The sequence below is a fragment of the Sorangium sp. So ce834 genome (assembly GCF_051521425.1).
Lineage (GTDB): Bacteria > Myxococcota_A > Polyangia > Polyangiales > Polyangiaceae > Sorangium > Sorangium cellulosum_D.
In genome coordinates this window covers 3,286,061-3,343,731 of record NZ_CP150351.1, presented here as the reverse complement: position 1 = coordinate 3,343,731, position 57,671 = coordinate 3,286,061, and the positions used below count along the sequence as shown (strand labels likewise).

Genomic DNA, 57,671 nt, shown 5'->3' with positions numbered 1-57,671 from the left:
CTGACCGAGGATGTCGGTGGGCGTGCGCATCTGGAAATCGTCCTCCTCGAGCACGTCCGGGATGGTGTTCGTGGCGTGGAAGACGACGCACTCGCCGGAGCCGGCGCGGATGAAGAGCGGCTCCGGCGGCCTCGTGCCTCCGACCGTGGCCTCGTAGTCCTTCTCGAGGACGATCGTGCGCGCTTGGGGATCGTGCCAGCCGGCGCGGTTCACCGTGGCGTCGATCTGGACGTAGGCCGCGCGGTAGGTGCGCACCGGCGCGCCCGGCGGGCAGGGATCGGCGTAGGGCGCGCCGGCTGCAGGGGGCTGGCCGTTCACGAGGAAGAGCGCCGGATGGCCGCCAGGGGTGAAGGCCGGATAGCCCTTGACCGGGAGGCCGTAGCGCGCCGTGGTCGAGACGGCGCCCGGGAACCACCCTGCGTGGAACTCGGCGGCTGCGACCTCCGCCTCGGTGCCGTCGGGCGGCAGGAGCTTCACGTTGGCGCGGTGGATCTGCACATCGAAGGTGCCGCGGACACCGCGCTCGTCGCCGTCCGGCGGGACGCTCGTGATGAGGTGGCGCGGCAGCCCGCCGTCATGCTCGATGTCGCGCGGCGGCTGCGGCGGCCGGTGCCCGGCCAGCCCGGCGACGTAGTAGGGATAACCGGGCATGGCTTTGCGCACCACCTTGCGTCCATCGGGCAGCGAGACCGACGTCGGCTCGTAGGTCGGCATCGGCGCCATCGCCAGCTCCGGGATGGGCACGACCGCGGGCGTGGGCGTCCCGATCGCGAGCTCGCCGTCGGGCAGGTTCCGGTCTGGCGTGCCCGCCTCGAAGACATCGTGGTTGCGCCAGAGCCCCCACATCCCCTGCACGAAATGGGGATACAGGTGACAGTGGTAGATGGCGTCTCCCGCGGTGAGGTTGCGGTTGCCGCCCCCGCCGTAGCTCATGTCGTAGGTGAAGGCCGCCCTGGGGCCGATGGTCTGGGAGTCGATGTACGCGCTGTCGTCGTTGTTCGGCGAGCGCAGCCACTGGTGGCCGTGGGCGTGGAAGACGTGCGTCTCGGTCGGGCCAGCGTGCAGGTTTCGGATGCGGACAGGGTCGCCGACGTAGGCGTGGGAGACGTTGGCGGGGTCGTCCGGGTAGAGGGCGCGAACCGCGTTGCCTTCCTCGTCTCGCTCGATGTTCAGCGCCGGGTCTCCGTTCGCCCATGAGCTCAGGAAGAACTCCTCGAACTTGCACTCCGCGCAGCCTCGGGTGGGGCCGATCTTCCTCCGGTTGGCGAGGGCGGCCCCGCCGAGGCTGGCCGCGCCGTAGTTGATGCCGAAGCCGCTGCGCACGCTGTGGTATATCGGGTCTCTCTGGAGCTCAGGGAAGGCCTGGACGGAGCCCAGATCGTCGTGGAACATCACGGTGAACTCGCGGAAGTAACCGTAGCTGGCGGACGTCCCGGCCCGGACCTCGGTCTCATCGAAGCCGGTGATGATCGCGTTGAGATCGCCGTGCACGATCTCGCCTCCATCGTTGATCATCCGCAGGATCGGCTCGCCCGACGCGTCGCGCGCGTCGTAGTTGATGAGCGGCGTGCCGTCCGGGTTCCGGGGCCCGACCGAGGCGGCCTGGAGCTCTTCGGCCGTGATCTGAGAGCGGTACGCGACGGCGCCCTTCGGCTCGACGATGACGGCGCCGAACAGCGACTGGGCGATCTGCCGCAGCGGCCTCCCGGTGCCGTCGGCGCCGGCCATGGCGCCACCGCTGTGCATGAGGAACGCGCCCTCGCGGCCGCCGACGAGCTCGTAGGTGCGCGTCTCGCCTGGCGCCGCCAGCGAGCTCTCGTTCTGCCCGACGTTCCCTCCGAGCGCGGCGATGTTCCGGATCTGGAGCCCGACCACGTGGATGGACGCGTCACGCGTCGTCGGGGAGAGGGCCGGGAGCGCCGCGCCGCTCGGCGTCAGCCAGTTCGTGAACGAGATGACGAGCTTGTCGCCGGCATTCATGCGCAGGACGAGCGGCCTCGGGCGCTTGCCTGGCCGCAGCGCGGCGTTGCCCGGGCCGACCGGCCTCGACGGGTCGGCGGCCTCGACGTCCCTCCGGAGCGCGTAGACCATCCCCCCCGGGTTGAACGCGTCATAGCGATCATAGACAATCAGCTGGTCTATCGCGACGACGTCGGCGTGAACGGTCCTCCCCGAAGCTGTCGCATACGACGCGTCGACGACCGCCTGCTCGCCTTGCTCCACCTCCTCGTCGACGAACGGAGCATCCTGGTCCGCGCATCCCATGGCGACGCTCATCGCTGCGGCCAACTTGAGCCCTCGCAAACGCCTCATCAACACGTAAACCTCCCTATTCCAACTCGAACTAGAGGGGATCGCCCGCGTCGAACGTGCACCGTCCCGGCGCCGCGAGTGGGTTGCAGCATGCCCGAGATGAAACACGGTATGATGCGTCGCGATGTGCTGAGCCCACCAGCACCGTGCTGGTTTGACCGCACGACTTTGCTCGGTCAAGAATTTTCCCAGCTTACGGAATTGCACAAGATCCAAGCCGTGTTCCGGGCGAACACGAGTGTGCCCGACATACGCGTTCTGCGCTCGCCGCCGCCGGAGCGCCCGGCGAGCGACGGGAGAAGACAACGCATCTACCGGGCGATGCAGTCCGGAGGCGGAGCGCCGCCGTGCGGGCGCGGCGTCAGGCGCGCGGGCGGTCCGCCGTCAGAAATCGACGCAGACGGGCTCGTCGATCCGCAGCACGGACTCCTGATCGAAGCGCGCCTTGTAGTCCTCGCGGATGGCCTCGATGCTGTCCGAGGCGGCCTGGCTGCCGTCGTGGAGGAGCATGATCAGCCGGCTGTCCTCGCGGATCAGCTCCTCCGTCGTCGCGAGGTACTGGCCGTCGACGTCGAACTGCGTCAGCCCGTCGCGGAAGCGCGGGGTCACCACCGTATCGACGAACTCCTGCCACTCCTCCTGCGTGACGTCGGGCGCGTCGAACCGATCCATCCCGAAGAAGAGCTCGGTGCGGATCATCGGCGCCCCGCTGTCGCAGGTCGCCTCGCGCGCCGGCGCTCGGCTGTCGTCCGCCGCGGCGCTGCCGCAGCCGGCGGCCGCGAGGAGCACGGCGAGGAGGGCGCGCGGGATCGATCGGTCGGGCATGGATGCTTCCTCCGCGGTGGGGGCGTTCGGTCGCACGATGGCGTGCGACCCGCACGCTATCACAGCCGCCGCGGCGGATTAGCTGAGGTTGTACGCGACCATCGCGATGCCCGCCGCGATGAGGACGATGCCGCCGATCTGCACCGCCGTGAGGGTCTCGCGCAGGTAGTAGACGGAGAAGACCGAGATGATCAGGAAGCCGCCCGAGGACATGATCGGATAGGCGACCGACAGGTTGATGCGCTTCAGCGCCAGCACGTAGAACAGGATGTTCGACGCGAAGAGCACGAGCCCGAGCACGAGGTGGTAGTTCGTCGCGAGCGCGAGCCCCTTCTGGACGAGCGACAGGCCCTCCATCGGGGGGACGCGCCGCGCGGCGAGCTTCATGAGGATGTTCGCGGTCGCGTTGAAGACGAGGGCGATGATGAGGAAGAGGTAACCTTGAGCCATGTCTCGTGTGCGGCGCGCGCCGGCGGCGCGCCATTCCCGGGAGACGTCTGGCGCAGCGGGCTGCATGGATCAACCGTGAAGCGCGCGAGCCTTCAACGCGCGAGGTTCGGTGAGCCTCAGGCGGCTCCTGACGGCGAAATCGACGTGGTCGGTCGCCTGCCTCGGTGCGAGACTGCCGCCCGCCATGAGCTCCGAACGCCTCGAGACGCCGTTCGCGCCGACGATCGCCGCGGTGGGGACGGCGCTTCCGCCCCACTACGCAACGCAGGACGAGACGTGCGCGGGGCTGCGCCGGCTCTGGGCCGGCAAGGGCGACGCGCTCGCGCTCGTCGAGCGGGTGCGGCGGTCGATCGAGGTGCGGGGGCGGCACCTCGCGCTGCCGATCGACGCCTACTATGCGCCCTCGACGTTCGCCGCGCAGAACGGCCGGTGGAGCGCGTGCGCGATGGAGCTCGGCGAGCGCGCCTGTCGCGCCGCGCTCGATCGGGCGGGCCTCGGGCCCGAGGACGTCGATCACATCATGTTCGTCTCGGTCACCGGCATCTCGGCGCCCAGCCTCGACGCGCGGCTCGTCAACCGGCTCGGCTTCCGGCGCGACATCAAGCGCACGCCCGTCTTCGGCCTCGGGTGCGTGGCCGGCGTGGCCGGCGTCGGGCGCGTCACCGACACGCTGCGCGCCTTCCCGGGGCAGACGTCGCTGCTCCTGTCCGTCGAGCTCTGCTCGCTCACGCTGCAGCGCGACGACACCTCGGCGGCGAACGTCATCGCCGCGCAGCTCTTCGCCGACGGCGCCGCCGCCGTCGTGGCGCGCGGCGCGCAGGCGGCCCGCAAGAGCGGCCGGCCTGGCGGCGCGGCGGTGCTCGACGCGCAGGCCGTCTTCTACCCGGAGACCGAGCACATCATGGGGTGGGACGTCGTGGACACCGGCTTTCGGGTCGTCCTCTCCGCCGGCGTCCCGGCGCTCGTGCGCGAGCACGTGCGGCGCGACGTCGACGCGTTCCTCGCGCGGCACCGCCTGTCGCGGGGCGACGTCCGCCACTGGATCGTCCACACCGGCGGGCCGAAGGTGCTCGAGGCCGTCACCGAGACGCTCGAGCTGCCCGAGGACGCGCTCGCCCGCTCGTGGCGCTCGCTGCGCGAGATCGGCAACGTCTCCTCCGCCTCGGTGCTGTTCGTGCTGCGCGACGTCCTCGACGAGGCGAGCGCCCGGCCCGGCGACTACGGCGTGATGATGGCCTTCGGCCCCGGCTTCTGCTCGGAGCTCGCGCTGCTGCGATGGTGACCTCGGCCCAGCTCTACCTCGCCTTCCTCGGCGCCGTGTCGCTCGAGCGCCTGGCCGAGCTCGTCATCTCGCGCCGCAACGCGCGGCGCGCCTTCGCCAAGGGCGGCGTCGAGGTCGGCCAGGCGCACTTCCGGGCGATGGCGCTGATGCACACCGCCTTCCTCGCGGCGTGCGCGCTCGAGGTCGCGCTGCTCGACCGGCCGTTCCCGGGGCTCGTCGGGCTCGCGGCGCTGGCGGCCGCGCTGCTCGCGCAGGCGATGCGGTACTGGGTCATCGCCACGCTGGGCGAGCAGTGGAACGTCCGGATCATCGTCGTGCCCGGCGCGGCGCCGGTCTCCGGCGGCCCGTACCGCTACCTGCGCCACCCGAACTACGCCGCCGTGATCGTCGAGATGGTCGCGATCCCGATGATCCACGGCGCGTGGCTGACCGCGCTCGTCTTCAGCGCCCTCAACGCGCTCGTGCTCTCGGTGCGCATCCGCGCCGAGGAGGCGGCGCTCGGGCCCTCGTACGCGGCGGAGATGGGCGGCCTGCCCCGGCTCGTGCCGGGCCGCCGCCCCGCGCCGGAGCGCCCCTCGGCGCCGTGAGCGCGCGGTCCGACATCGCCGACATCGCCGTGGTCGGCGGGGGGCCGGCGGGCCTCGCCGTCGCCATCGGCTGCGCGCGGCGGGGCCACGACGTGCTCGTCCTGGATCAGGCCGCGTGGCCGATCGACAAGGCGTGCGGCGAGGGCGTGATGCCCGAGGGCTGCCGCGCGCTCGAGGAGCTCGGCGTCCTGTCCGAGCTCGATCCGGCCGAGCGGGCGCCGATCGAGGGCATCCGGTACCTGCGGCCGGACGGGCTGCGCGTCGAGGCGCCGCTGCCGGCGCCCGGGGGGCTCGGCGTGCGCCGCACCGCGCTGTCCGCGGCCCTGTCGGCGCGGGCGCGCGCGGCCGGCGCGCGGCTCGCGGCGGGCGAGCCGCTGGTCGCGGTCGAGCGGACGCGCGCCGGCGCGCGGCTCGTCACGCGGCGGCGCGCCGTCGAGGCGCGGTACGTGGTCGGCGCCGACGGGCTCGGCTCGCGCGTGCGCCGCGCGCTCGGCTGGGACGCGCCGCCCGCGGGGCCGCGCCGGCTCGGCCTGCGCCAGCATTTCCGCTGCGCGCCGTGGTCGTCGTTCGTCGAGGTGCACCTCGGCGACGGGGTCGAGGCGTACGTGACGCCCGCGGGCGCGCAGCGCGTCGGCGTCGCGTTCCTGTGGGACGGCGATCGCCTCGAGGGGCGCGCGTCGACCGAGCGCCTCGTGCGCCGCTTTCCGGCGCTGGCCGAGCGGGTCGCGGGCGCGCCGGTCGACTCGACGGCGCGGGGCAGCGGCCCGCTCGAGCGCGCGTCGTCGCGGCTCCACGACGACCGCTTCGTGCTGGTCGGCGACGCGGCGGGCTACATCGACGCCATCACCGGCGAGGGGATCTCGCTCGCGCTCGTCGGCGCGGCCGCGCTGTCGACCGCGCTCGACGCGGCCCTGCGCGGCGGCGGCGCGGCCCCGCTCGCGGCCTATGCCCGCGTGTTCCGGCAGGCCTTCCTGCGCTACGCGGTGGCGACGCGCGCGGTGCTCTTCATCGCGCGGCGCCCGCGGCTCCGGGACGGGCTCCTCTCCGCGCTCGCGCTCGCGCCCGGGCTCTTCCGGCACGCGGTCGGCGCGGTGCTGCGCCCGCGCTGAGCTCACGTGCCCGACCGACATGTACGTCGGTTGCGCGCGGCAGATCCGGCTGATAGTTTTAAATTGGCTCAACCACGACGCATACCATCTTAGCGAGCAACGAGAAGAAAGCGCGACGTCCGTCAGACGGCATGCATGCTCGATGTTCGGCGCCATGCAGCAGCATCTCCCGCCGAGGAGCGACGGGCGGCCGATGGCGCGTGCCGGATGAAGCCGCGCTCTCCTGCGTGCAGCGGCCGGCTTCGATCGGGTAGATACGGCTCTCGATCTCGCCCTGATGGGTTGCCCGTGCCTCTCGTTCCTTGAGCGTGGATTTCGCGCCTACGAGGCCGATCCGACGCGTGAGAAATCCGGCGTCGTAAACGGAACGCCTTGAAAGAAAGGCTCGGCGTGGCGACTCGTCCGGGTTGCTATGACCAAACGAAGGCACACGCCGAGCACCTTGAAGGTGCGCCGGCGCGAGCTCGGGTTCAAGAGGAAAGGCGACGGGCATCGCCAGGAGCGAATCCGGCGGCCGGACCCTCGCAGGATTCACGTCGAGCTCACGGAGAAGAACCTGACCGGAGTCGCAGGGCTTGCCACTTTCGGTGCCTTCATTCGCGAGCTCGGCCTCGACGCGACCCTGAGCCGCAGGTTCTCCCGGCTCAAGACGGGCCGCTCGGTCATCTACCCCATGGCCGCGCAGATGCGCCTGCTGATGGACAGCGCGCTCGCCGGTGAGGAGCGCGTCTTCGGCATCGAGGCGCTCGCCGTCGATCCGCTCTTCGTGCATCTCGCAGGCGGGGTCGTCCCGAGCATCGACACCGTCTACCGGGACCTGTGCCGGTTCGACGAGGATGCGCTCGAAGCGCTGCACAGCATGGTCGTCGACCACGGGCTCGCCCTCGTTGCTCGCCGAAAGCACCGGTTCCTCCATATCGACGTCGATACGACCGTGGAGCCGCTCTTCGGCATGCAAGAGGGGGCACTTCCGGGCCCGAACCCACGCTACCACGGCCGGCCGAGCTATCATCCGATCCTGGCGCGCATCGCCGAGGTCGAGGCCATCGTCGGGGCCAAGCTGCGACCGGGCGATACGAGCTTCGGCGAAGCCGATGTGCCCTTCGTCGAGGAGTGCATCGACCGGGCGCGCGCCGCAGTGCCGAGCGCGGCCATCTACGTGCGGATCGATGGCGCAGGGGATTGCAGCGCCTTGATGCACGCCGTCGCCGCGAAGGGATGCTTTTTCCTGACCAAGGCGCGGATGAGCCCCGATATGGTGGGCATGGTCGCATACGCCACCGGATGGCGTACCATCGACCGGGATGCCGACGGTCGTCCTCGAAGGCAGGTGACCGAGGTCCCCTTCCGGCGCAGCGGTTGGCCGGAGGGGGTCCGCGTGATCGCCGTACGCACACGCGACCGGGACAACGGCAAGCAGATCTACCTCTGGGAGGGCCTCGACTACACGGTGCAGGTCTTCCTGACCAACGAGCCGGTCGAAGCGCCGGAAGACGTCGCGGCGCGGTATGACCTGCGCGCGGGTATCGAGCCGCTCATCGGCGATCTCAAGCATGGGTGGGGATGCGGTCGCGTGCCGAGCCATAGCTTCAACGCCAATCACGCCGCGCTGCTGCTGAAATTGCTGACCGCTAACCTGAATCGCCGCTATGTGCTGGAGCACGTTCCGCACCTGGCAAGCTGGCGAACACCGTGGCTGCGCCGAGCGCTGATCCTCGTCCCGGGGCGGCTGGCCCGCTCGGCTCGGGGCACGAAGCTGCACGTGCCAGAGCGCTCGCAGCTCGCCCGCCGGCTGAATTGAGTCCGGAACCAGCCGAAATCACGGTGGGGGGTAAGGGGGGCGTGTGCCTTCGCGACGCGCTGAGCGCGTTCAATTGTAACGGACGTCGCATTCGTCGGCGAATCGCCGCTCGCGCATCGCCGTCGGCCCGCTCGTGCCCCGTGGGCGCGAAATCCAGGTTGAGTGGCCGCCGTCCCGACGAGCATCGAAGCGGCATTGTCCGCGATGGTGTCTCTGAGGACCCGTTCAAAGGAGCCTTGCATGCATCGTTCACCCGCGAGATGGGCGCCCATCGCCTTCGCTGTCACAGCCGCCTGTCTGCTCGGAGGCCGAGCGTCCGCGCAGCCGGAACGTCCAGGAGATCCGCCGGACAGAGATGCGGTCCTCGACCGGGACGCCGTCGCTCTGGACGGCGGTGGCCTAATTTGCCCCGGAGTGATTCACATGAAGGCGGGAAGGAGGGAAGATCATTGATCTTTTCTTCCCGCCTTCCCGCCTTCATGTTCAAATTAGGCCACCACCCTCTGGACGCGGTCGCCAGAGACTACAGCGACCCCGCCAGGAGGCCGCCGGAGCAGGGCGGGCCCACGCGCGCCTCACGGGCTCTCGCGATCGTCCACGCGGCGATCTACGACGCGGTGAAAACTACAACTTCTGGCGGCCGATCATCGGGATCCGTCTCGCCAACATCGATGGAAACCCGCTCACGGTGCAGGACAGGCATTGGACGCCCCTCGCATCCCCCGGTAGCAACGGGGGCCCGCTGCACGAGACGCCGAATTTCCCGTCGTACCACTCCGGACACGCGAGCCTCGAGGCTGCCATGTTCCAGGTGCTGAGCCGTTATTATCATACGAATCATGTACCCTTCTGCTTCGTGTCCGACGAGTTCAACGGAAGAACGACGGACGCGCGAGGCGACGTCCGCCCCGGGATCGAGCGCTGCTACCCCGGATTCCGCCAGGCGGTTCATGAGGTCGCGACCAGCCGCATCTACCTGGGCGTCCACTGGAGGTTCGATGCGGAGAACGGGATGCGCCAGGGCAGAGCTGTCGGAGACGCCGTCTTCGAGGGGGTGCTCCAGCCGCTCGATTGAAGGCTTCGCCGAGGGGCGTCCGGTGGACGGCCGTCCGCTCCTCTCGGCGGGCGTGTCCCCTGGTCCGGGCACCCGTTCGGCCTGCTTGCTCGCGCGCCGTGACCGCGGTGCGCCGCCGAGCGGAGCGGAACCGGGTCTGTGCCGGGCGCGTCCGCCCCCACCCGGCGCTCGCGAGCGTCCCGGACCTGCCTCGGACCCGGCGCGCGCCTTGTGGGACCAGGACCGCTCGGATAGGCTCCCGCCGCTCAGCGCACCGGCGCGAGGAGGATGGATCCGGATGATCCGGCGAAAAGGAGCCTGCCAAGTGCAATTGCCTGCTTTGGGTATCGCAGCGGTGAGCGCGGAGGGGAGCGCCGGGGTCGCCCGTCCCCTCCCCGTCCGCGCCGGCGGCATCGGACGCCGCCTCGTCGCGCTGCTCGCGCCCGCGCTCCTCGTCGGGTGCGGTTACACCGAGTTCGAGATGCAGGCCCAGCTCGACCGGTCCGAGCGCCTCCAGCGCGAGCTGCAGACCAGCCAGCAGCGCGTCCGCCAGCTGGAGCAGGACGTCGCGCGCGGGGGCGCCGCGGCGCCGCCGCGAGAAGATCCGCTCTCCGCGGAGGGCATCGATCTCGGCACCGGGCCGGGCGCTGGGGCGCATCGCGGCGAGGCGGCCGGGGCTCGCTCGCCGTCCGATCGCGACAATGGCGTCCTAAGGGCGTTCCTCCCGGTCGCCGCCGGGGACGTCACGGTCGCGCCGCGCGACGGCCGCGTGGTGATCTCGATCCCGACCCGGGTGCTGTTCAAGGGGAACCGCGACGCGCTCTCCCCGGCGGGCGAGAAGATCCTGCGGGACGTCGCCGCGATCATCCGCAGCCATGAGCCGCTCAAGGGCCTCGACTACAAGGTCGTCGGCCACACGGCGGGCGGCGCGCCGGGCGTCGCGCCGGGCGTGGCGTGGCGCAATGGCTGGGACGTGACGGTCGCCCAGGCGCGCGCCGTGCTGCTCTTCCTCGCGCAGCCCAAGGAGGCTGGGCTGCCCGTCGCGCGCTTGAGCCTGGCGAGCTTCGCCGACCTGCCGCCTGCCGACGCGGGCGGCGGCGCCCCGGCGCAGGCGCCGGAGCCGCGCCTGGAGATCGTGGTGGAGGGGACGGCGCAGATCGCCGAGAGCCCGGCCGGCGATGCCCGGCCCGCCGGCGAGGCGCCTCGCCCCGCCGGCGAGGCCCGCCCCGCCGGCGAGGCCCGTCCGGGCGCCGGCGTGAAGGGCGGGGACGACACGTATCCCTGAGACCGAGCCGCGCGCGGCCGAGGGCATGCGGCCGCGGCGAGCCCCTCATGCGCCGCGCAGCACCTCGACCCTCCTCCTGAGCGCCCCGGCGTCGCCGAGCTCGCCCAGCACCGCGCGCACCGCCTCCGGCGCGGCGGCCGCCACCGCGTCGTGGACCCGCGCCCGCAGCCGCCGGCCGCTCGCGGCGAGGTACGCGGCCGCGAGCGCCACGGCGACCTCGCCGTCGGCGCCGCCGCGCTGGAGGAGCGACCCGGCCAGCGCGCAGAGCGCCTCGATCGCCTTGGCCACCTGCGCGCCGTAGATCGGGTGGGCCGAGTCGACGCCCTGCTCACTGCACGCCGCGAGGCACCGCGCCGTGCTGGTGAGCCGGCCGAGATCGGTCGGCTCTCCGCGCTCCCAGAGCCCGGACGCGAGCTGCTCCTCGAACATGCGCCCGAGGCCGGCGCCCTGGGGCTCGGTCCCTCCGGGAGCAGCGCCCGGCGCCGGCGCGGGGGGCGCGCCCGGCCCGGACCCGTGCTGCTGCCCCGCGGGTCCGCACCGCGCCACCGCGCCGGCAGGGGCCGCGGCGCTCGGCTGGAAGAGCTGCTTCGCGCGCGACAGCAGGCCGCGGGCGGCCGGCGCCGAGCTGCCCTCTGCAGCCCTGGGCGCCGGCGCCGACATCGCCACGGGCGCGGGCGCCGAGGCCCTGGCCTTCATGAAGGGGCTGGCCTTCATGGAGGGAGGCATCATCATCGGACCGCCCATCGCGGCGAACGCGGCGGCCGGCGCCGCCGGGCCGCGGCCGCTCATCCCCCACCCCGCCGGAGCGCTCACCGGCACCGGCCTCGCCTCGGGCTGCCCGTGGGCTCGCCGGTCGCCCGTGCGCCGCTCGATCACCACGAACGACGCGTGCTTCGAGGCGACCCGGTGCCGGACCGCGAGGTCCACGATGCGCTTCCGCATCGCCTCCGCGCGCTTGCCCGACATCCCGCGCTCCGACGCCTCGAGCTCCCGCACGCGCGCGCCCGCCCACAGCGCCTCGAGCCCGGGCCGCGACGCCTCCGCCTCGAGCTCGACCGGCACCGCGAGGTGGAAGCGCTCCCCGCGCAGGCTCCCGCGCAGCTCCACGCGCCCCACCCCCGGTCGCTCGTAGCGGCCGTAGAGCACCCACGGCTCGCCGTCGACCAGCGCCGGGAGCTCGGCCGGCGAGAGCTCGCCGACGTCGACGCCCTCGAAGCGCGCCTCGAGCCCGGTCACCCGGATCGCCGTCGCCCGCGCGAACTGCGCCGTCACCTTCTCGTCGATGCGCTCGCCCGGGTGGATGAGCTCCGCGGCCCCCTGCGTCCGGCGCGCGAGATCGTTCACGAGCAGATCGCTCACGTTCGTCCCGATCCCGAACGTGTAGACCCGCACCCCCTCGCTCTGCTCGGCGACCCGGTCGACGATCTCGGCCTCGTTGCCCACCTGGCCGTCGGTCAGCAGCACGACCACGCGGTCCCGATCCTTCACGACCACGCGGTCCCGCCCCTTGTCGCGGAGCATGCCCGCAGCCGCGAGCAGCGGCTGCAGCATCTCGGTGCCGCCGGACGCCACGAGGCCCTCGACGAACGCGTCCGCGGCCTCGAGGGTCCGCTGCGTGAACGGAACGAGCGACGGCTCCATCGCCCGGAACGTGTTGGAGAAGGCGATCACCCCGAACCGGTCCCCCTCGGCGAGGTGGCGGAGGCACAGGCGGAGCGCGCGCTTCGCCTGGTCGATCGACTCGCCCTGCATCGAGCCCGACACGTCGACCACGAACACGACGTCGCGGCGGGCGGGCGACCGCTTCGCGTCGAACAGATCCGGCACGACGGTGAGCGCGAAGGTCCCCTCCTTGCCGGCGGCCCGGTCGCAGACGATCCCCGCCTGGACGCCCGGCGCGCCCGTGGCGATGAGCACGATGTCCCGATCGAGCGCGGCCTCGTCGCCCCGGAGCGACACGCGCTGCCGCCCCCCTCCCTCGCGGCGCACGGCGAGCGCGTGCGAGGGGCTCTCGATCGCGACGTCGCGCCCCAGATCGAAGACGATATCCACGGTGATGCCGTAGTCGACCCGCGCGATCTCGGGCGAGATGCGGTCGGCGTCGGGCACCTGGTCGGTGGGCTCGTGGGCGCCGTGCGCGGTCCGCTCGCCCCCGGCCTTGCCGGGGATGTAGCGGGGCGCGACAAGGGTCGGGATCATGAGCCGCAGCGCCCCCTCGTCGGCCTGGAGCGGCTGCACGAACGCGACCTCGACGACCGTCTCCTCCCCGGGCAGGAGGTTGCCCACGCTGGCCGTGAACACGTTGCGGCGCTCCTCGTCGAGCAGCGCCGCGCCGTGGCCGGCGGCGACCGCCTCGTCGTAGGCCTGGAACGCCTCTTCCCGCTCCTTGACCTCCCCCTCGAGCCTCCGGCCGGCGCACTCCATGGCGAAGCCCGCGATGCTCGCCTCGCTCGGCAGCGGGAAGGTGTAGATCGCCTCGATCGGCCGGCGCTCCTCGTTCCTGTAGCGCTGCCGCACCACGAGCCGCGCCGCGCCGCCGAAGACCTCCCCCGAGAGGGAGACGCCGAGCAGCGGGACCGGGTGCCCCTCGGAGGAGCGTAGACACGAGCACGGCGTCGCCGCCGGAAGCGAGGGATCGATGGACGGGATCATCGCGAGCCTTTCGGGGCAAGGGTTGCGTAACGAGACTCGATATCGAGGGCGATGCGCCGCGATCGCTCCGGCGCGTCGCTCCGCACGTGGAGCTCGACGCCGTCGGCGATCTCGACCCGCTCCCAGCGCTCGCCGCGCGGCGCTCCGGCGGCGGGCGTCGACGCCGCGGCCGCCTCCGCCGGACCGGCGCAGCCGCCCGCCTTGGTGGGGGGCGGCGCCCCCGCGGCGATGCGCTCGATCTCCTCCAGGCCGGCGCCCGCGAGGCGCGCCTGGATCTCCTCGAGCGGCAGGTGCGCCTGCTGGAGGACCTTGATGGCGCGGAGCCGGACGAGGTGCTCGCGCCCGTAGGAGGTGTCCTTCCCGCGGAACTCGGGCGCCGGCAGGAGGCCGCGCTGCACGTAATACCGCACCGTGCGCGGCGCCACGCCCGCCTCGCCCGCGAGCTCGTCGAGCTTGTACGTCATCACGACGAGCATCCTGATTCACGACACTTCTACTGTCAAGTAGACACCCACAACCGCCGCGCGCCTCGCGCCGAAGGGCGCGCCGCCGGTGTGGACCGGGGCGCCGGTCTCCGCCGCAAAGCTGCTCCCGTGGGCGGCCCGGGGAGGATCGGTGAGCTGCGCGTCGTACTCGCCGACGGCGTCGGTCGATGGACGGCGTCGGAAACGTGTGATGTCCTGACAAATTCGGCGCACCTCGGCCTTCACGTGAAGGACCGGGTGCGGTCAGGGCATCAAGCGTTTCGTGCTGGAGAGATGAGGAGGTCCGCGGCTCACATGAAGCTTTCGAAATTCGCGCTCTTTGGGATGATCGCTCTCGCCGGGTGTTCAGCAGGAGAGGGAGGAACGCAGGACGAGGACACGGGGCAGATCGAGCTGAACCTGATCGGCGCTGCGGCGTCGGGCAACGTGTACCGTCTGCGCGACGGGATCGTGATGGTCCAGGGCCCTCAGAACACGATCTTCTTCAACACCGAGGACGACCCGAACCGCTTTCGCCTGAGCGCGGACGTCCCGCCGGGCAGTTATTACACGTTCCTTCAGGAGGGCTGGCGGCTCGAGCGCCTGAACCTGGACAACACGATCGAGCCGGTGGAGGCGCAGTTCCTCTCGCCGAACCCCCAGTGGTTCAACGTCTACGCCGACCAGAACACGCTGGTCCCGCTGCGCTTCCGGGTCGGCGGGGACGACGTGGTGCTCGACCGGGGCTCGTTCGACATCGTGATCGAGGTCGAGGAGGCGCCCTCCGCGTCGACGCTGTGCACCGACGACAGCCAGTGCGGGCCGGGCGAGACGTGCTGCGTGGCGGGCTTCGTCGGCACCTGCACGCAGCTCGGGGCGGGCGAGGCGTGCCCGCTGCCCGACCTGACCGTCTCCGCGGACGTGGCGCGGTTCAGCCTGAGCATCGGCCACGAGAGCTTCCCGGCGGACAGCTGCGCGATCGTGGAGGGCTGCGTGGGCGGGGCGGGCGACCGCCGCCTGATGCGCTTCTCGACCGAGACGCCGAACGTCGGTGAGGCGGACATGATCCTCGGCGATCCGACGGCCGTCGACGGCTTCGAGTACTCGGCGTGCCACGGCCACTACCATTTCGAGGGGTATGCCCGGTACGAGCTCCTCGACGGGACCGGCGCGGTCGTCGCGACCGGCCACAAGCAGGCGTTCTGCCTGCTCGACAGCTCGCCGGTGGGCATCCCGGGGGCGCCGTCGACGCCGCGCTTCCACTGCGGCTTCCAGGGCATCCAGCGCGGCTGGAGCGACGTCTACAGCTCCGGCCTCGACTGCCAGTGGGTCGACATCACCGGCGTGAGCCCGGGCGACTATCTCCTCCGCATCACGATCAACGCCGATCGCACGCTGCCGGAGAGCGATTACGGCAACAACACGATCGAGGTCCCCGTGACCATCCCGGAGGACGGACCGACGGTGCCCGGGGATCCGCTCTCGGCCTGCTCCAACCCGATGGGCGGCGAGTGGCGCGACTGCGGCTGGTCGATCGCGCCCGGCTACGAGGCCGTGGCGTGCGACCCGAACACGGTGTTCACCGTGGGCTGCGGCTGCCCTGGCGGCACCTGCGTGAACGATCCGATGATGCGGGTGTGCGACGGCGCCTCGGCGTGCACCGCCGCGGCGGCCCTGTCCTCGGTGGATGACGCGTGCGGCTACTGCCCGCAGACGCAGTTCGTCTGCCCGGAGAGCGGCGTCTACACGGTGCTCGTCGCGTCGTACAACGCGATGGCCTCGTTCACCTGCGACGTCTCCGCCACCGTCGCGACCCCGTAAGCCGCGGCCTCGCGCCCGGTCCATCTCCTCCTCACGGTCCGCCCGCGCGCGTGCTACGAGAGCGCCGCGCGGGCGGCGGCGCGCTCGCGGGGCGGCGGAGGGCCGTCCAGCTGGGCGCGCCCCGCGTCCGGCCGCAGGAGACGCGATGCGCCTTCTTCGAGGCGGCGATCCGGCGAAGGGGAAGTGAGCGTGTCGTTCGGCGTAGACCGTGGTTGATGCCGGCGGCTGCCCTCTTCGATATCCATGGCGCGGCGATGAGCTTTCTCCGGAGATCCACGGCGGCCGCGGCGCTGCTCGCGAGCGCGCTCGCGCCGAGCCTCGCCGCTGCCGCGCCCGACGCGCCGCTGCCCCATGCGAAGCCGCCGGCCGAGCCGTCCGCCGAGGCGCCGCCGGCTGGGCGCGAGGCGCCGCCGGCTGGGCGCGAGGCGCCGCCGGCTGGGCGCGAGGCATCGCCGGCAGAGCCGCCCCGCGGCGCGCCGCCGGCCGAGTCGCCACGGGATGCACCGCCGCCGGACGCGCTGGTCCCGCCGACGCCGCTCACGCCGCTCGGCGCCGACTACCCTGCTGGCGCGCACGGCGACGCGCTGGTCCGCCTCGTCCTCACCGTCAACGCGGACGGGACGGTCCGCTCCGCGGTCGCCGAGGAGGGGCAGGAGCCGTTCGCCTCGGCCGCCGTCGCGGCCGCGACGTCGTTCCGCTTCGCGCCGGCCACCCGGAACGGCGCGCCGGTCGCCGCGAAGATCCGCGTCGAGGTCCGCTTCACCGAGGCCGCGCCGCCCGCGCCGCCCGACGCCTCCGCGCCTGCGGCGGCGGCTCCGCCCACGCCCGGCGGCGGCCCAGCCCGGGCGCAAGTGCCGCCCCCGAGCGCGCCGCGATCGCTCGAGGTCACCGTGCATGGCGAGCAGCAGGCGCCCGGCGTCTCCAGCTTGAGCCGCGGCGAGGTCAGGATCGTCCCCGGCGCGTTCGGCGACCCCTTCCGCGCGATCGAGATGCTCCCCGGGGTGACCCCGCTCGTCACGGGGCTGCCGTTCTTCTACGTCCGCGGCTCGCCGCCGGGCAACGTCGGTTATTTCCTCGATGGCGTCCGCGTCCCCTACCTCTATCACCTCGGGCTCGGGCCCTCCGTGGTCCATCCCGGCATCGTCGATCGCGTCGACCTTTATCCGGGCGGCTATCCCGCGCGTCACGGTCGGTACGCGGGCGGGATCGTCGCTGGCGAGACGACGCCGCCGCTCCCGTACTGGCACGGTGAGGGCATGCTCCGGCTCGTCGACGTGGGCGGGCTCGTCGAGGGTCCGTTCGCCGGCGGCCGCGGGGTCGCGCTCGTGGGCGGCCGCTACTCCTACACGGCGCTGCTCCTCTCGCTGGCCGCGCCCGAGGCGGCGCTCGACTACTGGGATTATCAGGCCCGCCTGTCGTACGAGGTCGCCTCGCAAGGTCGGGTGAGCCTCTTCGCGTTCGGCGCGCACGACTACCTCGGAGACGAGTCGGCCGGCGAGACGACGACCCTCTTCGACACCACATTTCACCGGATCGATCTCCGGTACGACCATGCCTATGGCCAGGGCAGCGCGCTGCGCGGCGCGGTGACGCTCGGCCACGACGAGACGGGGATCGAGGGCGGCCAGAAGGCGCTGACGCGGAGCCTCGGCGCGCGCCTCACGCTCGCTCACCGCCTGCGCGACGAGACCGTGATCCGGGCTGGCATCGACGCCGTGGTCGACGACAACGAGCTCGACCTCGGGACCGACGTCGGCGACTCCCGGGGCGGCGTCGCGCCGGACGATGACGATGATGACGTCTCCGTCGGCGATCTCCTGTTGAGCCGCGTCGACTTCACGGCGGGCGGTTACATCGAAGCTGACATTGCGATCACCCCGCGCCTGCGCATCACCCCGGGGCTCCGGCTCGATCTCTACCATTCGGACGGCGCGGTCGCGCTCGGCGTCGATCCGCGGCTCTCGGCGCGGCTCTCTCTGGGGCGCGGCGTCACGTTCGTGCAGGCGCACGGCCTCGCGTCCCAGCTGCCGAGCTTCGTCGTTCCGATCCCTGGCGTCCGCCCGCGCCTCGACGACGGGCTCCAGCGGAGCTTCCAGTCGAGCGCCGGCCTCGAGTTCGCGCTGCCGGCGGACATCGACGCGACGGTCTCGGTGTTCCACAACGCGTTCTTCAACATGACCGACGCGCTCGGCGCCGTCGGCTTCGGGTCGATCGACGAGGCCTTCACGCTCCGCTCGCTCGGGGCCGCGACCGGCGTGGAGCTGTCGGCCCACCGGCGGCTCACGAAGCGCATCGGAGGATTCGCGTCGTACACGCTGTCCCGCTCCACGCGGAGCATCGGCCGCAGCCGGCAGGTGACCTCGGTCGATCGGACCCACGTGGCGAACGCCGCGTTGACCTACGATTTCGGCCGCGGCTACAGGGCTGGCGGGCGCTTCGTGTTCTATTCCGGGCTTCCCCAGCGGGTCGGCGGCGTGGCGTTCCCGCCGGGCAGCGGCGTCCCCGGGGGGTTGGGGTCGGCTGCCGGCGCGGAGCCCCGGTGGGAGCGGCTGCCGCCGTTCTTCCGCCTCGATGTCCGCCTGGAGAAGCGCTGGTCGATCGGGAAGTCGGGCTGGCTGGCGGTGGTGCTCGACGTGCTCAACGCGACGATGTCGAAGGAGAACATGCCGCGGATGTGCGATGCGTTCGAGCCGTGCCAGCCGACGGAGTTCGGGCCGGTCACCGTGCCGAGCCTCGGGCTGGAGGGCGGGTTTTGACGGCGTGGGGCGAGGTGAGCTTGAAGGGTGCGTCCGGCGGCGGGCGTGTCGGCGGGGCGCGATGCGCCGGTGACCGCGCCTCAAGGTCCATGAGGCCGGTCTCTGGCACCCGGCTCATCTACAGCCGGTCTTGCCGCCGCGGGCGCGTTCGATGATCATTTCATCGCCATGCAGACCATTCTGGGCAAGATCAACGGCACGTTTCTCGTGAACCTGCTCACCCAGTCGTACCCGGTCTCGAAGTCGATCCGAGCCGCGGTCGCGTACGCCGAGCTGCACGAGCCGCTGATCGATCACCTTCGCCGGCATCCCGAGGTTCGCCTGAAATTCTATGGACGGATGGATGAGACCGGCGCCGTCGCGGTCCAGCTCCTAGACTGGTTCCTCAAGAAGGCTCCTCCGACGGTCGAGTGTTTCCTGGTGAACGGCGCCTACCACCCCAAGGTCATCTGGTGGCACGGGTACGGAGCGTACATCGGCTCGGCCAATCTCACGCGTAACGGGTGGGAGAAGAACATCGAGGCCGGCCTCTTTCTCACAGAGGATGAGTTGGAAGACTGCGGAGTCGCCGAGCAGCTCGACAACCTGTTCGAGGAGCTGGACCGGATCTCGCTCCGTTTGACTAACGAGCCGTACGCGAAGCTCGATGATATCGAGAAGGAACGCCGCCGCATCCGGCTGCACATCGACAGCCTCAAGCGAAAGTACGACGATATACTGGGCAAGGAGAAGCCATACGCCGGGCAGACGTTCGTGTTCCGGCCCAGCGAGCGCCCGTCGAAAGCACGTCAGGAGTTCGTGGATGAGTGGCGTGAGACGCTTCAGCTCATGCGGACGCTGTGCCGTGACTTCGATACCATGAAGAAGAGGCCCGTCTGGGTGCCCGCGACGGCGAACCCCACGGTCCACTTCGACCAGTTCCTGCACGGCTACTACTACCACATCGTACTGAAGTCGTTTGACGAGGGCGACAGCGGCGCGAAGGTCGGGTGGCTCTACGAACGCCATAAGGCGTCCCCGGAGCGGGCGCTCGCCACTGCGGCTGACTGGTGGGCCAGCCTCAGCGAGCCTCCCTCGAAGGGCGCCTATGATGAGGCATACTTCATCCGCGAGCGTGCGCCTCGCATGCAAGAGCTACTCACGAGAGCCACGCTCGAAAGCATGACCGAGGAGACGTTCGTGGAGGCCATGATCAACGTATACGCCTTCCGCGACCATGCCCGTCGTATCGAGAACTCAACCTACGGGCTCCCAGCCGATCACCATGAATCTGAGGATGAACGGGTCGAGCGATTTGCGAAGTGGATCTGGACCAGGCACTCCGACACCGGCAAGAGCGTCGTCGATCTCCTCCGGTTCGTCATCTACGCTAGCGATCCCGTCGACGCCGTGGATCGACTGTGGATCGCGACAAGAGATAAACGGTGGAGGCTTCCGCGCCTTGGCAAGAGCTCCCTCGGCGAGGTTCTCGGTTGGGCCAGGCCTAACGACTATCCGCCTCGCAACGACCGCACCAACAAGGCTCTCCGAGCGCTCGGCTACGACGTACAGGTCTTCAAGTAGGTGAGCGCCTCTCCGGATCCGTCGGCACGAGCGGCTTTCGTAGAAGCTGGGCACGCCACCGTTCGACAGCCAGCGCGAGCGTCCCGACCCTCGGTGCTGCTCATCCTAAAGGCGCCCGTGACGAGCAGCGCTTCGAAGCGCGCGAGGTCTACTAGCCGACCGTATGGCGAATTTGTGCGGCATACCGCCTGCCCGCCGCAGCGGCTCGCGACGAGGACGATAGGGCAGTGCCCTCGTCAGGCCCCCTCAACAAGGGTGAGCGGGACGATGACCGAGAACCCTTTCGTCTTCTTGAACGACATCCGATGCACGAAGTTCGTCATGGCATTGGATGGGTCGAGCCTGTCCAAGTTCAGCCGCTCGAACGTGGGGCGGACGAAGTTGACGCCGAGGATCGTCATCGGCCCCTTGTGCCCGGTGCTAACGTCGAGGAGTTCCGTCGAGACATTCACGACGACCCGCTCAACTGGTAGCAGCGCGAAGATCTCACGGGCCACGCGCAATGCACAGCTACATACGTGATCCTGGTAGAGCTCCCAGTAGCGCCCAGCAGGTATGGTCTTCACGGAGAGCTTGCCTGCCGCGGTCAGCCGCCGCTCCTCGGTGGGAACGATCTCCTGGTCGCGCACGGCACAGGTGACGACAATCCCGCCCGGCTGAACCTCGTCGAGCGATACGACGATCCCGAGCTCGCTCAGCTCGTCGAAGGGCGCAAGGTAATCCAGCACTGCCCTGTAGGCTTCGAGATCGTGCGAGAGGACGCCGTGGGCCACGCGGCTGTACCACTGCCACTGGGCCATGGCCTGCTGGTGCTGCTGTAACGCCATGTGATGCTCGGCCTGGTCTCCCTGTCGCGCCCGCTCGATGTCCTCGGTCAGCGCTTGTCTTCGCCTGACCTCCTGCTTGAACAGCTTCTCTGTGAGCGACGGCTCGTAGGTCTGGAGCGCATGCTGTGCCGCCGCTTCTTGGCGCCCGCTGAACACGGGCGGCTGCGGCGTAAGCGCCCGACCAACGCCATCGTGACCGCCCGTGCGGCGCCGGTTAGCTGTTCCCATCGCGACGAAGGAGGAAGCGATGGCGACGAGAGTGGAGTGGGCCGAGCGGGTGCAGCGATGGGAGCGGAGCGGACTGAGCGCCGAGCAGTTCGCACGGCGCGAGGGGTACAAGGCCAAGCAGCTGTACTGGTGGCGCTGGAAGCTGCGGGCTGAAGTGGCCTCCCAGCCGTCGCCTCCGTCGGTGGAGGCGCCGCGCTTTCTGCCGGTGCACGTGGTGGCCGACACATCGCCGGCGGCGGCAGAGCCGATCGAGATCGCGCTGCCCAACGGCCGGGTGGTCCGTGTTCGGCCGGGCTTCGACCCGGCCACGCTCGAGCGAGTGCTGGCGCTCGCTGCCGAGGAGGTGCCGTGCTGACGCTGCCGCCGTCGGTGCGCGTGTACGTCGCGGCCGAGCCGACCGACCTGCGGAAGAGCTTCGATGGCCTTTCGGCGCTGGTCGCGCAGTGCTTCGGAGCCGATCCGCTCTGCGGGCATCTGTTCGTGTTCAGGAATCGGCGAGGCGACCAGATCCGGATTTTGTTCTGGGATCGCACTGGGTACATGCTTGTGGCGAAGAAGCTGGCGTGCGGAAGGTTCCACTTGGCGCGCGACGTGCCGCAAGGGGCGACGCACGTCGAGGTCGAGTCCGCGGAGCTGTCGCTGATGCTCGAAGGGCTGGACCTGTCGACCGCGACACGGCGCAAGCGCTGGCGCCCGACGAGGGCCGAGACGGAGAAAACTCCGTCTGAAAACGGAACGCCTTGTTTGTCCGGCGCGCCGTGGATACATGGCGCGCCCGATGACCGAGCCGCCCGCACCGCCCGCCAAGCTACCCGTCGACATTGAGGATGTCCGGCGCAAGCTCGAGCAGCTGGCAGCCGAGGGGCGCATCGCGGACCTCATCGAGCTGGTCGTCCAGCTGCTCGTCGGGCAGCGAGACACCAACACCGCGCTGAGCGTCCGGCTGGCCAACGCGCTTCGTGAGCTGTACGGCCGCAAGAGCCAGAAGGTCAGCTCCGAGCAGCTGTCGCTCATGCTCGCGGCGCTCGGCGACGCGGAGCAGAAGGGCGGCGAGCCCGCGCCCGCTCCCTCGAACGAGGCGGCAGCGACAGAGCCGGGCGACGGCCCCATACCGCAGCCGCCTGATCCTCCGAAGCCTCCGCGCGGCCGCGGTGGCCGCGCGCCGCTGCCCAAGGACCTGCCGCGCGAGGAGCGCGTCATCCAGGTCCCTGAGGCCGAGCGCGCCTGCGAGCAGTGCGGGGAGACGAAACAGTGCATCGGCTATCGCACCAGCGAGGTCCTCGAGTTCGTGCCGGCCCAGTTCCGGATCATCGAGGAGAAGCGCGAGAAGCTGGCCTGCCCCGCCTGCCCCGAGGAGGGCGTCGTCACCGCGGCGAGCGAGAAGGTCATGGATCGGGGCCGACCGGGACCGGGCCTGCTCGCGCACATCCTCGTGCACAAGTACCACGATTCGACGCCGCTCTACCGGCAAACGCAGCAGTACGAGCGCAGCGGCGTGTCGCTGTCGCCCTCGACCCTCGGCGACTGGGCGGCGTTCGGGGTCGACGTGCTCACCCCGGTCGCCGACCGCATCTTCGAGCGGGTGGTCGAGGCGTTCTACCTGCATGTGGACGACACGGGCCTGCGCGTGCTCGATCGCGATCATCCCAACGGGGTCAAGCGCGGGCATGTCTGGTCGTTCGCGGCCCAGGTCGATGATGGCACCAAGCTGGTTGCGTTTCGTTATGCCCCGGACTGGAGCTCGAAGCGGCCGGCCGTGATGCTCGCCGGCTTCTGCGGGTACATGCAGGGCGACGGCTACGCCGGCTATGACGCGATGGAGGACGAGGACGGCGCCCCCGTGGTGCCTGACGAGCGCCGTCTCGGCTGCGGCATGCACATCCGCGCCAAGTTCGAGAAGGCGGCGAAGAGCGGCGATGCGCGCGCCGCCATCGCGCTGTCGTACTTCAAGACGATCTACCGGGTGGAGGCCGCCTGCAAGGCCGAAGGACTGGGGCCCGATGCGCGCAAAGAGCGACGCGACGAGCAGTCGCTCGGTGCGGTCGATGAGCTGTATCGGTGGATTCGCGAGCTGCACCCGCGGCTCGTACCGAAGACACCGCTCTACGAAGCGACCCGCTACGCGCTCGGTCAAGAGGCGGCGTGGCGGCGCTGCTTCACCGACGGTCGATTCGAGATCGACAACGGTGAGGCCGAGCGAAGCCTGCGGCGTATCTCGATCGGCCGGAAGAACTACCTGTTTGCCGGCTCGGACAAGGGAGCAGAGCGCCTCGCCCGTGCGTATACCGTCTTCGGCTCCTGCCAGCTGAACGGCATCGACCCGCTGGCGTGGGCCACGGACGTCATCGGCAAGCTGCAAGCCGGCTGGCCGCTGTCGCGCCTGGACGAGCTGCTGCCCGACGCCTGGGGCAAGTCGCCGGCGACCGACGCGTGAGCCGAGGCCCCCCCGGGGGGGGGCGGCGGCTGATCGAACAGATCGCGGGGAGCGCGAGAGCCGCCGCCTGGTGCGCTGCGGCGGCGCGGTCGCGTATGGCCGCGGACGGCCGCGGCTGCGCCGGGCGCCGCTCCGCGCGGGCCTCGCCGCCTGCGAACGCGCGCGCACGGCTCGCAGCGGCGAAACGGCGGAGCGTGCTCGCGGGAGCGCGACGGCACAAGATGGCGCCTGTCGGGCGGTTACGCTGCGGCGGCGCTGCCGCAGCGATCTGTCGCCAATCCCAAGGATTCCAGCACTCTTTGTGGACGGAGACGATGACCTGGAGGTAGTTCTCAAAGAGCGCCACTTCATAGGCCGCCCGTTGTTGCTCTTGCATCCGCTCGGCTGCCGCCATCTGGGCCATCAGTTCGCGACGACGACGGAGCGCGTCGCGCTCCGTACGGCGCCTGGCAGCGGCTTCGGCCCTCTCGATACGACGCGCGGTCGCCACGGTGCTTCGAACGAATCCACGCCAGCCCATGATGGATAGCAGGCTACAACGAACTGGATTCGGCGGTCAACCTGTACGATGACCTACACGGTGGAACCAGCTACGCCGCGTTGGTCTAGCCGCGCCAAGGCTTCGCTCTTCCCGAACCGCTGTCGGCGAGCGCGACCCGACCACGGTTGTGGGCCGAGCGTCAGGGGGAGCTCCCAGCCGACGAACAGGAACCTCCGGCTGACCCGGCTCAACACCGAAAGGGGAGATGCGGTGTCCTCCCCCTGCGCCGAGCGCTGAGACCATTAGCACATGCCCAGAGGGTTGGTCCTCCCCCGCTTCCGCGGACAGTGCCACTATCCCGCGAACGCGGTCACGTAGGTCCTCAATTCGAGCTCGATCGGGCTCATGTAGCAGTCGCCGGCGCGGCTCATGCTCGGGATGAGCCCATGCGCTCCGAGCACCGCACGGTAGTCGTCGCTGGCGTAGGGACTACCGCGGTCCGAGTGGTGCACCAGCCCAGTCGCCGGTCGGCGTGCAGCCAAGGCGAGCGTCAGCGCGGCGAGCGCCAGAGCGCGGTCGTTGATCGCGTTCGCGGCCCAGCCGACCACGCGTCGCGAGAACAGGTCGAGGATCACGGCCAGGTATAGCCAGCCCTCGCCGGTTGGGACGTACGTCACGTCCGTCACCCAGACTTCGTTGGGGGCTTGGGCATCGAACTGCCGCTTGATCACGTTCGGCGCGATCGGGCCCTTGTGCCGCGAGTCGGTGGTGCGGCGGAAGCGCCGCTTCCTGCGTGCCGCGAGGCGTTGAGCGCGCATCAGCCGTGCGATCCGCTTCTTGCCGACACGTATGCCGCGAGCACGCAGCTCTGCATGAACGCGCGGACTGCCGTACCTTCCCGGCTCTTGTGGTGCACGGCCCGGATCTGCACGCCAAGTTGCGCATCGGCCTTGGCCCGCGCCGACTCCGATCGCTTGGCCCATCCGTAGTAGCCGCTGCGCGAGACCAGCAGCACCGCGCACAATACCAGCACCGGGTAGTGCGCCTTCTCCGCGTCGATGAACTCGAACCTCACTCGTTTTCCTTCGCGAAGAAGGCCGCCGCTTTACCTAGAAAGCCTACGCTCCGGGCTGGGCACGAGGCTGGGGCAGCTCGTACCCCAGCTCGGCCAGGCGCCGGAGGTGGTACTTGGTGAGCTTGGCCGCATTGGCGCGGTCGAAATAGTCTGGCCCGAGATCCCGGTACTCCACGCCGTCGCGCAGAACGTAAAACGCGATGACCAGGATGCTGTGCGCCACCGCGGTCGCCGCTCGTTTGGGCCCACGGCGGCGCGCGATCCGGCGGTACTGCGCGCCGAGGTACGTCTTGCGTGATCGTGAGGCAGCCCACGCCGACTCCAGCAGCGTGGTGCGCAGCCAGTTGTTGCCGGTGCCGGTCGCGCCACTGCGTCGTTTCCCCGCGCTCTCGTTGTTGCCTGGGCACATCCGCGCCCAGGAGGCGAGGTGACCTGCGGTCGGGAAGCGCGTCATGTCGAGCCCGATCTCCGACAGCAGGACCTCGGCCGTCCGCTGCGCGACGCCGGGGATGGTCCGGAGCCGTTGCAGCGGCTCGCGGTGCGCTTGGCACAGGTCGACGACCCTGGCGTCGCATGCGGCGATCAGCTCGGCGAGATGGTCGATCTGCTTCAAGAGCTGCTCCAGCAAGAACGCGTGATGGCTCGAGAATCCACCGCGCAGCGCCTCGGCAAGCTGCTCGGCCTTGGGGATGAGCCGGCCCCGGGCGAGCGCCGCAAGCTTCTTCGGATCGCGCTCGCCGGCGATGAGCGCCGCGAGCATCGCGCGGCCGGACACGCCAAGCACGTCGGAGACGACGTTGCTCAGCTTGATGTTGGCGGTCTCCAGCAGCTTGCCCACGCGGTTGGCCAGGGTGGCCTTGTCACGGATCAGGCTCTTGCGATGCCGTGTGATGTCCCGCAGCTCCCGGATCGGGGCGGGCGGGATGAAGCTCGCCCGGATGAGTCCGTGCGCGAGCAGGTCGGCGATCCACTCGCAGTCCTTGACGTCGGTCTTCCGGCCCGGGACGGCCTTGATGTGCCGCGCGTTGGCGAGCAGCACCTCGAAGCTGCCCTCGAGCAGGTTGAAGACCGGCTTCCAGTAGACGCTCGTCGACTCCATCGCCACGTGCGTGCAGCCCTGCTCGGTGAGCCACTGGTGTAGCTCGAGGAGTTCGGCCGTGGTCGCGCCGAACGAACGCACCGTCGTCTTTGCGCGGCCTCGGGGCTCCTGGATCCGGACGCATGCAACGACGGTCTCCTTGTGCACGTCGAGCCCGCAGCAGCGGGCGTACAGGACCTCCATCTTGACCTCCAGCGCGAAAGGCGCCGGGGAGCGTCGCGAAGGGCGATTTTACCTGGCGTGCTCGCTCCTTGCGGAGACGGCAACAATTCAGGGTGCCTGATGCGACGCTCGGGTCCGTTTTTTTTCGGGCTCACGACACCAGTAAGCGTCGACCTTGGCCCGACGCGATCCGCGCCCGCAGTCTACCGGCTTTCATGCTTCGCGGGTGCGCCCCTGCGCATGCCCGTTTTTTTAAGATCTCGCGCTCCATCTCCAGCCGCTTCACGTCGCGGCGCAGCCGCTGCAGTTCCTCACGCTCTGGCGTCGTCAGCGCCCCCGGCGGGCCGTGGCCCGCGTCGGTCTCCGCGCGCTTGATCCAGTCGCGCAGCGCCGTCTCGGTCAGGTCGAGGTCCTTCGCCACCTGGCCGATGCTCCGGTCGCTCGCCTTCGCCAGCCGTACCGCCTCCGCCTTGAACTCGGGCGTGAACGCCCTCCTCTTTCTCCGTCCCATCCCTGCCTCCCGGTGCCGTCGGGGGTGTCGACGGAAGCGGGGGAGGACCATGCTGTGGTTCCCGCCCATCGGGCCGGACGGGCGCAACCAGCCGAGCTACCACGACCGCTACGTGGACGGGCCGCAGGTCAGCGCCCATCGCCTGGAGGACGCCATCGCGGCCATCGCCCGCATCGAGGGGCGCGCGCCCGGCGAAGTGCTGCGCGAGATCGCCGTCATGGCGCAGGTCGCCGACGAGTAGCCACCTATCTGCTCCGCATCCCGCTCGGCACGGCGGGCAGTCACCTGCGGCTCGCTCTGGCTCTCCTCGCTCGCAAACTTCGGAGGCTCCGAGGTTGGCTGGCGGCACGAGCGGCGGCACCATCTCCCGCAGTGTGGGCCGTCGAGAGTGGAGCGCGCGCGCCGACTGTGTGGGCGTCGAAATTTCGACCAGCTCTCTTGATCTCAAAAAATCAAGAGTTACAGTCACACGACACTGTCGTCCCCCCCCGGACAATATTCCATCAACATTGGAATGTCGCCACCCGGTGCCGCCGCGCTAGGGGGTGCGCTCTGAAGCCCCGAAAATAGGCTTAAGTGCGTGTTATTGCTACGGTTTTTGGGTGCGCCATGATGAGAGGTGAGTATGGAGCAACTTGCATTGCCGGTTGAGGTGGTGGCTGCGCGAGAGGTGGACGGCTGGGAACTGGGGGTGCTCTCGGACGGCACTGCGTTCATGACCGAGAGCGGGCTAGCGGCAGCGTGTGGAGTCCACCGCAGGTCGATCGGCAGGCAGGCGACGAACTGGGAGGACGGAAGCAGGACCGGGAAGTTGGCCGACCTCTTCGAGCGCCTCGGAATCACCAGACAGAAGCTCTACATTTCGACCGTCATGAACGGGACGCCCATCAAGGCGTACCCGGACGACGTGTGCAGCGCGTTCTTGGAGTACTACGCGTTCGAGGCCGACCCTCCGACCAGTGCTGCCAAGGACCTCTTCAGAAAGCTGGCTAATGCCTCGCTGCGCATGCTCATATACCGGATGGCCGGCTATGAGCCGGCCGCTGAGGTGCCAGAGCGGTGGAGGCAATTCCACGACAGGCTGATGCTCAACCCGGTGCCGCGGGGCTATTTCAGCGTATTTCGCGAGATGGCAGACCTGACCATCAGGATGATCCACGCGGGGATGGTGATGGACTATCACACGATCCCCGACGGAAGCGTCGGAAGCTGCTGGGCGAAGCACTGGCGCAAGGCCGAACTGGCGTCGAAGTACGGCGCTCCAATAGACCATCCGCACACGTATCCTGAATATATGCCGCAGTCGGAGGCTAACGAATTCGTCACGGCAAAGGTGTACCCGTCTGCGGCCCTCGGCGAGTTTCGCGTGTGGATGGAGAGCGAATACATGCCCGAGAAGTTTCCCAAATACATCAGTGGCAAGGTGGCCAGAGGATCGCTCCCCGAGAGCACGGCAACGAAAGTGCTGGCCGTCTTCTCAGAAGCACGCGTCGAATTGCCGCCCGTCTCTGTGGCGAATGCTCCATCGAAGAGGTCCGCCTAGTCGTCGAACAGCTTCAACTGCACCATCCGGCGCGGCCCCGGCGCGGGCGGCGGCTCTGACGGCGTAGCCGCTCCGCAGAGCGCGTTCTGAAGCGTGCTTGTGGAAGGCGGCCACGTGCGTAGAGTCGCGGTGCGATGACGAAGCGACGGAGCGGGGAGGAGGGAGTCGAAGTCCCGAGCCTGACGACGGCGGTGCTGAAGCTGTCCGCGCCGCATGTCGCGTGGCAAGGCCGCGAGGACGCCCCCGCCCGCGCGAAGGGGCGCCCGCGTGGCGCGGCCGGGCAGGAGGAGCGCGCGGGATCTGCCGAGGCCACAGGCGTGCGGCGCGTAGCCGCTCCGCAGAGCGCGTTCTGAAGCGAGCTTGTGGAAGGCGGCCCCGTGCGTAGAGTCGCGGTGCGATGGCGAAGCGACGGAGCGGGGAGGAGGGAGTCGAAGTCCCGAGCCTGATGACGGCGGTGCTGAAGCTGTCCGCGCCGCATGTCGCGTGGCAAGGCCGCGAGGACGTCCCCGCCCTCGCGAAGGGGCGCCCGCGTCGCGCGGCCGGGCAGGAGGAGCGCGCGGGAGCAGCCGAGCCCGCAGGCGTGGGGCGCCGCAAGAGCGCCGCCCAGCCGTCCGCGGAGCAGGAGGGCGGACGGCGGCCGACCCGAGGCGCGGACAAGCAGCCCCGAACCGAAGCGACCCGAAGGCGCCCCGCCACGACGAGCTCGACGGCGGCCGCGCGAAGCGACGACAGCACCGGCTCGACGAGCCGACGCACCTCGGCGCGGAAAGGACGCGCGCCGGCCTCGGCCGCTCCGGACGCGACGAGCGCTGTGGGTGCGGCGGAAGCGGGCGACGCCGCGCGATCAGGGGTCGCGGAAGGCGAGCCGCGAGCCGGTGATCCGAGCCAGGTCCAGGTACTTGAGCCGCCCCTCGGCGATGAGGCGTTGTCGCGTCGCGACCCAGTTCTTGGGACTCAGGTCGAGGATGCGACTGAGCGGATAGCTCGGAGCCACGGTCAGGATCTCCTGCAAGTACAGCTCGGGGTCGAGCCCGTGCATCTGGCAGGTAGCGATGAGCGACGTGATGGCACAAGACCGGACAGCATGCTCGTCGCTGCCGTGGAACAGCCAGTTGCGCCGTCCCTTGACGACGCGGCGCAGAGCCCTCTCGCTGGCATTGTTGTGGATGGGGATCTCCCCGTTGGAGAGGAACTCGCAGAGCGCCTCCCTCTGGTTGTGCAGATAGACCAGCCCTTCGCGCAACGGCGAATGCTCCGGGACGACCTGCCGCTGCGCCTCGACCCAGGCGAAGAGCTTTTCAATCAGCGGTGCGGACTCGCGCTGCCGGATCTCGAGACGCTCGTCCGGGCTGCACAGGGCGCATTCCTCCTCGACGCGGAAGAGCGCCTGGAGGGTCTGGAGCGCGAACGCCGCCTCCTTGCCCGCCCCGGCCTTGAACGCCTTGAAGAAGCGCCTTCGTGCATGGCTCCAGCAGCCGGCCTCGCGCGCCTTGCCCGGCCCGAACAGCACGTTGTGGTTGGCCGAGGCATCGGCCACGAGCGTCCCCTGGTAGCCGCCGAAGAGCTTCGCGACGGCCGGGCCGTCGTACGTCGGTGTATAGCGAAACAGCACCCCATCGCCCGGCGCGACCAGGACGAAGACATGCCCATAGCGGTGCTTGTCCTTGGCCCGGATGGCGGTGCCCGTCGCATCCATGGCGAACCACGACCTCGAGAGCGCGTCGCTCCAGATGGCATCGGCGATGCGCATCGCGATGCCGCCGCAATCGTACTGCCAGCGTGTCATGTTGCCGCGGCCGATGCGGAAGCCGTGGCGCTCCGACTCCACCTCTTGCCGGTAGTAGGGCGTGTGGTAGTCGAGCTTGTGGACGAACAGGTGGGCCAAGAGGCTCGGATCGGCAAGGCACCTGTCGAGCGGGCGCTCCGGCAGCGCGGCGATCTTCACCGGTCCGCCGCTGTCCTCCGCAGCGTCCGATTCGGGCGTGTAGCGTACGAGGACGCCGTCGACGAAGGGGCTTTGCTTGAAGGACGTGTCCGCGGGGATCCCCAAGAGCTCGTGCTCCTGCACCACGAGCGGCTCGCCGCGCTCGTGATTCAAGACTGGCCCGGCGGCTGGCGAAGGAGCCGGCTCCGCTCCAGCTCCGCTGCTCGCCGCCGGTGTCTCCACCTTGGCCACGTACTTGGGGCGACGCGTGACGATCTCGATGAGGCCGCCACGCCGGTAGCCGAGCGCCGAGCTGTCTTCGACGCCCACACGCTCGAAGCGCTCGATGCCTTTGAGCAGCACCTCCGGCGGCAGCGACTCGATGATCACCCTCGGAATGACACCGATGCGACGGCGCCCATGCTCGTGGCGCTGGACAGGCTTGCCACCTCCGGGATCCGAGCCGGAGGAGGACTCTGCCGTCGCCGCGCGCTCCGGCGGGCTCGCGGGGCCCGGCGGCTGGATGCTGCCGTCGCTCGGGTCCGCATCGGGCGAGGCGCTGTGGGTCTCGGCCTGCGACGAAGTCGGAGCCGGACAGGCATCTGGCTCCCCGGCCAGCGAAAGCCGCAGCTGGTCAGGCGAGACCTGCTCGGAGACGTGGCGCCGGAACCCGATCTCCAGGGTCCGAATCGTCTCCCGCAGCTGTTGATTGTACGCCTTGAGCGACTCGACACTGCGAGCGAGCTCTTGGGCCTGCTGCTCCGCCGTCGAGAGCTTGGCCAGCCTCGCCTCGAGCTCCTGCACCCGCCGGAGCAGCGCGTCGACCACCGACGCGGGGTCGGCGGGGCTGCCCTGTCCTTGTCCCCTGGCCTGGAGATAGCCGAGCACGAGCGCCGCGCCGTCAAGGCGCTCTGTCTCCGCCGACTGCGGCAGCTCGGTCTCACCGGGGCGTGTCGTCGAGGTCAAGGCGCGCCATGGATGCCCCCTGCGCTTGCTCTTGACAAGTACCTTACGTAGAGAAAATTCGCTGCTCCTGGTGAGAATTTCTCGTCGAAGACGGGAATGCGAAACAGCCATGGTGCGCCATCGGCGCCGCGCTCTCGCGAGGTCTTCGGGACGATGCAGCGCGCGTCCTGCTCCATCTCCGCATCGGGCTGCGTCGGCCGCCATCGGGCCGCGCTGGCGCCGGCAGCGCGGTAAACGAGCGCCGGCGCAGACGCCTCAGTGGACCACCCGGCGGCGGTTTGCCAGCTCTTCTATAGGCAGGCCGGCGAGCAACTGCGCGAAGTCCTGTGCTGACAGCTCGATACACTTGCCATCGGCCTCGGTGAACGAGGGCAGAGCAAATGCACCCTTCGAGAGACGTTTGTACAGGATTGTATACCCATTGCGGTCCCACCAAAGTGCCTTCAGCCGGTTGCGCTTTTTATTGAGAAACAAGAACAACGCACCACTGGCCGGGTCCAGGCAGAGCACCTGCCGGGTGGTCGCGGCGAGCCGGTCGAACGCACCTCGCAAGTCCACCGGACCGACCGCCAGGTAGACGGCTATCGTCGCGGGGGTCACCGTCCCCTCCGCAGCGCGTCGATCGCTTCCACGAGGTCGCGCGCGCTGATCCCACATACCTGCATCCGCGTCCCATCGGTAAATGCGACGTTGAGCCGCAAAGGTGGCGCCTCTCGGCGCTCCGGGCGCACCACGACGGGTAGGAACGGAACATGCTGAGCCGCCTTGGGGGCTGTTGGCAACGAACCCTCGTCTGCGCGCTCACCGTCAGCCACCCATCGGTCGGCAGTCATCTTGTGGACACCGAGCTCCGTGGCGATCTGGGTCGGCGTCGCCCCCGCCCGGGAACGCTCCCTGGCGTACGCCTCGGCTCGCTCCCGCAGCTCGCTCGGGTACTTCCCACGGCTCTTCTGCTCTCGATACCTCGACAGCTCTGCACGCAGCTGCACCAGCTCCCTGCTTCCTGGCATCGTACGCTCCTCTTCGCTCGGCGAGGGCACGGCCCTCATCTGACGTCGCGTAGCGTGCAACCGAATCTGGCCAGGGAAAAGACGCGGTCTGCGGAGCGGCTACCTAGGGAAAAGACGCGGTCCGCGGAGCGGCTACCTCGGGGAGCTTCATCGCCTGGTCGAGGAGTTCTTCGGCCAGGAGACTCATGGCCAGCAGCGTAGCAGATGCGGCGGCGCAGAGCGGAGGGACGTCCGACCTGAGGGTGCTCGTGGGCACGGCGCTCGTGGGCAGGGCCATCGGGGAAACCGTCCGCCTCCCTTACCGGGGAACAGCGGAGTAACGGCCGTCCGGGATGAGGGCGGCGGTTCGGACGAGACCACCTACCCCCGCGAAATCCTTCAGCACCCCCGGCAAGAATTGAACTTGCGACCTTCGGTTTAGGAAGGCCAAGCACTTCTGAAGCATATCAAGAGGTTAATCGGCTTCGTGGGCTGATCTTGGGCTTGTCTCGGCGCGGCGTCGGGGCGCTGGAAGCGATCGCCGCCGGCGGTCCTGGCGCCTGGCGCGTCGTGCAGGAGCTCCTCGTCGACCTGATCCGGACGGGCGACACGTTGGGGGACACCATCGCGGCTGAGAACGAGCAGGTTACGTCTGTTAGAAAATGAACAGCTCGACTTGAGCCAGGTTGAGATCTCGTAACGGCACTGTAAAGTTGGCCAAAGTAGTGCAGCCCGCGGGTGCGCCAACACCCCGGGCTGCGTGGCCGAACCCCGCCTGAACGAGGTCCGACAAGTGGAACGTCTATCTCGACGCCCCGAACGGGGCCAAGGAACCCGTCTGCCTGCTGATCGCCCGTCGCCTCCAGCCGAGGACGACGGGTCGTCAACGCCCGGCTGCGCGTGCCCGCCGAGCCGCGGGAGCGACGGGTGAAGAAGCGGCGGAGGGGGGCCAAGCGGCCGCCCACCGCGCCAACAACACCGCCGACCGAGGTCAAGCCCGAGGCGATCCTAGCCGAGAGCAGGAGGTTACGCGCCCTCCTGGCCCGGTGCGGCGTGCCCGCTCGCGACCTCGACGACGTGCTCCAGGAGTGCCTCATCGGCGCCATCGTGGCAGCGCGTGAGGGCCGGTACAGGCCAGGTCACTCGACGAACCCGGCGAACGCGCTGCGGCGCTGGCTCGTAGGGATCGCGATCCACCAGGCCGGGAAGTACCACGAGAGTAGCCGCTCCGCAGAGCGCGTTCTGAAGCGTGCTTGTGGAAGGCGGCCACGTGCGTAGAGTCGCGGTGCGATGACGAAGCGACGGAGCGGGGAGGAGGGAGTCGAAGTCCCGAGCCTGACGACGGCGGTGCTGAAGCTGTCCGCGCCGCATGTCGCGTGGCAAGGCCGCGAGGACGCCCCCGCCCGCGCGAAGGGGCGCCCGCGTGGCGCGGCCGGGCAGGAGGAGCGCGCGGGATCTGCCGAGGCCACAGGCGTGCGGCGCCGCAAGAGCGCCGCCCAGCCGTCCGCGGACGAGGTGGGCGAACGGCGGCCGACCCGAGGCGCGGACAAGCAGCGCCGAAGCGAAGCGACCCGAAGGCGCCCCGCGAAGACGAGCTCGACGGTGGCGGGACGAAGCGACGACAGCACCGGCTCGACGAGCCGACGCACCTCGGCGCGGACGCGGAAAGGACGCGCGCCTGACTCGGCCGCTCCGGACGCGACGAGCGCTGTGGGCGCGACGGAAGCGGACGACGCGGCGCGATCAGCGGTCGCGGAAGGCGAGCCGCGAGCCGGTGATCCGAGCCAGGTCCAGGTACTTGAGCCGCCCCTCGGCGATGAGGCGTTGTCGCGTCGCGACCCAGTTGTTGGGACTCAGGTCGAGGATGCGACTGAGCGGATAGCTGGGAGCCACGGTCAGGATCTCCTGCAAGTACAGCTCGGGGTCGAGCCCGTGCATCTGGCAGGTCGCGATGAGCGACGTGATGGCACACGCCCGGACAGCATGCTCGTCGCTGCCGTGGAAGAGCCAGTTGCGCCGCCCCTTGACGACGCGGCGCAGAGCCCTCTCACTGGCATTGTTGTGGATGGGGATCTCCCCGTTGGAGAGGAACTCGCAGAGCGCCTCCCTCTGGTTGTGCAGGTAGACCAGCCCTTCGCGCAACGGCGAATGCTCCGGGACGACCTGCCGCTGCGCCTCGACCCAGGCGAAGAGCTTCTCAATCAGCGGTGCGGACTCGCGCTGCCGGAGCTCGAGACGCTCGTCCGGGCTGCACAGGGCGCATTCCTCCTCGACGCGGAAGAGCGCCTGGAGGGTCTGGAGCGCGAACGCCGCCTCCTTGCCCGCCCCGGCCTTGAACGCCTTGAAGAAGCGCCTTCGTGCATGGCTCCAGCAGCCGGCCTCGCGCGCCTTGCCCGGCCCGAACAGCACGTTGTGGTTGGCCGAGGCATCGGCGACCAGCGTCCCCTGGTAGCCGCCGAAGAGCTTCGCGACGGTGGGGCCGTCGTACGTCGGTGTGTAGCGAAACAGCACCCCATCGCCCGGCGCGACCAGGACGAAGACATGCCCATAGCGGTGCTTGTCCTTGGCCCGGATGGCGGTGCCCGTCGCATCCATGGCGAACCACGACCGCGAGAGCGCGTTGCTCCACATGGCATCGGCGATGCGCATCGCGATGCCACCGCAATCGTACTGCCAGCGTGCCATGTTGCCGCGGCCGATGCGGAAGCCGTGGCGATCCGACTCCACCTCTTGCCGGTAGTAGGGCATGTGGTAGTCGAGCTTGTGGACGAACAGGTGGGCCAAGAGGCTCGGGTCAGCAAGGCACCTGTCGATCGGGCGCTCCGGCAGCGCGGCGATCTTCACCGGTCCGCCGCTGTCCTCCGCAGCATCCGACTCGGGCGTGTAGCGTACGAGGACGCCGTCGACGAAGGGGCTTTGCTTGAAGCCCGTGTCCGCGGGGATCCCCAGAAGCTCGTGCTCTCGCACGACCAGCGGCTCGTCCAGCTCGTGCGTGAAGGCCGGTCCACCGGCTGGCGAAGGAGCCGGCTCCTCTTCAGCTCCGCTGCTCGCCGCCGGTGCCTCCGCCTTGGCCACGTACTTGGGGCGACGCGTGACGATCTCGATGGGGCCGCCACGCCGGTAGCCGATGACCGAGCTGTCTTCGGCGCCCACACGCTCGAAGCGCTCGATGCCTTTGAGCAGCACCTCCGGCGGCAGCGACTCGATGACCACCCTCGGGATGACACCGATGCGACGGCGCCCGTGCTCGTGGCGCTTGGCTCGCTTGCCACCTCCGGGATCCGAGCCGGAGGAGGACTCTGCCGCCGCCACGCGCTCCGGCGCGCTCGCGGGGCCCGGCGGCTGGATGCTGCCGTCGCTCGGGTCCGCATCGGGCGAGGCGCAGTGCTCGGTCTGCGACGAAGCTGGAGCCGGACAGGCGCCTGGCGCGCCGGCCAGCGAAAGCCGCAGCTGGTCAGGCGAGACCTGCTCGGAGACGTGTCGCCGGAACCCGATCTCCAAGGTCCGAATCGTCTCCTGCAGCTGTTGATTGTACGCCTTGAGCGACTCGACAGTGCGAGCGAGCTCTTGGGCCTGCTGCTCCGCCGTCGAGAGCTCGGCCAGCCTCGCCTCGAGCTCCTGCACCCGCCGGAGCAGCGCGTCGACCGCCGACCCGGGGTCGGCGGGGCTCCCCTGGGCTTGTCCCCTGGCCTGGAGGTAGCCGAGCACGAGCGCCGCACCGTCAAGGCGCTCTGGCTCCGCCGACTGCGGCAGCGCGGTCTCACCGGATCGTGTCGTCGAGGTCAAGGCGCGCCATGGATGCCCCCTCCGCTTGCCCTTGACAAGTACCTTATGCAGCCGACTTGTCGCTACTTTCGATGAGAATCTCTCGCCGAAGACGGGAATGCAGGGCAGTCGTGGTGCGCCATCGGCGCCGCGCTCCCGCGAGGTCTTCGGGCGCGATGCAGCTCGCGCCCTGCTCCATCTCCGCATCCGGCTGCGCCGGCCGCCATCGGGCCGCGCTGGCGCCGGCAGCGTGGTGAACGAGCGCCGGCGCAGACGCCTCAGTGGACCAGCCGGCGGCGGCTTGCCAGCTCTTCCACGGGTAGACCGGCGAGCAGCTGCGCGAAGTCCTGTGCTGACAGCTCGATACACTTGCCGTCGGCCTCGGTGAACGAGGGCAGAGCAAACGCACCCTTCGAGAGACGCTTATACAGAATCGTATATCCGTTGCGGTCCCACCAAAGTGCTTTTAGCCGGTTGCGCCTCCTGTTGAGGAACAAGAACAGCGCGCCACTGGCCGGGTCCAGGCACAGCACCTGCCGGGTGATCGCGGCGAGCCGGTCGAATGCGCCACGCAAGTCCACTGGACCGACCGCCAGATAGACGGCTATCGTCGCGGGGGTCACCGTCCCCTCCGCAGCGCTTCGATCGCATCCACGAGGTCGCGCGCGCCTATCCCACATACCTGCATCCGCGTCCCATCGGCAAATGCGACGTTGAGCCGCACAGGCGGCGCTTCTCGGCGCTCCGGGCGCACCACGACGGGGAGAAACGGAACATGCTGAGCCGCATGGGTGGCTCTTGGCAACGCACCCTCCTCTGCGCGCTCACCGCCAGCTACCCATCGGTCGACGGTCATCTTGTGGACACCGAGCTCCGTGGCGATCTCGGTCGGCGTCGCCCCCGCGAGGGAACGCTCCTTGGCGTACGCCTCGGCTCGCTCCCGCAGCTCGCTCGGGTACTTCCCACGGCTCTTCTGCTCTCGATACCTCGACATCTCTGCACGCAGCTGCACCAGCTCCCTGCTTCCTGGCATCGCTCGCTCCTCTTCGCTCGGCGAGGGCGCGGCCCTCATCAGACGTCGCGTAGCGTGCAACCGAAGCTGGCTAGGGAAAAGACGCGGTCCGCGGAGCGGCTACCCACGAGAAGGCGTACCGCCGCAGGGAGATCGCCGTCGCGGATACGCTGCCACTCGTCGCAGGCCAGGAGCCCTCTCCCCACGGTCCAGTCGAGGCTCGCTCCGCTCTGGAAGTGCTGCAGCTGGTACACCCCCGAGAGCGCGCGGTGCTCGTCCTCGTCGGGACCGGCGAGGCCGTGACGGAGGTTGCCCGCGTCCTGGGAATGCCCGTCGGAACCGCCTCCTCACGGCTCCGCCGGGGCCGCAAGCGCTTCGCTGCCGTGCTCGCGCGCTCGCGTCGATGACGCCGAGCCTCGTCGGGCGTGGACCACGGGTGCTCGCCATTTCAGTGAACCCGCGAAGCGCCCAGTGGCAACGGCGTGATCGATTGCCAGCGCTCGAAGCCGTTCAGGTCCTTTGTTCGTTTCTCGTCGAGAACCGCGGCCGCGAGAGTCTCGTACAGTGCGGCTTCGTCCTTACTCAGCTTGCTCCTAACAACTTCTAGCACCGCGTCAAAGGACCAACGTCCCCGCCTGTATCCGTACTCAAACAACGTCTTTAGCCGCCCCAGTGAACCAGTATCGTCGGAACCAGCGCAGCGCTCGATCACGCCTGCGTAGAGCAAGATCTCACCAGTAATTGGGTTGACGCTCCAGTTGTTAAGCAGCAAGGCGCGCTCAACAAGACCCTCACACTCACTCAACCTACCCTGAGACACAAGAAATCCGATGTAATTAGCATGTAGATTTGCGTTATCAGGCTCAAGCTCAAGCGCATGCCGGTAAAGCGTCTCAGCCTCATCGATATTCTTTCGCTCCAAGTACAAGAGCCGCGCAAGTCGATCGAGCACCACCACGTCGTCAGGCTTGAGCTCAACCGCCTTCCGAAACAAACTTTCAGCCTCGCCAACGCCTCTTTTTGAATCCTGCAACAAGCTCGCGTAGTCACTTAGAGCGCTCACGTTTTCAGGCTCAAGCTCGAGTGCACGCCGGTAAAGCTTCTCGGCCCCACCAATGTCCTTTCGCTCCAAGTACAAGAACTGCGCAAACCGAACGAGCGCCACCACGTCATCGGGCTTAAGTTCAACCGCTTTCCGAAAAAGCACTTCAGCCTCGTCAACGTCTCGTTTTGAATCCTGCAACAAATCCGCATAGCCACTTAGAGCGCTCACGTCTTCAGGCTCAAGCTCGAGCGCGCGCCGGTAAAGCTTCTCGGCCTCCGCTGCGTTTTTTTGCACTCGGAACATGAAGTACGCACAGGCACTAAGGATGCTTGCATTGTCCGAGCCAAATTCAAGCGCGCGCCGGTAGAGCGCCTCGGCTTTCTCAACATCTCTCCTCTCCGACTGCACAAAGATTGCGTACTGCGCAAGAACAGCAGCGTTACGGGGATCCAACTCGGTTGCTCGACAAAATATGTCTTCGGCGTCGCTCGATTTTCTTTGGGATTTGTACAAAAAAGTCGCGTAGCTTGCGAGCAGGGGCGCGCTGTTTGGTTTGAGTTCTAGCGCGCGCCGGTAGAGCCTCTCAGCCTCCTCGACGTTCTTTCGCTCTTGTCGCATCAGGGACGCGTAGCTCAGGAGCACCTCTACGCTGTCTGGCTTGAGTTCCAGCGCGCGCCGGTAGAGCCTCTCAGCCTCTTCGATGTTCTTTCGCTCTTGCCGCATCAGGGACGCGTAGTTCAGGAGCACGTCCACGTCGTCTGGCTTGAGTTCTAGCGCGCGCCGGTAGAGCCTCTCAGCCTCTTCGATGTTCTTTCGCTCTTGCCGCATCAGGGACGCGTAGCTCAGGAGCACCTCTACGCTGTCTGGCTTGAGCTCTAGCGCACGCCGGTAGAGCCTTTCAGCTTCAGCTGCGTTCCTACGCTCTCGTCGCATGAATTTGGCGTAACGCACGAGTAGGCCTACGTTGTCCGGATCGACGTCGAGCGCACGCCGGTACAGCATCTCAGCGTCGACCAAATTCTTCCTAACAAATTGCATAAAATTCGCGCAGTTGCTAAGAAGTCTCACATTGGTTGGCTCGACGTCGAGCGCACGTCGGTACAACCTCTCAGCCTCCTCATCGTTCTTCCGCTCTCGTTGCATGAAGATCGCATATTTAGTAAGCACATCTACGTCATCTGGATCGATAGCGAGTGCACGTCGGTACAGCTCCTCGGCCTCGCCTGGACTCTTTTTCACTATGTGGATAAATGGAGCAAACTCTCCCAGGATGCCCACGTCGTCAGGAGCAATGCCGAGTGCGCATCGGTAGAGCCTCTCAGCTTCGGCCGCGTTGTGCCGCTCTCGGTTCATAAAGGCAGCGTAGTTACGGTACAGCTCGGCGCACTCAGGGTACTCCTGAATTCCGTCTCTATAGGCCTTGTCTGTCTCATCGACGTTCACCGCTGTCCTTGCCTTGAGCTCCCAAGTCCACCAACCGACGTTCGCGCGCGTGTACGCGGACGACAAGGCGGGAATTAGATCTGGACATTCAATTGGATTGAGCTGCAGGATGCGATTCCAGTATTTCTCTTCACGCAGCTTAGCTCGCTCTCCCAGCACCTGGTCCAATGGCTCGATGTTCATCTTCGCGCCGATAAGGAGCATCAGCACGTCAAAATCCGGCACTGGAACTAGCACGCCACGATGCTGGGCTACGACTTCGCGAATCCTATCGCTGGGCGTACTCTTCTCGTAGTAGCACCAGATCATTTGACCTTTGATCTCACCTGGCTCGAGCGAGCCGAGGAGGTTCATGAGACTGTCGTCGTTCCCACCGTACCCGATCACGATCGGAGTGTAGTACACAAACAGCTCTCTCAGCGTCGCCGCCCAGGACTCATGAAGCCGTCTCATGCTTCTAGGGTCATTTTTGGGCCCTAGAAGCAGGTCTCGGTGGATTTTGCAAACAAGCGGTCGGCGCACAGCCGCGCGAACAAACGCCGCAAGGGATTCGTGGCCGACGACAAGCGGGTACGAAGTTGTATAAATGGCCAGGGCGTCTGCAACCAGGTTGTCAAAATTGGTAGTAATTACAACCTTGTGCCTCGTGTCTTCCATGGTTTTGGCGAGGATCGAGTACCCCGGACTCGGTTCAACCCCGATCATCAAGTCTTCCAAACATGCGTACCCCTCCTCCGGATTGTTGCGGAAGCGACGTTCGTACACGCGCGGGTAAAAAGAAGCTGCGTCCGAGTAGTTAAATTTATCAATGCCGAGTCGCTCCGCTGTTGCCCAGTCTCTAAGCGACGAACCGCTTCGATCGAGACGCTCGTGAAGCTCACGCAACCATCGCTCGACCAGCTCGCCGCCGGTAGGAATCCCGGAAGGCTTCGACGCACCCGCGCCCAGAACCCACGCGAACGCGTGGTCCTTCATCTTGGTGTGAACGAAGTCAAAGTGGCTCAGAAAGCCTTTTTGGGTCCACGTTTCCGGAGCGTTGCTCATCTACGATCCTCCACGAGCCGTACGCTACCAGGTCTAGCCGGGCACGGGAACCGCTCGTCCGTAGTGCGCCGTCCGGCTACCGGGGGGGTGCCGAGCTCTCCGAACGGGACCGGGGGCGGCGCACTGCATCAACTTGGCCGTGCTCTTTGCAAGCGGCGTGCCGGCGTGCGACCGCGCGGAACTCGGCTTGTGCGTGCTGCTCGGCGTCGTTTGCGCCGACTCGGACCGGTTACGTCGCGGGCCCTAGAGGAGGCACAGCATACTGGAAGCGGATGGGCGTCAGGTGCTCGTCCGCAGGTTTCCACCCCTGCACGACACGGAGCGTCCCGCCACTCGCGACCGGCATACCATCCACTCGGGTGACCTCGATCCAACGCACGACGAAGAGATCGGTCCGCCAGCCGGTTCCGCGAGCGTTCTCGACCTCGCCGCTGGTAAGCTCAATCGTTTCGCCGGCCGACTGAGTGCCTTTCACTTCGACACGTACCTCGAGTTCGCCGCACGTGCACCGGAAGTCGAACGGCTCCGTTGTCGCTGTGTTCTCGACGTTGAAACCTCGCTCGCGGTAGTACTCCTCCGCAAGCGTCATCGCGCGAGCCTCTACGGCGCGTCGTACCGCGGGATCGACCTCGCGCCCCTGTCCGCGCGCGCGATGTACCGAGGCGGACGAGCGGGCCCCCTTCTCGGTCTCCTCCCCGTCGCCGAGATCTACAGGGGGGGCGTCGTCCTCCAGCGGGGCGGAGCCGCCGTTGGGGCGCCAGAGCCGCGCGTACTCGGCGTTGAGGCGGGGAACGTCTAGGGTCTTTGATGCCGCGTCGAAGAACGCGGCCCAAACGTTGCGGTCCGTCTCGCCGGCCCCCGAGAATCCTGTCCGCACGTCTCGCGGATCGATGTGCCTGAAGTTCATCACCTTGTTATAGACGCCGGTGACCGCGCGACCGATCCGCAGTGCTACCTCGGCGACGGGTGTGCCGGGAAGTCGAGAGACCTCGCCGCCGTACGTCTGTGCGTACGCCCAGAGCCCTGCGACAGACTCCGCCTCGTTCCAGTCGCGCCCCGTGTTCCTCCAGAGCGCCTCGATACGGCGCGCGTGTTCGGGGCTGACTTGGTAGTTCGTTTCGCTCGCCATCTTGAGGATCCGCAGGCCCGCAAGCACAGGATCGCTGACGAGCCACTCCCGTCGCACGATCTCTTTCGGGTTCGTTGCGTGCCGTTCGATGCGGATCGGGGTGCGCAGCTCCTCGTCTCTCGTTCGTGGTGTGCGCCAGAACGGAGCCCCGGCTGCGTCGCTCGGTTGCACCCGTGGCGGCTCGAGGACGTAGCCGGCAGCGACGATACCGGCGGGGTCTTTCCCTTCACCTTGCGACCGCCAGATGAAGACGCGGTCTCCAGTCGCGATCCGAGCGGCAAAGTGCCGCTGCCGAACTAACCAGACGATGACAGGGGCGGCGCGGAGGTAACCGTCGACATCGAAAGTGCGAGGGTTGCCTTGGAATATCCAGGTAGCCATCTGGGGGGGAAATCTACGCGATCACCGGCGCAGTGCACCACCATCCCGACGTCACTAGCGGGCGGCGAAGTGCGGACGTGTGACCAAGGGGAAGGAGTCCGCCTCCGACGCGGGTCCGAGCGCATCCGCCCGGACTCCGGAAGTGGCGGTGAGGTCCTACTGCCCAGCCTTGCGCGCGTGGAGTAACGGCACGATGTCGATCACGCGCGCACGCCGCCGCAGGACGAGGCACGGCGGCGCGTCCGACACCGGCCAGTCGAACTCGAGGAACACGTCATCGTCGTCGCGTGCCCAGCCCAGCAGCAGCTCCGCGTACCAGAAGCAGAGCCCGTAGTACTTGAGGACGGTCACCTCCGGCAGGTGGCGCCGGTAAACGCCGAGCCGGTTCGCTTGGCCGATGAGTTTCTCGATTCGGTCTCGCACGGCGCGGAACTCCGCCAGCAGAGCGCGCTGGCCGGGGGTGGGTGCGGTCGGAAGAGACGGGGTTGCCTTGGCGCTTCCTTGGCGCCGGGACGTATGGGTCGTCATACCTACGAAATCGCAAGGACACCTACACGTGGGCCACACTCCGCAACAATTCGACGCGCAAAGCAGGATTCCGTCGCCCGAGAGGAGAGAAGTCTGACGCGCGTAAGCGCAATGCTCGGCCACGAGTCAATGCCAGCGGCTCGCAGGCGTGCGCCTTCCGTGCGTCGTGGCGCTGCGGAGCGTGGCGCCGTGCCGTGGGGTTGGGTAAGACGTGACCGGCGCGACAGCCGTCGCAGCGCTACGGCCGTCGCGCTCCTGGCCGGCGCCGCTGTGCCGGTTCCTGCCTCTTCAACGCGGCCGCTCGCTTCCGCGGCTTCTGCCGTTTCGTCTGCACCTGCACCCGCGCATTGATGCGCGACGCAGCCCGGAACACCCGGTCCAGCAGCGTCGGAGGATCAGCGCGTCGAACATGAGCCGCATCCTGACCGGGTCCACCGGTCACCTCTTGCGGCGCGACGGGGCGCGTTTCTTCTGCACCGTCTTGGGCTTCCTCGTCGCGAGGAGGCGCTTCATCTCCCGCAGCTCGTGCTCCAGGGCGGACTCCGCCCGCGCCGGGCGGCAGACGTACGTCATCCCCCGCGCCGCCCGCGCCTGGGCGTCGTCGCCCGCACCTTCCGCCCGGTCCGCTTCTTCGCCGGCCTCGGCACCGCGGGGGCCGCGCGCGCGGTTCGGGTGCGCACCTTCGCGCGCGCGCAGTCGGCGCCACCTCGACGGCCTTCCGCGCGTTCGCCTTCCGCGCGGCCCTCCGCTTCGGCGCTGTTCTCCGCTTCGGCGCGCCTCGGCCTCGCCTTGGTCGTCGTCGCGCGCTCCGCCGAGTTCCTCGGCACCACCGGCCGCCCTGCAAGCGCCCTGCTCCCCGCAAGCACCAGCCCGCGGCCCGGCGCCCCAGGCGTTCCCGTCGGCAGTAGCAGCGGCGCCGGGCGCCCGGGCGGCAGGCGGAACGGCCGCGCCGGGAGCTCGTTCACCTCGGCCTACACCACGATCGTGCGCCCGCGCCCTCTTTTGCCCTTGTTGCCCTTGCGGCGGCGCTTCCCCCCTCCCCCCACGTCGAACATCGGGAACTGCTCCTGCCATGACGCCTCCTCGGCTCAGCTGACCTCTTCGAACCAGGGCCGCACGAGGGCGGCCCACACCTTCGGCGCGAGCTCGGTGGCGTGCCCCGCGTGGCTGTAGCGGGCGCCGTAGTCGAGCAGGTGCACCCCGCCGCCTGCCCAGCGGCGCTCAGCCGCGGGCAGGCCCGCCAGGGCGCCCTCCTCCACGCGCACCCGGCTCCCGAGCTCGCGCGCGACCGCGGCCAAGGTCTGCGCCCCGGTCGGGTGCTGCTTGTTCGGCGCGCTGCCCGCCGCACGAGAACGCGGATCTGCTGCTCGGCGCTCCACGTGCGCACAGCCCACGCGCGCTCGGGCGTGTCGAGCCCCGTCGGGCGGTGTGACGGCGCTGGTCGTCGACTCCTCGTAGCTGGTCTCCGACGGGGAACTGCTTTAGGCTCGAAGAATGAGCAACCTGGTCAGGTTCCCACACGACCAAGCACTCGTCGAGCACGTGGCGACGTGCACCGCGCGCATTTTCACGGAACAGAAGGAGTCTGGAGCCAACCCGCCATCCCCGCCAACATCAGCACAGATCTCCCAGATCCTGTCGCTCGCATTCCTGGGCAGCCTTGAGCGCGAGGAAGGCAGAAAGGTCACATTCACTCTATTCCTAATTGAGGAAGGCGACTTCCTTGACTACGAGTTCGATACCCCTCTAACACTCACTCCAAAGATGCTTGCCAGATTGTCTGCGGCCATGGACCCATCGCGCACCTATATCGGCATAAGGCCGACGCAGAACGGACTCAAAATCGCAGGAATCCATTATTTCGGCCAAGGTCGCCCCAGCCATCTCGTCGTTCGAGCCCTCGATCCCGGCGTGCTTGTAACCCGCTACTACACCAGGCTAATACTTACGTACCGACGCGGCGAGGCAGCTCTCTACCCAGGGGTTTTCGATTTGACACAAGACGTAGAACGAGCGCTGTCACCATCATTCTCATCCTATATCAACGATCCTTCAAAGGCCCAAATCGGGATGTGCTTTACGCGCATCGCCGAACACATGGTACGCATGGGCCATGGAGGAGCTCTCCTTGTGCTACCACACGAACTAGATTGGAAGAGTCACACAACAAGCCACATCCTTGCCCCAAAGAGACCCACAGCACGCGTACGTGTCTCCGATTCGGAAAACACCAGAGCATACATCACCAATGAGGATATAACCACCACAATAATGAAACCAACACTCGGCGACCAAGCAGCCGAACCACGCCTACAATCCGCGCTCGAGTCAATCGCTCATCTCACTGGAACAGACGGCATGACCGTCATGACACCAGACCTAACAGTACTTTGCTTCGGAGCGTTCTTCAAAACAGACCAGTCACATTACAAAATTCGGGTCGAATATATTGACCCGTACAGCGGCACCAACAGCCATCCTGAATCAGGTGAGATCGCAGATGTGGGTGGCGCCAGACATCAGTCTGCCGCCATAGCCTGCAACAGATTTCCTGGTTCGACAGCGGTCGTCGCGTCTCATGACGGAGCTCTCTCGAGCATGCGATGGGACGAGGAGCGCCAGGCAGTTCGTGTTCACCGCCACTTGGAGCTGACCTTGGATCTGTGAGGCGCGACGGCGCGCGAGCTCAACTTGGGGGGCGCCGAGCTCGCGGAGCTTGACGTCGAGAGCAGGCTCTACTGTTCGGACTTGCGGGCACGTAGAAACGGCGCGACGTAGATCGCGCGCGCTCGCCGGCGCAGTTCTCGAGGCGCGGCGGCGCCTCCGGGACGGGCCAGTCGATTTCTAGGAAAGCGTCGTCATCTTCGACCGGCTCGGAGCGATGAGCGCGTCGAACATGAGCCGCGTCCTGACCGGGTCCACCGGTCACCTCTTGCGGCGCGACGGCGTACGCTTTTTCTGCGACCTCTTGGACTTCCTCGTCGTGAGGAGGCGCTTCACCTCCCGCATCTCGCGCTCGAGGGCGGACTCTGCCCGCGCCGGGCGGCAGACGTACGTCGTGCCTCGCGCCACCCGCCGCCCGCGCTTGGGCGTCGTCGCGCGCGGCTTCCGCCGGGCCCGCTTCGTCGCCGGTTTCGGCGCCGCGGGGACCGCGCGTGCGGTTCGGGTGCGCACTCTCGCGGCGCGCGCCGCCGGCGCCACCTCGACGGCCTTCCGCGTGGTCGCCTTCCGCGCGGCGCCCCGCTTCGGTGGCGTGCTCCGCTTCGGCGTGCGCCTCGGCCTCGCCCTAGTCGTCGTCGGGTGCCCCGCCGAGCTCCTCGGCACCACCGGCCGCCCGACAAGCGGCCTGCTCCCCACGAGCGCCATCCCGCGACCTGGCGCCCCAGGCGTTCCCGCCGGCAGGAGCATCGGCGCCGGGCGCCCGGGCGGCAGACGGAATGGCCGCGCCGGGAGCTCGTTCACCTCGGCCTGCACCACGATCGTCCGCCCGCGCCCTCCCTTGCCCTTGCCCTTGCGGCGGCGCTTCCCTCCCCCCACATCGAACATCGGTAACTGTGCCATGACGCCTCCTCGGCTCAGCTGACCCCTTCGAACCAGGGCCGCACCAGGGCGGCCCACACCTTCGGCGCGAGCTCGGTGGCGTGCGCCGCGTGGCTGTAGCGGGCGCCGTAGTCGAGCAGGTGCACCCCGCCGCCTGCCCAGCGGCGCTCGGGCGCGGGCAGGCCCGCCAGGGCGCCCTCCTCCACACTCACCCGGCTCCCGAGCTCGCGCGCGACCGCGGCCAACGTCTGCGCCCCGGTCGGGTGCTGCTTGTTCGGCGCGCTGCTCGCCGTGGCCACGAACAGCCGCCCGCCCCCCGCTGTCTCGGCCGCGTAGTCCACAAGCGACCCGATCGGCGCCGCGAGCGCCCGCGCGCGGTCGGTCCACTCCGTCGTGTAGGTCGCGTCCGCGAGCACCACGGCCGCGACCTCGGCTCGATCACGTGGGTCGGCGAGTAGACGCTTGACGATGTGCCCCCCAGCCGAGAAGGCCGCGAGCACGAGTGGTCCCGGCGGCAGCCTGAGCGCGCGCCGGCAACCCGGGAGGCGCCTCCCGTCGCCGTCCAGCCAGCTGTCCGCGATCTGGCTGCACGAGGGCGACCCGTCGCCGGTACAGGCCCGGTGTATTACGGGCTCGCCGGCGAGCCAGGCGCCCGCGACCTGCGCCGCGCTCACGGGGCCGAGCCATACGACGGCGACCGGGCGCGGCCGCGCGTCGACGGAGCTCGTCCGGCCGGGCGGCGCGTTCCCGCTCGGCGTGTCCTGGCCCCGGCGCTTCGCGACGAAGGTACCGACCACGCCCGTCGCGAACGCGACCCCGCCCACGGCGACCGCGACCCGGTGGCGTGCGAGCTGGTGCGCTGCCGCCGGCGAGACGCCCAAGGCGCGGAAGCGACGGGCCCAGGTCTCCAGTGCCCGCGCCTCGCGGGTCGCGCGCGGCGGAGGCAGCGGCGCAAAGCGCGTCACCGCGGCCTCCGCTTGCGCCGCGTGCCCTCGGTCAGCCGGTGCACGCCGTAAAGAACGAGCCCGCCAGCTGCCGCCCCGGCGCCGAGCTGCACGGCTCGCGGCAGCCCGTGGAAGGCCCGGACCGCCCCCTGCGCCATCTCGGGGAGGGTGTTCGAGCCGATGACCGACGGCGGCAGCCCCACGGCCGTTGCGGCGCGGTCGACCGCCGCGGCGCTCTTCAGCGGCCCCGTCGCCTCCTCGATGTCCGGGGGGCGCACCTGCGGCCCGCCACCCGCGTAGCCCTTCTCGCGCGCGTAGCTCTCGGCCACCTGGAGGTCGGCCGACATGGCCGCGAGCGCGCTCGTGTCCTCGTCGCCGGTCTCCCACTTCGCCGAGAACTCCCGCCACACGTCGAGCTGGCGGCGCACGTTCGGCAGCTTGTCCCCCACGCCCCAAGCGATCAGCGCGTCCCAGCGCCGCCGCAGCTCGGCGTAGGTCTCCTTCGCCTTCTGCGAGACCCACCACGCGCCCACGTCAATGTCGTCGTCGTCGTTGCTCATCGCAGCACCTCCACGAGCCACGGCGGCAACGCGCCGCCGAGAAGCAGTTCCGAGCCCCGCGCGAGCTCGTCCACCAGGTCGATTTCCTCGCCGTCCCGCGTCGCTTTGCGGTGCACCGGCGCCCAGAGCTGCGACCAGTCCTTGTGCGCGTCGTCGTGCATGCGGCCCGGCAGCTGCCACACGGCGCCGTGCTCTCGCCGCAGGCCGTAGCTCACCGCCTCGCGTTCCCTGAGCCCTGGCTCGAGGATCCACTCCTTCCTGGGGCCGTCGAGCAGCACGGCGGACTTCGGCCCGATCCGCTTGCTCCACTCGCGCGCCTGCGCCTCTAGCGTCGGGTAGCGGTCGAGCAACGCAGGTAAACCAGGGGGGCGAGCGGGGCGAGCCCCCCCGGCGCACCGCCGCCCGCCAGCGGGCGTCGCAGATCGCGCGCGTGGGCGGGAGGAGATCCTTTCGCCTGCGTGAACAGTGCACGCCAAGTTGACGCATCCGAACCAGCTGGCTTTGAGCTGCAAGGCTGCTATACTTCGCCGCCCGAGAGACGCGATATGGGAACCCACGTCATCAGTAAGGTCGTCGCTGTTAGGAATGCCGTGGATTACCTGGAATGGCAGGTCCGACTCGCGACTGACTTTTTCGGAACCAAACAGGATCGCGCATATGCCCTGTACTGGGAGGGCAGAGCCAGCTTCTCGCGTGACCCTATTGCATCCAGCTTGATCTCCGCCCCGGGCTATCCTCCGATGTTCCTGCCAGCTCGGTGGACCAATCGTGAGCGGGCCGGGCGGATGATGACGCCGAGCGAAGTTGTGTTTGAGTTCGTCACCGATCTACCAGGCGATGCCTTCGATCGCATTGAACGCTTCCGCGATTCCGGAAGACTATACGCTCGCATCGAGGGCCAACTCGCCGTGGTACGTAAGGAGGGTTACCGCGCCTCTACCCAGCCGTTTCATGACCTTGCTGCAGTAATGTGGGGCGACCGAGTGCCCGCCGCCGATATCCGAACCGAGCCTTTCGAATTGACGCGGGATACCTGGTGTCAGCAGATCCTGGCCGTCATCAGACCTCCGGGCCGCTACGTCGTCGAAGTCGCCACTCCAACGGGCTCCCCTGTCGACGAGACCGCGAAACGCGCATTGGATCACCTCGCGGCGGCCCAGCGGGCCTTCAGCGAAGGCCACTACTCGGAAGTCGCCCGTGTCTGCTACCGTGCCCTCGATGAGTTAAACCAGTTCGGACAGAAGGTCGATGAGCGCTACGGGAAGTTCGGCCGTGATCGGATATTGGAACAGGTCAAAACGATAAAGTCACTCTGCAACCCTGAGCGCCACGGCAGCCAACCGCATCATGACGGGTTGGAGGTCGATCGCATTCTGGCCCAGCACGTTCTCGCGACAACCTCGTCGCTCGCGGGAGTGGTGCTCCGATAGCCAGGGGAGCCTGTGGAGAGCGCGGGCTGAATTGTTCCAACACCACGGCAGCGCCATCCCTGGTGCGGCAAAGCCCGCCCGCGAGCTGCGCTACAGCGCAGCCAGGTGCCAGGCGCGGCGCTCCACTACCTGCACCTCATCGCGCGTGACCGGCTGGCGAGCTCGTCAGCGGTTCGCCCATGAGTCCACGGCGCTCTGCTACCGCTCCCTCACGCCCACCTCCCCAAGTCGGCGCTGCCGATTCAGTCCGTCGGGCGCAGGCGTTCTCGAGGTCTCGGCGCCATCTGCCCGCGGCCACCCACCTATCTGGTACGGAGCCAAGATCCTGAAGGATCTCGAGCACCCCCGGCAAGAATTGAACTTGCGACCTTCGGTTTAGGAAACCGCTGCTCTATCCACTGAGCTACGGGGGCAGGGGCAACAGCCGCTACGGGGGCGGGACCCTGGCACACCTCGCCTCGCGTTTCAAGCCCGATCCCCTGCCGCCTCGCCGTTCAGTCCGCCCTTCCGCTTCCTCTCCGCCCCGTCCCGCCGCTCGTCCGCCGTCCTCCCCTCCCCGCCCCGACCTCCCCGCCCCTCGCTCACGCCCACGGCCCTCCCCAGAGCGCCGCCCCGATCGCCAGCGCGATCCCACCCCGCGCCAGCCCTGCCCGCAGCGCCCCCGCCGCGCGCTCCCGGCTCCCCCGCACCACCCGGGCGATCTGCGGCGCCCCCCGGTAGGCGTGGGTCGGCCGCACCACCTCGACCCGCACCTCGTCCCCGAGGCCGAAGTCGACCCTCTCCCCCGCCCCCACCCCAATCCCCGCCCCGCCCTCTCTCGCCTCCTCCGCCCCGACCAGCCTCCGCGGCAGCCGCAGTGTCAGCACCTTCGCCAGAGCCACGGCGTCGACCACGAACACCGCCGCTGCCACCGCGAGCCCGATCGCCGCCACCGCGCGCCCCACCTCGGGCGCCGCCGGCCTCCCGAAGAGCGCCGGCGCCGCCAGCGCCGCCGTCGCGATCACCGCCGCCGTCGCCGACCACACCGCGCGCCGATCCGCCTGCGCCACGATGGAGCCTGCGCGCGCCCTCCCGACGCGGTTCGCCGCGAGCAGCACCACCGCGAGCGCCGGAACGAACGGCAGCGAGAACACGGCGCCGAACGGCGCGCCGACGATCATCCCCGCCGGCCCCAGCACGAGCCCGACGGTCATGCCGTTGACGACGCCGGCCACCACGATGGCCCACAGCGCGAGCAGGCTCGCCACGATCGGCCCCCGCCGGGTCCACCGCCCCGGTCCGTCCGCCCACCCCGGTCCGTCCGCCCACCCCAGTCCGTCCGCCCACCCCGCGCCCGCGCCCGGCGCCGCCGCGCCGGCGCTCCCCACGCCTCCGATCCGGCTCGTCAGGTAGTGGCCCAGGAGCCCCGCGACGACCGGCGTCACGCCCGCGAGCAGGTAATGGAGCGAGCGGTCCGGGAGATGGAAGCTGTCTGCGGTGAGCCAGCCGCCCACGAGCCCGATCGCCCCGAAGGGGAGCACGAGCGACACAGGAGCATCAGGCGACACGGAATCGGACGTTGAACGCGGCATCTTGAAACCTCCGGCTCGTTCGTTCCCCTTCGACGCGCTTGCCCTCGAGCAGCTTCCAGCAGGCTGGCTCGCCGCCCGACCTTCCATCTTCTCATCCCCGCGCTCCGCGCGCACTGCGCCTGCGCCTTCGCGCCACGCCGCCCGCGTCGCGTGACCCCATGGCCCCCTCGGCTCCCCGCGCCGACCGCTCGCCGCTCCCTCCTCCCTGCGCGTCGGCCCCCCCCGTTCCGCACAGGCACGCCGCACGCCGCCGGCACGCGATCAGCCCGCGTCCAGCCGCGGCACCTGCGGCTCCGGGTAGTGGCTGAGCGCCACCAGGTTCCCCTCGGGATCGCGCGCGTACATCGTGTAGGCGCTCTCCCGCTCGACGGCCACGCCCGCCGCGGCCAGCCGGCGGCGCCACGCCTCGCGCTCGGACGGGGCGATCCCCAGCGCGACGCAGTGCCAGCCCGGCGCCTCGTCCGAGCGCGTCGGCCCGGCGACCGCCGCCCGCTCCACGGCCAGGAAGGCGCCGCCCCCGAGCCCGAGCCACACCGACCGCGGCGCTCCGGCCTCGTCCGTCCAGCGCCGCACCACCGGCAGCCCGAGGACGCCCGCATAGAACGCCTCCGCCCGCTCCAGTTCGCGCACGACCACGGCCAGGTGATGGACCGACAGCGACGGCAGCGTCTCACCCATGCAGCCCCGTCATCTCAGCGCCTTTCTCGCGGCGCCGCACCGAAAAACCGCACGAAACCCGCGCGTCACGCGCCCCCGCCGGCCCGAGCGCCCGAGCGAGCTGGCTTGCCCCGGCAACACACCTCGTCTATGGTCCCGCTCGCGGACGTTCCGCCCGGGGAGTCGCACAGTCCGGTAGTGCACGAGCTTTGGGTGCTCGTTGTCGCGGGTTCAAATCCCGCCTCCCCGACCCTCTCCGACGATCCCATCCCCTGTCGCGATCCCGACGAGCCCCTTGCCAGAGCGCTCGCCTGCTCTGCCGCCCGCTCTCATCGTCCCCGTCGCGCCTGCAGCTTACTTGGCCCCCTCGGGTCTCCCGCGCATAGTCCCGCCGATGTCGACGCGCGGAAGGCTCATGCTCGGCGCATGTCTCTCCTTGTCCGTCCTCGCGGGGTGCGGCGGGCAGCAGGCGGCCGCTCCGGCCGCGACCCCGGCCAAGCAGGCGCAGAGCGCAACCCCGGCCAAGCAGGCGGCGCCCGCCGGGCAGCTCGCCCGCGCCGACGTCGACCGGGTGCTGCAGCAAGGCCCGCCCTGGATCCTGCGGCGCGTCCCGGTCGAGGAGGTCATCCGGGCCGGCGCGTTCATCGGCTGGAAGATCCTCGCGCTGCCGGCCGACTGGAGCGCCATCGAGCTCAAGCCCGGCGACGTCGTGACCCAGGTGAACGGCACGGCGCTCGAGCGCCCGGACGACCTGTTCGCGGCCTATCGCACCCTGGCCAGCGCGAGCGAGCTCAAGATCGCCTACGAGCGCGAGGGCACCGCGCGCGAGTTCGTGGTGCCCATCTTCGGGCCTCCCTCTCCGGAGACCGTCAAGGCCCTCGAGAGCGACAGCCCCCCGCGCCGCCCGGCCACGACCCGGCCCCGGGGAACGACGGTGATCGAGGAGGACGACGGCGCCACGCCGCTCGACGACGGCGCGCCCTGAGCGAGCGCCCGCCGCCGCGCGCCCGCCCACGGGCGTCCGGTGACGCGCTCTCCTGAGCGCCCGGCGCCGCGGCTCCCCCGCGGAAGCGCCGGGCGCGGCGTCTCACATATCGAGGGCCAGCCCCAGGACCCACGTCGAGGTGCCGACGTGCATCTGCGAGCTCGAGCCGAGCCCGTCGAGGTTCGCGTACATCCACTCGCCGAAAAAGTAGGTGTGGTTGATGCCCGTCGTCTCATCGAGCTGCGACGACGCGCGGCGATCCATCCAGTTGAGCGCGAGCATCGCGCCGAGCGCGAGGTGCGTGCCCCAGGTGATGCCCTCGCCGCGGACCCCATCGACCACCGCCGTCCCAGGGCCGGACGACGTGTACCAGAGGCCCATGCCGAGGCCCGCCTTCGCGTAGGGAACGATCGGAATGCCCGTCCGGCGCATCAGCTCGTCGCCGCGAAGCACCGCCGACAGGTGCATCGGCATGACGGTGAACGAGGTCTCCTCCGCCTCGGCCCTCGTGTCGCTGCCCGCCTCGAACGCCTTCGCCGACGCCGACGTGTACCCCCAGCCGAGCCCCGGGCCGATCGCGCCGACGTACGGGATCCGGAGCGGCAGCCAGTCGAGCTCCATCCCGAAATAGAACCGCGCGCCGTCGCCGAAGGTCCCCTCGTAAGGACCCGCGCCGGAGAACTCCTCGTCGACCTCCGGCGAGTACGGGGCGAAGCGGAGCTCGAACGCGAAGCTCTGAGGCGAGGCATAGCGCTCCTCGCTCAGGATCCTCCCCCGATCGTGCTGCCGCCAGTCGCTCCGGCTCGTCTGCGCGCCGGCCGCGGAGACGACGAGGAGCGCCGCGGTGCCGGCGAGGCACGCCGCCGCAAGATGACGGAGATGACGGTTCATTGGCTCTCCTGCGTGATGGAACGCGCGCGAAGCCGGCGGCCCCGGCGCCACAGGCCGAGCGCCGCGCCGGCCACGAGCACGCCGAGCGGCGCCGACACCCACCGGCCGGCCCCGATCGGCCCCCCGACGCTGCAGAACCCCCCGCCGGCCTGCCCGCCGGCGTCCCGGTACTTCTCGAAGAACCCGTCGACGTCGACCGGCGTCGCGCAGGACAGCTCCGACAGCGGGCCGGCGTTGCCCACGAGGTCATAGGCCGCGACGCCGACGACGTACGGCTTGCCGTTGGCGATCGCCTCCCCGTTGTCGAACTTCATCGCCTCGCCACGGTTGGCCTTCCCCACCTTGCCGCACCGCAACGCGCTCTCCGGGACCTCCCCGGGGACCAGGCGCGACGCCTGGCATCCGGAGCTGCCGGCTCCCGTCGCTCCGCCCCCGCTCCCGCCGCCGGCCGCCCCCGCGCCGTCGTCGCCTCCGCCGGCCCCCGCCCCGCCCGCGCCGGACGAGGATTGCCCCCCTCCGTCGCAGTAGAGATAGTACCCCTCCACGTCCTCGTCCTCGTTCTGCTTGAAGTCGACGAGGAGACGACCATCGCCGGGGTGCGCCTCGACCTCCGTCGGCGGCTTCGGCCCCTGGAGATCCATCTTGGTGCTCTCCCACTTCGCGTGATCCGGCCCGTCCTGGTCCAGCGACTCGAGCCGCATGAAGTACATGGTGACCGACACCGCGCCGGTGCTGGACCTCGTGCCCTCGCACCCCTCGGCGCCGAGGGCCGCCGCGATCTCCTTGGCCGACAGCTCGATCTCCATCGTGTCGTCGAGGGGCGACACGGCCTTGATCCGCCGGCATCGCGTGCCCGTGTCGCGGTTCGAGTAGAGCGTGCAGTCCTGCGACTCGCTGACCCAGACCTCGAGCGTCTGACTGGTCGAGAAGCCGGTCAGCGTGACCGTGAAGCGCAGATCGTTGTCCGTCAGGCAGTCCTCGCGGCTGATCCAGAGCGGGTTCTCCGCGTCCGGGCGCCTGTCCCCGGTGCGGTCCACGTCGGTGCTGATGGTCACCGTCGCCTCGGCCCGGCGCGCGGCTCCGGCGAGCGCCGCCGCCGCGAGCGCCGCCGCGCACAGCCGGGGGAGCCGCCGCCCTCGCGGCCAGGGCCGCACGAGAGTCCTTGTCGTGTCCATGGGCGGGTCCTTTCAGCACAGCTCGTACCACGCCGCAAATGCCTCGCACAGCCCTCCGCGCAGCAGGGAAGCAGCAGGGAAGCCGCGCCTCTGCCCGAGTCGGAGCCCCCTCCGAAGCCCGCGTCCGCCGCGCTCGGAAGCACCGGCGGCCCCCTCGGCCGCCCCCGCCGGAGGGCGCCGCGACGCCCACGTCGGCGACGCGCGAAATGACGAGCTGGCCACCGTCGCGGGCCGTTCCTGACAAGTTGGCAGCGGCGCCGCGGCGCGCGGGGGCGAGCGGGCCGCCGCGCCGCGCCGCGACGCCGGGCGCGCCGCGTGGCCTGAAACACGCGCTCTTCGAGAGAGCTCGGCTAGCCTGGGGCGGGTGGACCCGTCCGACGCCGCTCCCGCGCAGCCGAGCGCGAAGGGGCGCGCGGCCGCCCCGGAGCCGCTGCGCTCCGGGCAGCCGAGCGCGCGCCCGGACGGCGCGCCTGCGCCCGGGTCCGCCCCGTCCGTGCGCCCGGCGTCGAGCCGGCCCAGCCGGCTGCCGCCGAGCGGCGCGCCGCCGAGCACGGACACCGCCGTCCTCGGCGTCACGCTCACCCGCGTCGAGCTGCACCGGTCCGCGCTGCTCTTCTGCCTGCTCTTCCTCGCCGCCCTCATCTTCGTGGTCGGCCGCTCGGCGCGCGACGCGCTCTTCCTCACCAGGTTCCCCGTCACCTGGATCGCGCCGATGTGGATCGTGTACGGCGCCGCCTCCGCGGTCGCGGCGCTCGCCTACGACCGCGTCGCCCGCCGCCTGCCGCGCGCCCGCCTGTGCGTCGCCTTCGCCCTGTTCGGCGCGATCACGTTCGCGCTCCTGCGCGTGCTCATCGGCCAGGAGGTGCGCGCCGCGATCCTCGTCTTCTACATCTGGTCCGAGATCATCGCGAACTTCACCGCCGTCCTCGTCTGGGCCGTCGCCCAGGACCTGCACGACGCGCGCAGCGCCAAGCGCCTCTTCGGCCTGATCGGCAGCGGCCGCGTCGTCGGCACCGTCGCCTGCGGCTTCGGGACCGGCCTCGTCGTGACGTGGATCGGCACCGAGAACCTGCTGTTCGTGCTCATCGCCGCCCTGCTCGGCATGGCCTCGCTCACCACGGCGCTCGCGCGGCGGCACCCGCTGGAGCGGCCCCCGTCCGGCGACGACGAGCTCATCCAGGCCCGCCTCCCCCGCATGGAAGTGTGGCGATCGCGCTACGCCCTCACCATCGCGCTCCTGACGCTCCTCCTCTTCACCGTGCTCACGGTCGGCGACTACCAGTTCAAGGCGATCGCCCTCACCGCCTACCCCGACCGCGACGATCTCGCCCGGTTCATGGCGCACCTCTACGGCGCCGTCGGCCTGCTCGGCCTGCTCGTGCAGCTCGGCGCGACGCCGGCGGTCCTCCGCCGTCACGGCGTGCTCGGCGGGCTGCTCGCCATGCCCGCCGCGTTCACCGCCAGCACCGCCGCGCTGGTCGCGATCCCCTCGCTCGCCTTCGCCTCCATCATGAAGCTGAGCGACAACGCGCTCCAGTTCACGATCTACGACGCGACGATGCAGCTGCTCTTCTTCCCGTTCCCGCCGGCGCTCCGGGAGCGGGTGCGGACGCTCGTCTCCGCGATCGCCAAGCCCCTCGGCTACGGCCTCGGCGCGCTGGTCCTGCTCGCCATGGCGCCCACCGCCGCCACCGGCCCCGCGCTCGTCGAGGAGGCCGCGCGCCTCGGCCTCTACTGCCTCCCGCTCTGCGTCGCCACCATCGCCCTCATCCCGCTCGTGCGGCGCGGCTACTTCGACGCCATGCGCAGGACCTTGATGCGCCGCCAGCTCGGGCCGGACAGCGTCGCCTACGGCCCGCAGACGCGCGCGATCCTCAAGGAGGCGCTCTACAGCCGCGCCATGACGCAGGTGCTCTTCGCCGTCGATCAGCTCCGCCAGCTCGACCCCGCCCTCGTGCGCGAGGCCGTGCCCGCGCTCGCGCACCACGGCTCGGCCAGGGTGCGCGCGCTCGCGGTGCGCCTCGCGGCGGAGCTCGATCACGAAGAGGGCGCCGAGATCGCGCGCGCGGCGATCCGCGACCGGAACACCGCGGTCCGCGTCGCCGCGGTCGACGCCCTCGCGGCGCTGCTGCGGGAGGACGCCCACGACGAGCTGCTCGCGCTCGCGCGGGAGAGCGACGCGCCGCGCGGCGCCTCCCCCGGCGCGCCCGGCGACGACGAGCTCCGGGCCGCCGCGATCGCGGCGCTCCTGCGCCACTGCGGCCTCGACGGCATGCTCGAGGGCGCGCCGCGGCTGCGCGCGCTGCTCGAGAGCCCCTCCCCGCGCGACCGCGTCGCCGCCGCCCGCATCCTCGGCATGGTCGGCCACGCGTCGCTCCAGCGCGCGCTCGCGCGGCTCATCGGCGACCCCGACCCCGCGGTGCGCCGCCAGGCCGTGCGCTCCTCGTCGAGCGTCGCCGATCCGCGCCTGCTCCCGCTGCTCGCGGACGCCCTCGCCGAGCGCGCCCTCGCGCCGGCCGCGGCCCGGGCCATCGAGGCGCTCGGCGACGCCGCCATCCCCGAGCTCGCGGCGCGCCTCGACGACGACAGCACCCCGCGCGGCGCGCGGCTCGCGATCCCGCGGGTGCTCGCGCGGCTCTCCAGCCACGGCGCCCTCGACGCGCTGCTCGCCCAGATCGACCACCCGAACGAGGCCCTCCGCCAGAAGGTGCTCGCGTCGGCCTCGCGCCTGCGCCTCGCGCTGCGCGCGCCCCCGGCCCCCCTCCGGCGCATCCGCGCCTGCATCGACGACGAGACGGTCGAGCACGTCCGCACGCGCGAGGCGTACATCGCGGTGCGCCCCCGCGTCGCGGGCCCGCTGCTCGATCAGCACCAGCTCCGCCGGCTGCGCAAGGGGATCATCCGCGTGCTCCGGCTGTGCGAGCTCGCCTACCCGCGCGAGGTCGTCGCCCTGGTGCGCACCCACGTCTTCGGCCCGGATCCGGCGCTGCGGGCCAACGCGTTCGAGGTGCTGGAGTCGCTCCTCGACCGGCCGCTTCGCGAGCGCCTCGTCTCCCTCGTCGAGCGCCTGCTCGCGCTCTCGGCCGAGTTCCCCCGGATGCCGATGCCGCCGGAGGCCGCCGCCGTCGCCTGGATCCGCCGCGAGCTCGTGCGCGGCGAGCCCTACAGCGCCGCGCTCGCGCTCGACGCCGTCGCGCGGCGCGCCATCGCCGGCGCGGCCGCGGACGCGCTCGCCGCGACCTGGGATCCCGACCCGCTCGTCCGCGAGGCCGCCGCCATCGCGATCGCGGTCACGTCGCCGGCCGGCGCCCCCGAGCGCCTCGCCGAGCTGCGGGCCGATGAGGATCCCGCGGTGGCCCGTTACGCACGA

44 protein-coding genes, 2 tRNA genes and 2 pseudogenes (2 of these 48 running past the window's edge) are annotated in these 57,671 nt (G+C 69.7%); 20 read left to right on the top strand and 28 right to left on the bottom strand.

Features of this window, described 5'->3' with window-relative positions; translation table 11 throughout:
• The 3 genes from WMF20_RS12115 to WMF20_RS12105 form a co-directional block, all read right to left on the bottom strand.
• Positions 1-2,277 carry the 5' end (the start) of a copper oxidase gene (locus tag WMF20_RS12115; protein ID WP_437613386.1) on the bottom strand. It extends 2,430 nt beyond the left edge of the window, so 2,277 of the gene's 4,707 nt are visible here — the first part of the coding sequence; the start codon lies at positions 2,275-2,277; the stop codon falls past the left edge of the window.
• A 420-nt stretch (positions 2,278-2,697) separates the two neighbouring features.
• Complete coding sequence (locus tag WMF20_RS12110) at positions 2,698-3,138, bottom strand: DUF3574 domain-containing protein (protein ID WP_437613384.1); 441 nt, start codon at positions 3,136-3,138, stop codon at positions 2,698-2,700.
• A gap of 78 nt (positions 3,139-3,216) precedes the next feature.
• Positions 3,217-3,588 carry a DMT family transporter gene (locus WMF20_RS12105; protein WP_129574509.1) on the bottom strand — a complete coding sequence of 124 codons (372 nt, stop codon included), beginning with the start codon at positions 3,586-3,588 and terminating at the stop codon, positions 3,217-3,219.
• A gap of 184 nt (positions 3,589-3,772) precedes the next feature.
• Between WMF20_RS12105 and WMF20_RS12100 the strand changes: the two genes are divergently transcribed.
• From WMF20_RS12100 to WMF20_RS12075, 6 genes are all read left to right on the top strand, one after another.
• Positions 3,773-4,870, top strand: a complete 1,098-nt coding sequence (locus WMF20_RS12100; protein WP_437613382.1) for a type III polyketide synthase — start codon at positions 3,773-3,775, stop codon at positions 4,868-4,870.
• Positions 4,864-5,457 (top strand): isoprenylcysteine carboxyl methyltransferase family protein, encoded by a 594-nt coding sequence (locus WMF20_RS12095; protein WP_437613380.1) that lies wholly within the window; start codon positions 4,864-4,866, stop codon positions 5,455-5,457. The genes WMF20_RS12100 and WMF20_RS12095 overlap by 7 nt, the downstream gene beginning before the upstream one ends.
• Positions 5,454-6,566 carry an NAD(P)/FAD-dependent oxidoreductase gene (locus WMF20_RS12090; RefSeq protein ID WP_129574506.1) on the top strand — a complete coding sequence of 371 codons (1,113 nt, stop codon included), beginning with the start codon at positions 5,454-5,456 and terminating at the stop codon, positions 6,564-6,566. The genes WMF20_RS12095 and WMF20_RS12090 overlap by 4 nt, the downstream gene beginning before the upstream one ends.
• 412 nt (positions 6,567-6,978) lie before the next feature.
• A complete protein-coding gene (locus WMF20_RS12085; RefSeq protein ID WP_437610821.1) occupies positions 6,979-8,367 on the top strand; it encodes an IS1380 family transposase in 1,389 nt (462 codons plus the stop codon).
• Between the two features lie 688 nt (positions 8,368-9,055).
• Positions 9,056-9,442: a phosphatase PAP2 family protein gene (locus WMF20_RS12080; RefSeq protein ID WP_437613378.1), complete on the top strand. Its 387-nt coding sequence runs from the start codon at positions 9,056-9,058 to the stop codon at positions 9,440-9,442.
• 304 nt (positions 9,443-9,746) lie between these two features.
• On the top strand, positions 9,747-10,706 hold the full coding sequence (locus WMF20_RS12075; RefSeq protein ID WP_437613376.1) for an OmpA/MotB family protein: 960 nt from the start codon (positions 9,747-9,749) through the stop codon (positions 10,704-10,706).
• 45 nt (positions 10,707-10,751) lie between these two features.
• On the opposite strand, the gene WMF20_RS12070 is transcribed toward WMF20_RS12075, so the two are convergent.
• Together WMF20_RS12070 and WMF20_RS12065 are read right to left on the bottom strand one after the other, a co-directional pair.
• Complete coding sequence (locus tag WMF20_RS12070) at positions 10,752-13,358, bottom strand: VIT domain-containing protein (RefSeq protein ID WP_437613374.1); 2,607 nt, start codon at positions 13,356-13,358, stop codon at positions 10,752-10,754.
• Entirely contained in the window at positions 13,355-13,834 is a 480-nt protein-coding gene (locus WMF20_RS12065) for a helix-turn-helix domain-containing protein (RefSeq protein WP_129574502.1), read from the bottom strand. Before WMF20_RS12065 ends, WMF20_RS12070 begins: the two co-directional genes overlap by 4 nt.
• A gap of 303 nt (positions 13,835-14,137) precedes the next feature.
• Here WMF20_RS12065 and WMF20_RS12060 point away from each other — a divergent pair, with 303 nt between their 5' ends.
• From WMF20_RS12060 to WMF20_RS12050, 3 genes are all read left to right on the top strand, one after another.
• Positions 14,138-15,643 carry a lysyl oxidase family protein gene (locus tag WMF20_RS12060; protein ID WP_437613371.1) on the top strand — a complete coding sequence of 502 codons (1,506 nt, stop codon included), beginning with the start codon at positions 14,138-14,140 and terminating at the stop codon, positions 15,641-15,643.
• A 215-nt stretch (positions 15,644-15,858) separates the two neighbouring features.
• The gene (locus tag WMF20_RS12055; RefSeq protein ID WP_437613369.1) at positions 15,859-18,399 is read left to right on the top strand and encodes a TonB-dependent receptor domain-containing protein; all 2,541 of its coding nucleotides are present in this window, start codon (positions 15,859-15,861) and stop codon (positions 18,397-18,399) included.
• A gap of 168 nt (positions 18,400-18,567) precedes the next feature.
• Positions 18,568-19,962 (top strand): phospholipase D family protein, encoded by a 1,395-nt coding sequence (locus tag WMF20_RS12050; protein WP_437613367.1) that lies wholly within the window; start codon positions 18,568-18,570, stop codon positions 19,960-19,962.
• A gap of 236 nt (positions 19,963-20,198) precedes the next feature.
• Here WMF20_RS12050 and WMF20_RS12045 read toward each other — a convergent pair whose 3' ends face one another.
• Positions 20,199-20,945, bottom strand: coding sequence for a hypothetical protein (locus tag WMF20_RS12045; RefSeq protein ID WP_437613365.1), 747 nt, complete (start codon positions 20,943-20,945; stop codon positions 20,199-20,201).
• 91 nt (positions 20,946-21,036) lie between these two features.
• Between WMF20_RS12045 and tnpA the strand changes: the two genes are divergently transcribed.
• The 3 genes from tnpA to tnpC (WMF20_RS12030) are packed head-to-tail and all read left to right on the top strand — an operon-like array spanning position 21,037 to position 23,451.
• Complete coding sequence (gene tnpA, locus WMF20_RS12040) at positions 21,037-21,372, top strand: IS66 family insertion sequence element accessory protein TnpA (RefSeq protein ID WP_437606002.1); 336 nt, start codon at positions 21,037-21,039, stop codon at positions 21,370-21,372.
• On the top strand, positions 21,366-21,842 hold the full coding sequence (gene tnpB / locus WMF20_RS12035; protein WP_437605159.1) for an IS66 family insertion sequence element accessory protein TnpB: 477 nt from the start codon (positions 21,366-21,368) through the stop codon (positions 21,840-21,842). Before tnpA ends, tnpB (WMF20_RS12035) begins: the two co-directional genes overlap by 7 nt.
• Positions 21,784-23,451 (top strand): IS66 family transposase, encoded by a 1,668-nt coding sequence (gene tnpC, locus WMF20_RS12030; RefSeq protein ID WP_437606001.1) that lies wholly within the window; start codon positions 21,784-21,786, stop codon positions 23,449-23,451. The genes tnpB (WMF20_RS12035) and tnpC (WMF20_RS12030) overlap by 59 nt, the downstream gene beginning before the upstream one ends.
• Positions 23,452-24,339: 888 nt before the next feature.
• Here the strand turns inward: tnpC (WMF20_RS12030) and WMF20_RS12025 are convergent.
• The 3 genes and pseudogenes from WMF20_RS12025 to WMF20_RS12015 form a co-directional block, all read right to left on the bottom strand.
• Positions 24,340-25,037, bottom strand: a pseudogene (locus WMF20_RS12025) (IS3 family transposase); the annotation flags it as partial.
• Positions 25,038-25,050: 13 nt separating this feature from the next.
• On the bottom strand, positions 25,051-26,289 hold the full coding sequence (locus tag WMF20_RS12020; protein WP_129572563.1) for an IS110 family transposase: 1,239 nt from the start codon (positions 26,287-26,289) through the stop codon (positions 25,051-25,053).
• 226 nt (positions 26,290-26,515) lie between these two features.
• Positions 26,516-26,779, bottom strand: a pseudogene (locus tag WMF20_RS12015) (transposase); the annotation flags it as partial.
• Between the two features lie 49 nt (positions 26,780-26,828).
• Here WMF20_RS12015 and WMF20_RS12010 point away from each other — a divergent pair.
• Together WMF20_RS12010 and WMF20_RS12005 are read left to right on the top strand one after the other, a co-directional pair.
• Positions 26,829-27,020: a hypothetical protein gene (locus WMF20_RS12010; RefSeq protein WP_437613363.1), complete on the top strand. Its 192-nt coding sequence runs from the start codon at positions 26,829-26,831 to the stop codon at positions 27,018-27,020.
• A 384-nt stretch (positions 27,021-27,404) separates the two neighbouring features.
• The gene (locus WMF20_RS12005; RefSeq protein WP_437613361.1) at positions 27,405-28,322 is read left to right on the top strand and encodes a hypothetical protein; all 918 of its coding nucleotides are present in this window, start codon (positions 27,405-27,407) and stop codon (positions 28,320-28,322) included.
• Positions 28,323-29,166: 844 nt separating this feature from the next.
• On the opposite strand, the gene tnpC (WMF20_RS12000) is transcribed toward WMF20_RS12005, so the two are convergent.
• From tnpC (WMF20_RS12000) to WMF20_RS11975, 6 genes are all read right to left on the bottom strand, one after another.
• Positions 29,167-31,212, bottom strand: coding sequence for an IS66 family transposase (gene tnpC, locus WMF20_RS12000; RefSeq protein ID WP_437613359.1), 2,046 nt, complete (start codon positions 31,210-31,212; stop codon positions 29,167-29,169).
• Positions 31,213-31,467: 255 nt separating this feature from the next.
• Positions 31,468-31,812, bottom strand: a complete 345-nt coding sequence (gene tnpB / locus WMF20_RS11995) for an IS66 family insertion sequence element accessory protein TnpB (protein WP_437613357.1) — start codon at positions 31,810-31,812, stop codon at positions 31,468-31,470.
• On the bottom strand, positions 31,809-32,222 hold the full coding sequence (locus WMF20_RS11990) for a helix-turn-helix domain-containing protein (protein WP_437613355.1): 414 nt from the start codon (positions 32,220-32,222) through the stop codon (positions 31,809-31,811). The genes tnpB (WMF20_RS11995) and WMF20_RS11990 overlap by 4 nt, the downstream gene beginning before the upstream one ends.
• Positions 32,223-33,944: 1,722 nt before the next feature.
• A complete protein-coding gene (gene tnpC, locus WMF20_RS11985) occupies positions 33,945-35,987 on the bottom strand; it encodes an IS66 family transposase (RefSeq protein WP_437613353.1) in 2,043 nt (680 codons plus the stop codon).
• Positions 35,988-36,244: 257 nt separating this feature from the next.
• The gene (gene tnpB, locus WMF20_RS11980; protein WP_165374362.1) at positions 36,245-36,589 is read right to left on the bottom strand and encodes an IS66 family insertion sequence element accessory protein TnpB; all 345 of its coding nucleotides are present in this window, start codon (positions 36,587-36,589) and stop codon (positions 36,245-36,247) included.
• Complete coding sequence (locus WMF20_RS11975) at positions 36,586-36,999, bottom strand: helix-turn-helix domain-containing protein (RefSeq protein WP_129575099.1); 414 nt, start codon at positions 36,997-36,999, stop codon at positions 36,586-36,588. The genes tnpB (WMF20_RS11980) and WMF20_RS11975 overlap by 4 nt, the downstream gene beginning before the upstream one ends.
• 215 nt (positions 37,000-37,214) lie before the next feature.
• Between WMF20_RS11975 and WMF20_RS11970 the strand changes: the two genes are divergently transcribed.
• Positions 37,215-37,385, top strand: coding sequence for a sigma factor-like helix-turn-helix DNA-binding protein (locus WMF20_RS11970; protein WP_437613351.1), 171 nt, complete (start codon positions 37,215-37,217; stop codon positions 37,383-37,385).
• Between the two features lie 41 nt (positions 37,386-37,426).
• Here the strand turns inward: WMF20_RS11970 and WMF20_RS11965 are convergent, their stop codons facing one another.
• The 5 genes from WMF20_RS11965 to WMF20_RS11945 form a co-directional block, all read right to left on the bottom strand.
• Positions 37,427-40,510 carry a tetratricopeptide repeat protein gene (locus tag WMF20_RS11965; RefSeq protein WP_437613349.1) on the bottom strand — a complete coding sequence of 1,028 codons (3,084 nt, stop codon included), beginning with the start codon at positions 40,508-40,510 and terminating at the stop codon, positions 37,427-37,429.
• Between the two features lie 229 nt (positions 40,511-40,739).
• Entirely contained in the window at positions 40,740-42,020 is a 1,281-nt protein-coding gene (locus WMF20_RS11960) for an EVE domain-containing protein (RefSeq protein ID WP_437613347.1), read from the bottom strand.
• Positions 42,021-42,176: 156 nt separating this feature from the next.
• Positions 42,177-42,443 (bottom strand): hypothetical protein, encoded by a 267-nt coding sequence (locus WMF20_RS11955; protein ID WP_437613345.1) that lies wholly within the window; start codon positions 42,441-42,443, stop codon positions 42,177-42,179.
• A 543-nt stretch (positions 42,444-42,986) separates the two neighbouring features.
• The gene (locus WMF20_RS11950) at positions 42,987-43,121 is read right to left on the bottom strand and encodes a hypothetical protein (RefSeq protein WP_437613343.1); all 135 of its coding nucleotides are present in this window, start codon (positions 43,119-43,121) and stop codon (positions 42,987-42,989) included.
• Between the two features lie 515 nt (positions 43,122-43,636).
• On the bottom strand, positions 43,637-43,927 hold the full coding sequence (locus WMF20_RS11945) for a hypothetical protein (RefSeq protein WP_437613341.1): 291 nt from the start codon (positions 43,925-43,927) through the stop codon (positions 43,637-43,639).
• 115 nt (positions 43,928-44,042) lie between these two features.
• On the opposite strand from WMF20_RS11945, the gene WMF20_RS11940 reads away from it, so the two are divergent.
• Positions 44,043-45,215 (top strand): putative sensor domain DACNV-containing protein, encoded by a 1,173-nt coding sequence (locus WMF20_RS11940; protein WP_437613339.1) that lies wholly within the window; start codon positions 44,043-44,045, stop codon positions 45,213-45,215.
• A 908-nt stretch (positions 45,216-46,123) separates the two neighbouring features.
• On the opposite strand, the gene WMF20_RS11935 is transcribed toward WMF20_RS11940, so the two are convergent.
• The 3 genes from WMF20_RS11935 to WMF20_RS11925 all read right to left on the bottom strand — a co-directional run bounded on the left by WMF20_RS11935 (position 46,124) and on the right by WMF20_RS11925 (position 47,942).
• Positions 46,124-46,507: a hypothetical protein gene (locus WMF20_RS11935; RefSeq protein ID WP_437613337.1), complete on the bottom strand. Its 384-nt coding sequence runs from the start codon at positions 46,505-46,507 to the stop codon at positions 46,124-46,126.
• Positions 46,508-47,049: 542 nt separating this feature from the next.
• A complete protein-coding gene (locus tag WMF20_RS11930) occupies positions 47,050-47,592 on the bottom strand; it encodes a hypothetical protein (RefSeq protein WP_437613335.1) in 543 nt (180 codons plus the stop codon).
• Positions 47,589-47,942, bottom strand: coding sequence for a hypothetical protein (locus WMF20_RS11925; protein ID WP_437613333.1), 354 nt, complete (start codon positions 47,940-47,942; stop codon positions 47,589-47,591). The genes WMF20_RS11930 and WMF20_RS11925 overlap by 4 nt, the downstream gene beginning before the upstream one ends.
• 240 nt (positions 47,943-48,182) lie before the next feature.
• Here WMF20_RS11925 and WMF20_RS11920 point away from each other — a divergent pair, with 240 nt between their 5' ends.
• Positions 48,183-49,022: a hypothetical protein gene (locus tag WMF20_RS11920; RefSeq protein ID WP_437613331.1), complete on the top strand. Its 840-nt coding sequence runs from the start codon at positions 48,183-48,185 to the stop codon at positions 49,020-49,022.
• Between the two features lie 340 nt (positions 49,023-49,362).
• Here WMF20_RS11920 and WMF20_RS11915 read toward each other — a convergent pair.
• The 3 genes from WMF20_RS11915 to WMF20_RS11905 form a co-directional block, all read right to left on the bottom strand.
• Positions 49,363-49,435 (bottom strand) — tRNA-Arg (locus tag WMF20_RS11915).
• A 168-nt stretch (positions 49,436-49,603) separates the two neighbouring features.
• Positions 49,604-50,551 carry a hypothetical protein gene (locus WMF20_RS11910; protein ID WP_437613329.1) on the bottom strand — a complete coding sequence of 316 codons (948 nt, stop codon included), beginning with the start codon at positions 50,549-50,551 and terminating at the stop codon, positions 49,604-49,606.
• A gap of 303 nt (positions 50,552-50,854) precedes the next feature.
• Entirely contained in the window at positions 50,855-51,271 is a 417-nt protein-coding gene (locus WMF20_RS11905; protein ID WP_129574462.1) for a VOC family protein, read from the bottom strand.
• Positions 51,272-51,426: 155 nt separating this feature from the next.
• On the opposite strand from WMF20_RS11905, the gene WMF20_RS11900 reads away from it, so the two are divergent.
• Together WMF20_RS11900 and WMF20_RS11895 are read left to right on the top strand one after the other, a co-directional pair.
• Positions 51,427-51,500 (top strand) — tRNA-Pro (locus WMF20_RS11900).
• A gap of 165 nt (positions 51,501-51,665) precedes the next feature.
• Positions 51,666-52,235, top strand: a complete 570-nt coding sequence (locus WMF20_RS11895; protein ID WP_437613326.1) for a serine protease — start codon at positions 51,666-51,668, stop codon at positions 52,233-52,235.
• A 102-nt stretch (positions 52,236-52,337) separates the two neighbouring features.
• Here the strand turns inward: WMF20_RS11895 and WMF20_RS11890 are convergent, their stop codons facing one another.
• Positions 52,338-53,126 carry an MXAN_2562 family outer membrane beta-barrel protein gene (locus WMF20_RS11890; protein WP_129574460.1) on the bottom strand — a complete coding sequence of 263 codons (789 nt, stop codon included), beginning with the start codon at positions 53,124-53,126 and terminating at the stop codon, positions 52,338-52,340.
• A complete protein-coding gene (locus WMF20_RS11885) occupies positions 53,123-54,301 on the bottom strand; it encodes a hypothetical protein (RefSeq protein ID WP_437613323.1) in 1,179 nt (392 codons plus the stop codon). The genes WMF20_RS11890 and WMF20_RS11885 overlap by 4 nt, the downstream gene beginning before the upstream one ends.
• Positions 54,302-54,665: 364 nt before the next feature.
• Between WMF20_RS11885 and WMF20_RS11880 the strand changes: the two genes are divergently transcribed.
• On the top strand, positions 54,666-57,671 hold the 5' portion of the coding sequence (locus WMF20_RS11880) for a HEAT repeat domain-containing protein (RefSeq protein ID WP_437613321.1). It continues 576 nt past the right edge of the window; only the first 3,006 of its 3,582 coding nucleotides appear in the window; its start codon is at positions 54,666-54,668; the stop codon falls past the right edge of the window.

What these genes read in the sequence shown, in the direction of transcription:
- WMF20_RS12070 (WP_437613374.1), bottom strand. Translation starts at nt 13,358, where the DNA reads ATGATCCCGTCCATCGATCCCTCGCTTCCGGCGGCGACGCCGTGCTCG.
- WMF20_RS12050 (WP_437613367.1), top strand. Translation starts at nt 18,568, where the DNA reads ATGCAGACCATTCTGGGCAAGATCAACGGCACGTTTCTCGTGAACCTG.
- WMF20_RS12010 (WP_437613363.1), top strand. Translation starts at nt 26,829, where the DNA reads ATGCTGTGGTTCCCGCCCATCGGGCCGGACGGGCGCAACCAGCCGAGC.
- tnpA (WP_437606002.1), top strand. Translation starts at nt 21,037, where the DNA reads ATGGCGACGAGAGTGGAGTGGGCCGAGCGGGTGCAGCGATGGGAGCGG.
- WMF20_RS11950 (WP_437613343.1), bottom strand. Translation starts at nt 43,121, where the DNA reads ATGACGTACGTCTGCCGCCCGGCGCGGGCGGAGTCCGCCCTGGAGCAC.
- WMF20_RS11975 (WP_129575099.1), bottom strand. Translation starts at nt 36,999, where the DNA reads ATGCCAGGAAGCAGGGAGCTGGTGCAGCTGCGTGCAGAGATGTCGAGG.
- WMF20_RS12105 (WP_129574509.1), bottom strand. Translation starts at nt 3,588, where the DNA reads ATGGCTCAAGGTTACCTCTTCCTCATCATCGCCCTCGTCTTCAACGCG.
- WMF20_RS12100 (WP_437613382.1), top strand. Translation starts at nt 3,773, where the DNA reads ATGAGCTCCGAACGCCTCGAGACGCCGTTCGCGCCGACGATCGCCGCG.
- WMF20_RS12085 (WP_437610821.1), top strand. Translation starts at nt 6,979, where the DNA reads ATGACCAAACGAAGGCACACGCCGAGCACCTTGAAGGTGCGCCGGCGC.
- WMF20_RS11940 (WP_437613339.1), top strand. Translation starts at nt 44,043, where the DNA reads ATGAGCAACCTGGTCAGGTTCCCACACGACCAAGCACTCGTCGAGCAC.
- WMF20_RS11965 (WP_437613349.1), bottom strand. Translation starts at nt 40,510, where the DNA reads ATGAGCAACGCTCCGGAAACGTGGACCCAAAAAGGCTTTCTGAGCCAC.
- WMF20_RS12020 (WP_129572563.1), bottom strand. Translation starts at nt 26,289, where the DNA reads ATGGAGGTCCTGTACGCCCGCTGCTGCGGGCTCGACGTGCACAAGGAG.
- WMF20_RS11905 (WP_129574462.1), bottom strand. Translation starts at nt 51,271, where the DNA reads ATGGGTGAGACGCTGCCGTCGCTGTCGGTCCATCACCTGGCCGTGGTC.
- WMF20_RS11895 (WP_437613326.1), top strand. Translation starts at nt 51,666, where the DNA reads ATGCTCGGCGCATGTCTCTCCTTGTCCGTCCTCGCGGGGTGCGGCGGG.
- WMF20_RS12055 (WP_437613369.1), top strand. Translation starts at nt 15,859, where the DNA reads ATGCCGGCGGCTGCCCTCTTCGATATCCATGGCGCGGCGATGAGCTTT.
- WMF20_RS11885 (WP_437613323.1), bottom strand. Translation starts at nt 54,301, where the DNA reads ATGGACACGACAAGGACTCTCGTGCGGCCCTGGCCGCGAGGGCGGCGG.
- WMF20_RS11930 (WP_437613335.1), bottom strand. Translation starts at nt 47,592, where the DNA reads ATGAGCAACGACGACGACGACATTGACGTGGGCGCGTGGTGGGTCTCG.
- tnpC (WP_437606001.1), top strand. Translation starts at nt 21,784, where the DNA reads ATGGCGCGCCCGATGACCGAGCCGCCCGCACCGCCCGCCAAGCTACCC.
- WMF20_RS12065 (WP_129574502.1), bottom strand. Translation starts at nt 13,834, where the DNA reads ATGCTCGTCGTGATGACGTACAAGCTCGACGAGCTCGCGGGCGAGGCG.
- WMF20_RS12110 (WP_437613384.1), bottom strand. Translation starts at nt 3,138, where the DNA reads ATGCCCGACCGATCGATCCCGCGCGCCCTCCTCGCCGTGCTCCTCGCG.
- WMF20_RS12060 (WP_437613371.1), top strand. Translation starts at nt 14,138, where the DNA reads ATGAAGCTTTCGAAATTCGCGCTCTTTGGGATGATCGCTCTCGCCGGG.
- WMF20_RS11890 (WP_129574460.1), bottom strand. Translation starts at nt 53,126, where the DNA reads ATGAACCGTCATCTCCGTCATCTTGCGGCGGCGTGCCTCGCCGGCACC.
- WMF20_RS12005 (WP_437613361.1), top strand. Translation starts at nt 27,405, where the DNA reads ATGGAGCAACTTGCATTGCCGGTTGAGGTGGTGGCTGCGCGAGAGGTG.
- WMF20_RS11960 (WP_437613347.1), bottom strand. Translation starts at nt 42,020, where the DNA reads ATGGCTACCTGGATATTCCAAGGCAACCCTCGCACTTTCGATGTCGAC.
- WMF20_RS11990 (WP_437613355.1), bottom strand. Translation starts at nt 32,222, where the DNA reads ATGCCAGGAAGCAGGGAGCTGGTGCAGCTGCGTGCAGAGCTGTCGAGG.
- WMF20_RS12095 (WP_437613380.1), top strand. Translation starts at nt 4,864, where the DNA reads ATGGTGACCTCGGCCCAGCTCTACCTCGCCTTCCTCGGCGCCGTGTCG.